Origin of the sequence: Cytobacillus spartinae, assembly GCF_042865285.1 — a bacterium.
Classification (GTDB): Bacteria; Bacillota; Bacilli; order Bacillales; family Cytobacillaceae; genus Robertmurraya_A; species Robertmurraya_A spartinae.
The window spans coordinates 1-57,671 of sequence record NZ_JBIACK010000010.1 but is presented as its reverse complement, the minus strand read 5'-3'; the positions used below and the strand labels follow the sequence as shown (position 1 = coordinate 57,671).

Here is a 57,671-nt window from a genome sequence, read left to right as displayed (position 1 = left end):
TTAGTTCACGCTAATCATTCAAACGGAAACTGCCTTAATTTAAATGTATGCCTGCTTGACCATACATTATGACTTTGATTTCAATTCCTATTGAAATAATAAATATTTATATGTTCAACAACGAAAAGGAATACTAAAAAAGTGTAGGTTTTAACATTAATTCTGGAGTGTTGATATGAAGAAGATTTTTATGATGTTACTAGTTTTTGTACTTTCACTTCCTATATGTTCCATCGGGAGTGCCTTTAGTCCTCAATCAAACACTGTTACACCACCTAAAAATGTAATATTGATGGTTGGTGATGGTATGGGAGTTGGACAACTCGAAGTAGCAAGTCTTTTTGAACATGGCAAAGAAGGTAAATTATTTCTAGAATCACTCCCCCAAGTTGCTCTAGCAAGAACCTTCTCAAATAATAATTCTGTTACGGATTCTGCAGCAGGTGGTACCGCCTTAGCAACGGGTATAAAAACAAATAATGGAATGCTAGGTGTTTCCCCAGATGGAACAGAAGTTGACAGTATTCTAGATTTATTTAAACAGCATGGGAAAAAAGTAGGTGTTATATCCACGCATATGGTAGTGGATGCCACACCAGCAGCTTTTACATCAAGTGTGAAAAACCGTTGGGATGGTCAACCCGAAATTGCCCGTCAACAATTAAAAAATGAAGTTGACGTTATTTTGGGAGGAGGGTCTCATTTTTTCCAACCAGAACAGCAAGGTGGAGTAGACTTAATCAAGAAGTATCAAGAAAAAGGGTATACATATGTTCGTAATCGAAGTGAATTAAAAAAGTATGAAGGAGACAAGCTTCTCGGATTGTTCCATCCCTCGTACATGAGCTTTAAATTGGATCGAGATGACTTGGAGAGTGAAGAACCTAATTTAATAGAGATGACGAAGAAAGCTATTGAGGTCCTTTCTAAAGAAGATAAGGGATTCTTCCTAATGGTAGAGGGCGCACGAATTGATCATGCTTCTCATGCGACAGACTTAACAAGCATTTGGAAAGAAACGATTGAATTTGATGATACTGTAAAGTATGTGGTTAACTGGGCGAACAGAGACCAAGAGACATTAGTGGTAGTCGTAGCTGATCATGAAACGATGGGGATTACTTTGACAGAAAAGTTAAATGTGGAAGCATTGAAAAAAATTGGAGTATCCACAACCTTTATCGCTTCTCAATTAAAAAAGAAAAATCACTCTGAAGAATACACCACTAAGAGTGTGCGACAGGCATTTAAGAATTTCGCTCATATTGAATTAACTGATCAACAAATCCACTCTTTTAACCAAGATATTATTCGGGCTAGGGGAAAAGTATATAGTGCATTCCAAACCGAGTGGCATATTGGCAGTACGATATCAAATTATTACCACGGAGGGGCAATAAACCTTGAAAATCGTACACTAGGTAACACAGGCGGGCATTCAGCAAATATGGTACCTGTTTTTGCTTACGGGAAAGGAGCTTCTATCTTTAACGGAGTTATTAATAATACAGATATACCGAAAAATATTGCTCATCTAATGGGGTATGAGATGTATAGGGAATAGAATATATGCTAATTCTATTCGTCACTTTAAATTTGTCCTTTTAAACAAGCTAAACACACAAGCGATGTCCTCTTTTCTTGAGTAATTATATAAAAACTAGGTAAAAGAGGAGTGAATAAAATGCCTGCCATTTCGGGAAGGGAGTATCTTGAAAGAGTTGACCGTCTAAATTCTAATATTTGGTTAGATGGAAAGAAAGTAGAAGGGAAACTATCTGAACATAATGCTTTTTCAGGTGTTTTAAAAAGTCAAAGCCGTTTATACGATTTTCAGTTAAAAGATTCTATGATTAATACGATGACGTATAAATCTCCATTAACCAATAACCTTGTTGGATTATCCTATATGGAACCAAAAACAAAAGAGGATTTAGAAAAACGCAGATTCATGATTCAGCAGTGGGCTAAATTAAGTGGAGGGACGCTTGGTCGATCCCCCGATTATATGAATACCGTATTAATGGCAATTGCCTCTTCAGCAAAGATTCTTTCAAAGCAGGATGAAACTTTCACTAAAAACCTAACTAGTTTTTATGAGGAGGCAAGAGAAAAGGATATTACTTTAACCCATACGTTTGTGAATCCCCAAGTAAACCGTTCAAGAACACATTTTGAAAATGAAGATGAAATCATTGCTGCTCAGCCGATTAAAAAGACTGAGGATGGTCTTATCATTCAGGGGGCGAGATTACTCGCTACTCAAGGCGGAATAACAGATGAAATTCTTGTATTGCCATCGCCCGCAGCCGCCTATAATAGAGATTTAGCATATGGATTTTCCATTCCTAGTAACTCAAAAGGCTTAAAATTTATTTGTAGAGAGTCCTTTGTTTATAACGATTCTACCTTTGATCATCCACTTAGTTCTAGATTTGAAGAGATGGATACGATCGTTGTCTTTGACCATGTGCTTGTTCCATGGGAAAGAGTATTTTTTTATGATCATCCCGAAATTGCCCATGAAATTTATAGTGACAGTAGCTTTTTCCCCCTTACAACGCATCAAGTATTATGTAGAAGGGTCATTAAAACGGAATTTGTTCTTGGAATCGCACAATTATTAACAGAAACGATTAACGTAAGTGAATACCATCATGTCCAAGAGAAAATAAGTGAAATCATCACCGGTGTAGAATCACTAAAAGCCTTACTCCTCACCTCTGAGCTCCATGCCAAGCTCAACAAATGGAATACAATCATTCCTGACGAAAATCAGCTTAAAGTTGCTACAAGTCTCTATCCTCAATTGTATCCAAGATTTATGGAAATCCTACAACTTATTGGGGCGAGTGGGTTAATTGCACTCCCTACGGAAAAAGATTTTTTCTCTGAAGAGTTAAATAAGGATTTGAACACATATCTACAAGCTGCAAATGCTAAAGCTTTCGACCGGGTCAAGTTATTTAGACTCGGTTGGGATCTTTGTATGAGCGCATTTGGGTCTAGGCAAACCTTATATGAACGCTTTTTCTTTGGTGACCCTGTTCGTTCAGCATGTGGTTTGTATCAGTCCTATAATAAAGAACCTTATACTGAGTACGTAAAGGATTTCCTTAATAAAAACATGTAATCTACTCGATTGGAATGGTTTTACTTGCCTAATCATGCAATTATGGTCATGTTGTCGAACTACCCTCGTTCCTTTGGCTCTTTATAACATAGTTAATAAACCCACAAAATTCTTTTCTATCAAAATTGGTCTACCAGTTTCCTCAACTTATCGAAATTTTAAAGTTTATGTATTTCTAAAGGATTTTGACCGTACATTTTAATGAAGAATAAGGAAAGTGAGGGGGAAAAGTTGTACTATACACAACCAAATTATAGATACATGTCTAACGTTCAAAATCATTATCGACACGAAGTATCAACCATAAAGGTTATCGGTGAGGGTGTTGTTTCCATACAACCAGATCAAGTGAAGGTAACTGTAGGAGTAATCACAGAAGACAAAGAGTTAAAAAAAGCTCAACAAGAAAACGCGCGAAGAACAACAAATGTAATCCAGTCGCTAACTTCACTTGGGATTCCAAGTGATCAAATCAGAACGGTCAATTTTGCAGCTTATCCTGTTTATGATTTCGTTGAAGGAGAGCAAATTTTTAAAGGTTATAAGGTAGAACATAAGCTAAGAGTCACCATTAATCAAATTAAAAATGTAGGAACTGTAGTAGATACTGCTGTGAACAATGGTGTTAATTTCGTCTCACAAATAGAATTCTCCGTTTCAAATCAAGATAAATCTTACCGTCAAGCGTTGTCCATTTCCATAATCAATGCAATTGAAAAAGCAAAAACCATTGCACAAACCTTACAAGTCCAGTTAATTAACACACCGCTAAAAATAACTGAACATACGACTCAACAAAAAGGGCCGGTTCCATTTACCGAATCCCAAGTCGTAATGGCTGCAGATACCACCCCGATTGAAGCTGGGACGCTTGAAATAAAAGCTGAGGTTACTGCATTATTTTCATTTTACACTTAATGACGATCACTCCTTCTACCGTTTTACATTCATATCTTTCAACTAGAGAGAGAATAATAATACGGAAAGGAGCTAGTGAAATGGTAAACGAAAATCATGATAAATTTTTAAAAGAACAAAGAACACTTAAAAACAAATATTTAGGTGACGAGAAGGATAATCACCCTGACCGAAATTTGGATCCTGAATATAATACTCGCGGGAACACAAACATGTCAGTTGGAGCAGCAGGAAGAGATATTGAAAAACAGGATTAAGAGAATATAAAAACCCAAATGGAATGAAATCCATTTGGGTTTTGTCTTTTACATTAAGCTCTAGAAACGTATGAGCTATCAGTTGTATTAATTATTAGCTTGTCGCCTTCGTTAACAAAGAACGGAACTTGGACACTTAGGCCAGTTTCAAGAATTGCTGGCTTCGTTCCACCTGAAGCTGTATCTCCTTTAATTCCTGGCTCAGTTTCTGTAACTACCAATTCAACTGTATTCGGAAGTTCAACTCCAAGAGTCTCCGTTTGATACATCATGATATATACTTCCATATTTTCTTTTAGGAACTTCAACTCATATTCAATTGAAGAAGCAGGAAGTTCAATTTGATCATATGACTCATTATCCATGAATACATGTTGATCTCCATTCGCATATAAATATTGCATTTTACGATTATCGATTTGTGCCTTTGCTACTTTTTCACCAGCACGGAACGTTTTCTCTTGTACTGCCCCCGTACGAAGATTACGAAGCTTTGAGCGTACAAACGCAGCTCCTTTACCTGGCTTAACGTGTTGGAAGTCCATTACACGCCAAAGACCTCCATCCACTTCAATTGTTAATCCTGTACGGAAATCATTTACAGAAATCATGTTAAAATCCTCCTAGAGTATAAAAAGTAAGACTATTTTCGCAAACGGTAGCTACCTGAGTTCATCACTTAGAGTTACTTATAATAAAACACCGGTGACCCTTGATTTAGAAAAAGCCTCTATTAAAGAATAATAAGTTCTTTTGTTGAGTGAGTTAGCGTTTCATTGTGTTCCTTCGTAATTAACGTATCATCTTCGATGCGGACTCCACCAAGACCAGGGATATAGATTCCAGGTTCAACCGTTACAACCATTCCCGGTTCTAGAACTAGATCTGATTTTACGGAAAGAGAAGGACCTTCGTGAACTTCTAAGCCAATTCCGTGTCCTGTTGAATGCCCAAAATACTCTCCATACCCTTTTTCTGTTATGTAGTCACGCGTTAATGCATCCGCTTCTTTACCCGTCATTCCAGGCTTAATGCCTTCCATTCCTCGTAATTGAGCCTCAAGAACGATGTTATAAATTTCTTTAAGCTTTGCATCTGGTTCCCCAACTGCCAATGTACGAGTAATATCTGAAACAAACCCTTTATGATAGGCACCGAAATCTAACGTCACAAAATCACCTTTTTCGATGACCTTATCGCTTGCAACACCGTGAGGTAAAGCTGAACGAACTCCCGATGCAACGATAATATCGAAGGAAGAAGACGTTGCGCCTGCTTTTCTCATAAAGAACTCTAATTCATTCGACACTTCTAATTCTGTTAAACCTGGGCGAATGAAATCTAAAATATGTTTAAATGCAGCATCAGCAATGTCCGCTGCTTCCTTTAATATCTTAATCTCTGGCTCGGTCTTTATCAAGCGTAACTTTTCAACTAAACCAGAAACAGGAACTAATTCAGCCCCAACCACTTTTTCATAGGCTTTAAAAGCTGAGAATGTAAGATGGTCTTGCTCAAATCCCAGTTTTTTAATTCCAAGCTTTTGAACCTGTACAGCCACTTCCTCAGGAATTGCTCCAGTATGTTTAACAATTTCAAACCCTTCACATTGCTTAGAAGCTTGTTCAACATATCTAAAGTCAGTGATGAATTGTGCTTGGTCTGTACTAACTAAAACAACTCCAGCAGATCCCGAAAAGTTCGAAATATAACGGCGATTATAATTGCTAGTGATGAGCATACCATCAATACCAAGCTTTTCAAAATGTTCTCTCATTTTGTTTAATTTTACCATTTACCCTCTCTCCCTTGTGCTTTCTAATAGTGCTAACAACGCTAGTTCATAGCCTTTTAATCCTAACCCTACAATTTGACCTTTTGTAACCGGGGCTGTCACTGACTCATGACGGAAAGATTCGCGGGCATGAACGTTTGATATATGTACTTCAATAACTGGGACATTTATTCCTGCTATAGCATCTCTAATCGCATAGCTGTAATGGGTATATGCCCCTGGGTTAAAAATAACCCCATCTAACCCCAATTCGTTTGCTTCATGAAGTTTATCAATTAGGGATCCTTCATGATTAGATTGATAACAACTGACTTCTACTTGATTCTCGATACCTAATTTTACAATTGTCTCTTCTAGTTCTCTTAATGTGGTAGAACCATAAACGCCTGGTTCCCTTTTCCCAAGTAGATTAAGATTAGGTCCATTTAACAGTAGGTATCTCTTCATTATTGAGTACTCCCGGTTTAAAAATCTATACTGAATTTAAATCAGTATAGTTACTTAATCAAGCCATTTCACTAATAGTGCTTTGAAGAAAGTTCTATCGTATAGAGTACAGATCCCATAGTGAAATATCCTAATTGAAAAAGAATGTTCAATAAGAACATTCTAACACAAAATTTTTAAACTCAACTACTTGAAAGTAAGAGAAAAGAGAACCGCGTTTCCAACACAACTTAAGATGGAACCTCTTTTTCATTTTCCTGTCTTTGTGTTTGTTCTTGCTCTTCGTATGATATAGAGTAACCAATAAAGGTTCCGTACAAAATAAAGAAACAAATAGACGTTATTAAAGTATTTCTTTCTAGCTTATTGATTGGATCAATACTTGGAAAAATCGGATGGAGCACTAAGAATATGAGCATAAATATTGCTAATCCATAAGCAATACCTACCCAGAGCTTATTCATTTTTCTTAGAGCAGCATAGTAAATTAATGCAACTACAATCGAAACAGCGCCTAACACAATAATAGATATGACTGTTCCTAACCAGCCATTCTTCCAATCCCCAAGTGCCCAAGGCTCGAGAACAACATTCGGACGAATTTCAGTAAAATTAAAAACGTAAGCTAAATAACCTAATCCACTCCATAGAATTCCACCTACAAAGCCAGTTAACATAACCATTGATAGAAAGGTCATTGGTTTTTCATCTTGATTTTGCTCTAATTTTGCTTTTTCGTTAGCCATTCTAACCACCTCCATTTCTATTATGTCCATCCCCTTTTATTACATTGCATATATCTCCGTATAATTTATGTTTTATTACTGCTACTTAAAAAATTCTCAAGATGTAGAGGTTTTCTTTCATTTTTAGTAGAATAAAGATAAGGACAATACAAGTAAACTTGATCGAAAATTACCCTTCTATATTTCGAACTGTCATTTCTTAATAAAACAAAAATTCGTTCGAATATTAAAATTAAGTTATTTATATGATGGAAGTATACCCCTTTTATTTGGTCTAATTTTTCATGGACGAGGACCAATGATAAGAATAAAAGAAATACCCCCGGTAGCAGGAGCTCCACTAAGTCAAGCTTTAACTCATGTCTCTTCTTAATTATGTGACTGACGAATCCAATTGTAAAAAGAGTGTTCCACTATGGTGCTGTTGAGCATAAATTAGTTAGTACCTATATATAAGAGGAGAATGAACCACAGAAAATGTTCAAGCCTAAAAAAGGTTACTAAATGATGCGATAACCTCAGAGGGTTTCTTTATATTTTTGAAGCACTTTATTAGTATCTTAATCGTTTAAGCATCATGGTTTTATTCCCTTTAAGCACTCGTGTGGTTAAAACGTAAAAATTTTCAAATGAAATAATTTATTTTAAAATTGTGTAAAAATAGGGAAAATTAGTTTAAAACAAGCAAAAAATGCTTATCATGCTCTTAGGGAGGTGGCTTTCTTGAATAATCGGACTTCATTTTATTTTGTAATCGGTTTAATATCCCTTGCAGCCATAGGGATTATTTCGAGTTTCATCTCAAATCCAACTGACTTCTTGCAAAGCATTTTTGTATTCATAGCTGTCGGTGCTATCATTTATTTTCTTGTTCGACGCTTTTATAAAGCTGGACCTCAGAAAAAAGAGCAGCAAGCATTTCGAAAAGCAGCAAAGCGCTCAAAAAAGAGATTCGTACAAAAAGATACTCAAAAGACCCCAACACGGATTGGGACTTTATCAAAATTGAAAAAACAAAACACTAAAAAAGATACATCGCACCTTACTGTAATAGAAGGAAAAAAAGGAAAAAAGAAGAACCGAGCCTCTTTTTAAAGGTTCGGTTTTTAATATGTCCACTTAGTAAGAAAATCTTCTGCACACTCCCTTCCCAGTTTTACTAAGAGTTTTTTCTTTTCATCTGTTAACTTAAATTCAGTTGTTAAAAATCCTTCAGTCGGAATAAAGATAATATTTTTTTCATGCTTCCTTGAAATATAGCGTGAATCGTGGGCATCCTTCATCGTTTCAAATAGACCCTCAAACATATCAATTGCATTATTTATTATATGCTTAGGATGTCCAATTAGATTATGACTTAGCTTAATACCTATTACAGGTCGCACTTTTTTTGTATTATCTTTATCAAATAGCCACATAGGAAAATTACTTAAAACTCCCCCATCAACAATTAGACTGCATTCTTTTCCATTGTATAATTTAACAGGTTCAAAAAAATACGGTAGACTACAACTCATTCTAACTGCTTTAGCTATAGAGAAAGTGTACGGATCAATATTGTAATGGGGTAAATCATCCGGAAGCACGATTAAGCGCCCATTTGTTAAGTCGGAAGCAATAATCCTTAATCCTTGGGCAGGAAGATCTCCAAAAGTTTTCAACCCTTTTTTTTCAAGCTTATCTTCTAACCATCCCTCGAGGGCAACCCCTTTATACAAGCCTAAACGCCAATATAAAAATAGCCACTTCCCTACTGATAGGGGAATAAATGTTTTTCTTCTGTCTAAAAACTCCTCCATATCTACTTCGTCAATAAGCTCATATATTTCTTTGCTCGTATACCCCGCTGCAATTAGTGCGGCAACAAGTGAACCTGCACTTGTACCAGCCACCCTTTTAAACTGAAGACCTCTATTTTCTATAGCTTCGAACGCCCCTATTAGCGCAAAACCCTTTATTCCTCCTCCTGAGAAAACCCCATCAATAAACATGTTAGCCACTCCCTAGATGTAGTCACTTGATACATCTTTAAGCAGCTTTGTAAAATTTTAGTACTACGGACAAATTGTATTTTGTTATTTTTGTTTCACTATTTAGGCTAATCACGTAAAATAAGCAACTTCTGCTTCTGGGAAAAAGGAGTGGACATACTCTCTTATTGTTGCTTCCATATCCTTCGCCTCTTCATCTTGATAAACGTACTTGCCAATTCCATATCGTCCCCATTTATATTTCCGTTTCTCCTCATCCATCTCAAGCTTTGTTTTAGGATATCTTTTGGCGATGACGTTTTTCGCAGGTTTTGTGAATCGGTGCTGAATAAGTTCAAATGTTAACCCTTCTAAGTTAATCCCTTTTAATGAATCACTAAGCCTTTGAAACAGTTCTAAATAACCTTCTTTCCAATCTTCATGTAAATAGATAGGTGCCACAATAAAACCTAAAGGGTACCCCGCATTCGCCACTTTACGAGCTGCTTCTAATCTCTCATCAAAAGTGGAAGTACCTGGCTCAAAGTGTTTAATCACATATCTGGAATTGACACTAAAACGAAATCTTGTTTTTCCATTATGCTTAGCATCTAATAAGTGATCAACATGGTGATACTTCGTAACAAATCGAAGACGACCATAGTCAGTTTGTCCAAAGTATTCAATTGTTTTCTTTAAGGAATGGGTAAGGTGATCTAGACCCACTATATCTGAGGTACATGCTGCTTCAAACCTTGTTATTTCGGGTTTTCTCTCATCCATATATTTCTGAGCCTGATCAAAAATATCTTCTAGGTTTACATAAGTTCTTATGTAGGGTTTACTACCTAAAGTGGTTTGCAAATAACAATAATGACAATGACCCATACAACCGGTTGCTAATGGAATGGCGTATTCAGCTGATGGTTTAGACGTATCAAATTTTAGTGTTCTTCTTATACCAACTACGAGTGTGGATTTCGCATTTCGGTACTGCTGAAGCTCATTACTCCCTGGAATTCCTCTAACTTGATTGTGTGATGTTGTTTCCCGGATTTCCAACCCCATTTTTTCAAACTTATCTTTAAGCTCCATCCCAAGAGGATAGTCCAACGCTTTAGGTTCTATATACACTAACTGCGGTACAAACGGCTCCATATTACAACCTCATTTCATTTTTTATCAATTAGTTGTAGTATGAGCAAAATCTAAGAATAAAGAAAAAAAGAGACTGGAAAAAATATTTCCAGTCTCTTTAGGGGGATTATAATCCGCACTTTAACTGTGCATTACAGTTTGTACATGTGTTACAACCGCCGATTTCTTTGACTTTTCCTTTTCTACATACAGGACAAGTATTTCCTACTTCAGAACCGATAGTAACATCAGTTGAACGTAAATCACTAATCGTATCGACAAGTACTACATGCTGTTTAGGTTTTTCTAGAGGTCTCTCTTCATCTAAACTGTTTTCCTCAGCTTTTAATGTTAGTACTTGGGAATCACGAGAACCGTCAACATACACTGTTCCACCCTTAGCACCGCCACGGTACAATCTTTCATATACTTTCTCAACTTGTTCAACACTATATCCCTTTGGTGCATTAACAGTTTTACTAATAGAACTGTCAATCCAACGTTGAATAATACATTGAACGTCAGCATGAGCTTCAGGTGCTAATTCCATTGCCGTAACAAACCAATGTGGTAAGTTATCTGCATCTGCTCCTGGATTTTGATCTAAATATTCCTGTACAATATCTGCTTTTACTTCAATAAATTTTCCTAAACGTCCACTTCTGAAATAAGAGAAAGAGAAATAAGGTTCTAATCCAGTACTAACCCCAACCATCGTACCAGTGGACCCAGTTGGAGCCACAGTTAATAAGTGTGAGTTACGGATCCCATGCTCTAAGATAGATTCTCTTATATCTTCTGGCATTTTACTCATAAAGCCTGTTTGTGTAAAGGCCTGTCTTAAACGGTTGCTCGCTTCTGGAGTTTCTCCATTTAAGAATGGGAAGCTTCCTTTTTCTTTTGCTAATTCTACCGAAGCACGATAAGCAGTGGTAGCGATTGTTTCAAATACGCGATCAACAAGTTCGTTCCCTTCTGGAGAACCATATTCCGTCTCACAGTAGATGAGAAGATCATGAAGACCCATAACCCCTAATCCAACACGTCTTTCTCCTAGGGCTTGTTTTTTATTAGCTTCTAAGAAGTATGGTGTTGCATCAATAACGTTATCTTGCATACGTACGCCAACTTCTACTGTCTTTCTAAGCTTAGCAAAGTCAACTGTTTTCGTTTCTTTATCAGCCATCTCAGCTAGGTTTACCGCTGCAAGGTTACAAACGGAATATGGTGCGAGAGGTTGTTCTCCACATGGATTTGTTGCAACAACTTGTTGACCGTAGCTCTTCGCGTTAGTCATGTCGTTGGCATTATCAATAAAGAAAATACCTGGTTCAGCTGAGTATGTTGCACAGATATTGATTAAATTCCATAATTCCTTGGCTTTAATCTTTCTGTAAACGCGAACTTTATGACCCATCTTTTCCCATTCACGTACATCTCCGACTTTGCTCCATTCTTCATTGTAGTGCTTCATCTCTTCAGCATCATAACTTTCCACATCAGGGAATCTTAACTCATATTCCTCGTCATTCTCAACAGCATCCATAAACTCTTTTGTTAAGCAAACTGAGATATTGGCCCCTGTTAAAAACTCAGAATTATGAACGGAGAAATTTCCACCAACAGTTAATTTTTCTTCGGCATCTGCAATAATCTTATCAGAGAAACCCCCATAACCAGGAATATGTTTGTAGTTAATAATTCCTTGGTACATTAATTTTTCTTGCTCTGTTAGAGGAGTAAATTTAAGCTTTTCTTTTGCGTATTTCTTAATAGTGTCATCATTTGTATTTTCAAGCAAGAATCTTAGAATTCTTGGATTTTGCATTTTTGAAATAATGAATTCAATAATATCTGGATGCCAATCTGCTAGCATGATCATTTGAGCTCCACGTCTTGATCCACCTTGCTCAACTAAATGAGTCAATTTCGCTATGTCATCCAACCATGAAACCGAACCAGAAGATTTGCCATTTACACCTTTTGCTAAAGTGTTACGTGGTCTTAATGTTGAACCATTTGTTCCAACTCCACCACCGCGGCTCATAATCTCCATAACTTGTTTACGGTGTTCAGAAATTCCTTCACGCGAATCTTGTACAAAAGGCATTACGTAGCAGTTGAAGTATGTAACGTCTGTATCTGCTCCAGCCCCATATAGTACTCGTCCAGCAGGAACGAAGTTTAAGTTAACTAATTCTTGATAGAATTTTTGGAACCATTCTTGTCTTTTTTCTTCTGTCTTCTCAACCGATGCTAAGCCTGTTGCGTTGCGTTTCGCAATTTGTTCGTAAAATAGCTCTAGCGGTTTTTCAATAACATCTAATGAACGTCGAATAACTCCCGTGCTTCCTTCTTCACCATCTAGAACCCCGCGGAATTCTTCGTCTACAAGAACCTTGGCATTCTTTTGTTCCCAGTCAATTTCTAGAATATATCCTAACCCTCTAGCCGGGAACTTTGGATCTTCCTTAATGGTTAGTACAACAAAATCTCCATTAGATAATGTAAGTTTCTCTGTATCTTTGAAAGTGTAGCGATCGAGCATTACTAATCGTGAAACACCTTTGTGGGTAATTTTCATATCAGGGGTAATCGGATGAACTTGAGGGAACAATCGGATGTCCTTATTCAATCTTTCAACATCAATATTCATTTTTTGTCCAAACGCAACAGACATAAACACAACTCCTTTAAATATCATTACATCTTTTCTAATCTATTTTTTAAAGATCAATTAGTAGAATCTAGTTGTTTTTTAAAAGTAACCTAAAGTTACCATACAAAAAAACGAAAATCAATATATAGTGTTATAAATATTTTCGACAATACTATATATTGTGTTTTATTCAGTGTAAATTAATTTTGTCAAACGTAAGAAAAACTAAAAATAAGAGAAAACTAGAGTTAAAGATAGATTATCAGCAGTTATCGATAAATTTTAACAAATTTCGAGCCTTGCACTTTTGACTAATAGGCCAAAAGTTTTATGGTAAATTTTTCTTATTAGTCAGATTAGAAACAAAAAAAAGGCGCCGCCTACGCCTCTACCTTTTGTAATTCCATTCATCATTTTCATATCTATCTTTTGCAAGATTCTCCACATAGTTCAACTCTTCTATTGAAAGCTCATACGGTTCCAATTCAATATTAAGACCCTTTTCAAAACCAATCTTGAAAGCTTCCTTCGCTTCAGCAATCCCAATTTGCCTTTGACTAACTTCATTAATGGCAACTGCTTTATTTTTGAAAGCCTTTTGCATTCTCTCCTTAACTCGTTCGTTAGGATAATTAAATAAGCTGAAAAGTTTATCCTCGTCTATATCTAGTAGAATAGAGCCATGTTGTAAGATTACGCCCTTTTGCCTTGTTTGCGCACTTCCCGCTACCTTTCTCCCCTCTACTACAAGTTCATACCAGCTTGGTGCATCAAAACAAACAGCTGAGCGAGGATTCTTTAGGGAATTCTTTTCTTCATCTGTTCGCGGTACAGCAAAATATGCCTCTAGACCTAAATGATGAAAGCCTTTTAAAATACCCTCAGAAATAACTCGGTATGCTTCCGTAACCGTTTTTGGCATTTCAGGATGATCTTCCGAAACGATAACGCTATATGTTAATTCATGCTCATGAAGGACTCCTCTTCCTCCTGTTGGTCGGCGTACAAAACCTAACCCATGCTTTCGAACAGCATCCATATTAATTTCTTTCTCTACTTTTTGAAAGTATCCAATCGATAGTGTCGCAGGATTCCAGCCATAAAAACGAATCACTGGCGGTATTTTACCCTCACTATGCCATTCTAATAATGCTTCATCTAGAGCCATATTAAAAGAAGGAGAACCCTCTCCTGAATCAATAAATCTCCATGTTTCTTTTTTCATATAAAAACCTCATTCTAATATTGTTAAATTCATGACGCTTTTTAGTCTATCAAATCTATAAAAAAAAACAAAGCAACTTATCCTTTTAAAAAATTGCTATATTTTCTTTACTACACATAGTAAAGACCGATATAATATTACTTGCTTAGCAACTGCGAAAGGAGAAATTACATTGGATACATTATATTTTCTACTAATCGTTTTAGGTGGTATCATAGCCTATTCAGTTATTACTTTCCTATATCAACGAAGAATTGTAAAAACTCTTAATGAGGAGCAATTCCGTGAAGGATATCGTAAGGCCCAACTAATTGATGTACGTGAACCAAACGAATTTGACGCTGGGCATATTTTAGGAGCAAGAAACATTCCTATGTCCCAAATGAAAATGCGTTTAAAAGAAATACGACCTGATAAGCCTGTATACTTATATTGTCAAAGTGGACTTAGAAGTGGTCGTGCAGCCCAGCTTCTAAACAGAAAAGGATATAAAGACCTTTCACACTTACAAGGTGGCTTTAAAAAATGGGGCGGAAAAATTAAAACAAAAAAATAAACTAGGTTAGCCCTTGTTCACTAGAACAGGGGCTTTCTAGTTGATTGTGTAGTCCCTTGCTTCTTTTTGCGATAGAAACGGGTAAGCACATAGAATCGTTAAACTAGTTAGGAAAATAAATAAGTGTCCATTAAAAAAGAGGCTTGTCGTATATGCGTTAATCCAAGGTAATTCGTGTATAGTTGAACCCGGTTGTTCAGGAGTTCCCCCTAGAGTGGAAAACAGTTCGGAACTCTTGTTTATCAGCTCCATGATAGAAAAGACTGAAGTAAATAACAAGACGGGGACAATGACAGGCTTATATTTTTTCACTAGTAATAGGAATTCCTTCGCAAATAAAAACAATGATGTCATATATATAGCTAAGACCATCATTAACGGACTAACTAAATAAAGGGCCGCATTTTGATTACTAGCCAGTTTTTGAATAGGTTGCAATGTTAAATCGTCTATAATTAGCATAATAAAGAGAATGAGAATGACTAGACCAATAATATGAGAGAACTTGTAGAGTAACGGCTGATCATTTCCTAAGAAAAGATTCAAGAAATACCGAAAAGGCTTAATTAACAAGAAGAAACAAGCTAACATAATCGCAATCATATACCCATCCAATTTATTCTCCTCCTTAATTCAAAAGTCCTTACCAATATTATATCCAATAATTAGCTTAAAAACATAAAAAGGCTCTACACAATTATAGTGCAGAACCTTTAAACTATTATGCTTGGTAACGTAGAATCGGCTTACGAGCGGCTGTTGTCTCGTCTAAGCGTCCAATAACCGTAGTATGTGGAGCTTCTTGGACGATTTCTGGATTCTCTTCCGCTTCTTTAGCAATTTGAATCATTGCATCAATGAATGCATCAAGAGTTTCTTTAGATTCCGTTTCAGTTGGTTCAATCATAATACATTCTTCCACATTTAGTGGGAAGTAAATTGTTGGTGGGTGGTAACCAAAGTCAAGTAATCGTTTAGCAATATCTAACGTACGAACACCTAACTTCTTCTGACGCTTACCACTTAATACAAATTCATGCTTACAATGTCTATCGAAAGGAAGATCAAAATGAGGAGCTAATCTTCTCATCATATAGTTCGCATTTAATACGGCATATTCTGTAACGGCCTTCAAACCATCTGGACCCATTGTACGAATGTACGTATACGCACGAACATTGATACCAAAGTTTCCGTAATAAGGTTTTACTCTTCCAATTGATTGTGGACGATCGTAATCTAATACATACTCATCTCCACGTTTAGCAACGATTGGTTTTGGTAGGAAAGGAATTAAATCTTCTTTAACACCTACAGGTCCAGAACCAGGTCCGCCCCCTCCGTGAGGTCCAGTAAAGGTTTTGTGTAAGTTTAAGTGAACAACATCAAATCCCATGTCTCCAGGACGAGCTTTTGATAGTACTGCATTTAGGTTCGCTCCATCATAATAAAGCTTTCCACCTGCTCCGTGAACGATTTCAGCCATCTCTAGGATGTTCTCTTCGAATAAACCTAATGTATTAGGATTCGTCAACATTAATGCAGCTGTATCTTCTCCTACTACACTACGTAAATCTTCTAAGTCTACTAGACCGTTCTCGTCTGACTTAACCGTAATCGTCTCAAATCCAGCAACTGTTGCTGATGCAGGGTTTGTTCCATGAGCAGAGTCCGGAACAATTACTTTTGTACGTTTTGTATCTCCGTTTGCCTCATGGTATGCACGGATCATCATTAATCCAGTCCATTCTCCGTGTGCACCTGCAGCAGGCTGAAGGGTTACTTCATCCATACCTGTGATTTCAATTAAGTGCTCTTGAAGATCATACATTAACTCTAAAGCACCTTGAACAGAGCTCTCATCTTGCAACGGGTGAATATGTGCAAAACCATTAAAACGAGCTACATTTTCATTAATCTTTGGATTGTATTTCATTGTACAAGAACCTAAAGGATAAAACCCTGAATCAACACCGTGATTACGCTTTGATAATGCAGTGTAATGGCGCATAATATCAAGCTCAGATACCTCTGGAAGTTTAGGCTCTTCTTCGCGTAAAAAGCCTTCAGGTAATAAATCATTAAGATCAACTTCAGGTACATCCAACTCAGGGAGGCTGTAACCAATTCGGCCAGGTTTACTAAGTTCAAAAATCAGCGCTTGATCGTCCTTATGCATGGTAATCCCCCAATTCTTTTACAAAAGTATCAATCTCTTCTTTCGTACGCAGTTCAGTAACAGCAATTAGCATATGGTTCGCTAACTCCTTATAATCACGTCCTAAATCATAACCACCGATAATCCCTTTTTGAAGTAGAGATTTATTTGCTTCTTTTACAGGCTTATTAAGCTTTACCACAAACTCATTGAATGAAGGTCCTTCAAAAGCAATCTCAAATCCATTTTCTTTAAATTGCTTTTTAGCGTAGTGAGCTTTTTGGATATTTGAAATCGCCATTTCTTTAACGCCTTTTTTACCTAATGCTGTCATAGCTACTGAAGCAGCTAACGCATTTAATGCTTGGTTTGAACAAATATTTGAAGTTGCTTTGTCACGACGGATGTGCTGTTCACGCGCTTGAAGCGTAAGAACGAATCCACGTCTTCCTTGGTCATCTGTAGTTTGACCTACTAGACGGCCTGGAACCTTTCTCATCAGCTTGTTTGTTACAGCAAAATAACCGCAGTGAGGTCCACCGAATGAAGTTGGAATACCGAATGGTTGTGCGTCTCCTGCAACGATATCAGCACCAAATTTACCTGGAGGAGTAAGAGCTCCTAGAGATAATGGATTGCTTGATACTACAAATAGTGCTTTATGGTTATGAATAATTTCTTCAAGTTCTTTCATCGGCTCAATTCTACCGAAGAAGTTAGGATATTGAACAATGACAGCTGCAATCTCATCGCTAATCATTTCATTTAATGCTTCTAGATCTGTTACTCCATCTTTATAAGGCACTTCCACAACATCGATGTACTGGCCTTTAGCATACGATTTTACAACTTCTTTAGATTCAGGATGAACCGCACTTGAAATAAGGATTTTTTTTCGCTTCGTTTGACCAGCACTTAGCATAGCTGCTTCAGCCAGTGCAGTCCCACCATCGTACATAGAAGAATTCGCTACATCCATTCCTGTTAATTCGCAAATCATCGTTTGGAATTCGAAAATGGCTTGTAATTCACCTTGAGAAATTTCAGGCTGATATGGAGTATATGCCGTATAGAACTCTGACCTTGAAAGAACATGATCAACGATTACCGGCATATAGTGATCATAAACTCCAGCACCTAAAAAAGAAGTATTAGCTCTTAAATCAGCATTCTTTTGAGCTAATTGAGTTAGTTCCTTCATTAGAGCAGTTTCTGGTTTTGCCTGTTTAATTTGGTATTCTCCCTTAAATTGAACGCGCTCTGGAATATCACTGAACAGCTCTTCAACAGAAGATACACCAATTGTGTCTAACATAGCTTGTTTATCTGCTTCTGTCATCGGTAAGTAGCGATGCTTCATTATTTTTTCCTCCCTATTTCTTTTCTCTTTTATAAAAAGGAGTAGCGACTATTTTTGCCTTTAATCGCTTTCCACGAATCTCAACTTCAATTTCTTCATTCAGGTCTGTATGCGCTTTATCTAATAGCGCTAATCCAATATTCTTCTTTAAAGTTGGAGACTGAGTACCCGTTGTCACTTCACCAATTTTCTCTTCCCCTTTATATACTGGGTAACCGTGACGTGGAATCCCTCTGTCGATCATTTCAACACCAACTAATTTTCTAGGTACTCCATTTTCTTTTTGCTGTAATAAAACTTCTTTCCCAATGAAATCAGCTTCTTTATTGAGTTTAACAGCGAAGCCAATTCCTGCTTCAAGAGGTGATATTTCAGGTGATAATTCTTGCCCATAAAGTGCAAGATTTGCTTCGAAACGTAATGTATCACGAGAACCTAGACCACATGGGATAACACCGTCTTCTTTTCCAGCCTCTAGGATATCATGCCAAATTGAAACAACATCCTTGCTATCACAATAGATTTCAAATCCGTCTTCCCCTGTGTAACCAGTTCTAGAAACTAGAGCTTTTTTACCGCTCAACGTAACTTCTTGCTGAAATTTAAAGAATCCGATTTCGGATAGGTTTGTTTCTCCAGCAAGTTTTTGAAGAACTTTTTCAGCTATAGGACCTTGCAGTGCAACTTGAGCAGTTGTTTCAGAAAGATTTTCTAACTGAACATCACCTTCTACATGATCCTGTAACCATTTGTAATCTTTATCAATGTTTGACGCATTAACAACTAACAGGTAATGATCCTCACCAAGCTTATAAACTAGAAGATCATCTACAGTTCCACCGTTTTCATAGCACATCGCTGTATATTGCGCAGCACCATCTTTTAACTTAGAAATATCATTTGTCATCATCTTTTGAAGGTATGCTAGACTATCTGTCCCTTTAACTTCAATTTCACCCATATGAGAAACATCAAATAATCCCGCTTTCGTGCGGACTGCCTCATGCTCCTCTTTAATACTTGAGAATTGAACTGGTAAGTCCCATCCACCAAAATCAATCGTTTTTGCACCATACTCTTTATAAACTTCAAATAAAGGTGTACGTTTTAAATCTGACATTCGGTGATTCCCCCTTCATCTTTTCACGCATTTTTTTATTATGGCTGTTTTCAAATAGATTGTTTCATTCTTAATACGATACTAAAGTAACAAGAATTCAAAAGTTTAGTATAGAAGTATAATCAACAAAAAAGGACAGAGACCACCCTCTTTTGTATGAGATGGTCTCTGTCCTGGCACCTGAAAGTTTACCTATATGGCTTTCCCCTTTGGTGGCTCCTTAAAAATGAAGCTCTCTCCAGAGTTGCGTCAAACAAGAGTTCTTTTGCCTGAGAGATTCACAAATCTCTTGCTTGCTCCTTCGGCGCTACAAATGTAGTCTCTCCCCTTGTTCTCATTCGCGTTTATAAAATTTTCCAAGTTGGTCATACTCTTACTATAACCTTTAGAAACAAACTTCTATTTTATTTAACAAGTGACAATTTTTTAAACTTTACAAACTACTAACATCCTACCATTTTGATTGGTATTGAGCAATATAATTTTGCTTATAGAAATGATTTTTTTTACTTCAAACACGAACATTATTTAATATTTATTTAATCATTGATAGAAATCTGAAACAGAAACAAAGATTAAGTTGTGTTTTAGAGTTTTTGTTCGTTTTTTCTTTTTACTTTCCAGCATATGAATGAATTTTTAAAAGGAGCTGTTTTTTTATGTCTGTAGAAATCGAATTTGATTCCTCCTGGCAGGATGAATTTCTACAAAGAATGAAAGACGACGGACCATGGGGGAATTGGGAATTATATAAACTTGCAGTTGAGGTAGAGCAACACACTGTTATTGAAGAATTTGAAGGGCTTCAAGCACCAAAGCATTTACCACAATTAACACCATTGCCACACCAACTTGAGGTAGCTAAACAAGTGGTGGAAAATATGAACGGAAAAGCTATCCTGGCTGACGAAGTTGGTTTAGGAAAGACCATTGAAGCTGGCTTAATATTGAAAGAGTATATGATTAGAGGGTTAGTAAAAAAAGTATTAATTTTGGTTCCAGCTTCCTTAGTTACACAATGGGCGATTGAGCTTAATAAAAAGTTTTATATACCAGCAATCACGCAAAGAAAAAGCTATGTTTGGGAGCAATGTGATGTTGTTGTTTCTTCCATCGATACAGCAAAAAGAAATCCACACAGAGATATAATTTACCAGCAGGACTACGATCTAATTATTATTGATGAAGCACATAAGTTAAAAAACAATAAAACTAAAAACTATGAATTTGTACAAAATTTGAAAAAGAAATTCTGTCTTCTTTTAACAGCAACTCCTATACAAAATCGTATTAGTGAAATTTTTAATCTTGTTTCCCTACTAAAACCTGGTCATTTAGGGAACGAGTCAGCTTTTTTTGACAGATATAAAAAAGATTCCCGCTCATTAAATGATGATGAGCATTTAAAGGAACTCGTTAATAAGGTTATGATCCGTAATAGAAGAGCAGATACCGGAATCGAGTGGACGAAGCGACATGTTGAAACCGTTCCGATTCAATTAACGAATGAAGAAAGGGACTTGTATGATTCGGTAACATCTCTACGTTCTGAAGAAGATTGGATTGCCTCTAGTCAGTTTTCCGTTATGACTTTGCAGAGAGAAGCATGTAGTAGCAGGGAAGCAGTATTCTTTACACTAAGAAATATGCTCTCAAGGCAAGAGTCACCATCTAAGGAATATCAGGAACAAATTCAGACACTTATCTCCAAAGTCGAGGCTGTGCAAACAAACTCTAAAGCGGAAAAGGCATTAGAATTGATCAAGAAAATTAACGATAAAGTAATCATCTTTACCGAATATCGAGCGACACAAATGTATTTACAGTGGTTTCTAAAACAAAATGGAATCAGTTCTGTTCCATTTCGGGGAGGCTTCAAACGCGGAAAAAAAGACTGGATGAGGGAGCTTTTTCAAAATCACGCACAAGTACTTATTGCAACTGAAGCTGGCGGTGAAGGGATTAACCTTCAGTTTTGTAACCACATTATCAACTTTGACTTACCATGGAATCCAATGAGACTAGAACAAAGAATCGGAAGAATTCATCGCCTTGGACAAGAGAAGGATGTAATGATTTATAATTTTGCTACGAAGGATACAGTCGAAGAACATGTTTTAAAACTCCTTCATGAAAAAATCAGCTTATTTGAAAAGGTAATTGGTGATTTAGATGACATCCTAACCAAGCTTGAGTTTGGTAACTTTGAAGATCACTTGGTAGATATCTTTGGGAATTCGTCTTCAGAAGGTGAAATGCGAATTAAGATGGATAATTTAACAAGCATGATCCAATTTGCTGAGGAATATAAGGAGGGTGAGGCTCGTGCAGCAACAGGAAATTCATAAGTTTCTAGAAAGATTTTTCCGTGCTAATGGGTGTGAAATCATCGAGAATGGTCCAAGCCATATGACCGTCCAATTAACGATTGAACTAGACAAAGAATTGATGAATCGCCCTTTTTATTGGCATTACTTAGAAAAAACAGGTGGGGTTCCAAATCCAATGAAATTAACTTTCATTACCGACCAACAAACGGCACCTGAGAATCTTCAAGGAGAAGTGATTCATTTCGGTTCTCCGAGACTTCACCAAATATTCCAGTCTACCAAAAGACTAGCAGGGTATATAAGGCTATATGAGAATCACAACTACCATCTGGGACAGCACGTGCCTCTAAGACCTTGGATTGGAATGAATGTAAAAATATCCTACCAATGTGACCGCAAACGAGATGTTTTTAAGTCAATCGGCCTCCAGCTGATTAATGGACAAATGGTTGAAGGTTTTCATGACCGGTTATTACAATTAAATCTGACTCCTAAAATTCCCGATTACTCTTTCACCCTGTCGCCGATTATTATGCCTCAAAGTGGGATATCGAGAATAGAGAATCAGTTAAAAAGTGAAATCACTGTTGAAGATCACTTATGGGCTGAAGAAGCCCGGGAGCGCTGGCAACAGGATTTAAATCTTTTGGAACACTTTTACGAGGATTTAGAAGACAAAGGGGAAAGTTATGAGATTGAGAAAAGAGCACTGCAGGAACAGTATGAACCAAAAGTAAAAATCTCCATTATTAACGGTGGATTATTCTACTTAACGGAAAGAGCCATATAGAAATCGAATTTCACAAATAAAATAAAAAAGAAGAAGTAAGTACATTGGAAAGCTACTTACTTCTTCTTTTTGTTCATAAACATGTAGGGAATAATTCCAAACCATCTAAACAGAAAAGACTCTTTAGAACTTTTACGTTCCTGACGAATTTTTTTCCTTTCATCTTTAGGCTGATCAATATATTTTACAACGGTTTGCGTTATATATTTTACATAATCATTAGTATTCAATGACATACTCCCCTTCCTTAGTTATGAGAATGAAAAAATGCTCATATCATTATGAAGTATGTCCAGAATGAACGTTTTAAATCATCTATTTTTCGCTGCTTAATCGCCTAATTTCTTGTCAATTTCGTTAATAATCGTTTGTATTGTCTTCCCATCAGTATTAATCACAATATGTGCAGCTTGTTCATACAAAGATAGTCTCTCTAAATATAAGTTTGAAACTTTCTCTTTTTTATCCCCCTCTAAGAGTGGTCTTGTATGGTCATTTCCAATTCTATTGAGGATTTCTTCTATAGAAGCTTTCAGAAGAACAACTTTCCCATTTGTTTTCATATAGGTCCGATTTTCTTCCTTTAGCACCATCCCTCCACCAGTGGTAATGATACATTCGTTATCGGTGATTGCTTTCAGTATTTCCGTTTCACGAGATCGAAAGTATCCTTCTCCATCAGTAGAAAAGATAGTAGAGATACTTCTTCCTTCAATTTTCTCCAGTTCTTTATCCGTATCATAAACGGGGATACTCCAAAGCTTCCCTAATGCTTCTCCCACAGTCGTCTTGCCCGTCCCCATAAATCCTATAAGATAGATCCGCTTCATCTTTTCGAGTCTCCCATTAGTTCTTTTCAATCCATTTTATCATCTTTTTAGAAACCTTGTCGTAATATCCAATGCCCATTAGATTATCATTTGATCCCACTGTTAGGTTAAAAGTAATCTTAAACCGATCTGTTTCTTCTTCTATTATATAGTGAACACCTCCGTCTCTAAACAATAAATGACCAGCATTCTCAAAGGATTCTTCTGCTAAAATGAACTCCATTTTTTTAATAGAACTCAAAAAGTAATAGCGGCTTTTCTCCATTTGCTCAATTTCATTTAATAACCGTTTTTCATCTAAATATAAATTAGATTGTACTAATAAAAATGTTGAAAAGATGAGGAGAACACATAGGGTAAACGGATATAAAAAACCTCTTTCATTCATTCTATAACCACCGAACTTATATAAGTAAAAATATTTACTTCATGGGATTGATTAAAGGTATCCATAACATTTATATGAATCGTTTGACCAGTTTGGTTGAATTGGCTTCCCTTAACATTTTGTAAAACAATTTCATGACCTCTGTAGTCCACTAGCCTTCGAATGTTTGATCCATATTTCTCATACGAAATGGTTTCTCCCCCTATTGATAACTCCAATTTATTATTTGAAATATTCGTATGTTCACTCATCTGTATTTCTTTGCTAAGTTGATAAACGAAGACTTCCCACTCCATTTTTTGAATTCTTGTATGAACAGAGTCATGATCTAATACAAGCTGAAAAGTTATAGGGATAAAGGAAGAAACTAAGCAAAATATAGAGAAAGAAAAAAGCATTTCTAACATTGTAAATCCTTTACTGTTCAACATATTCACATTTTCTAAATTCCTCTTTAAAAGGATTTTCAAAGGATATACACACCTCCAAAGAATCAGCCTCGACATGCTCATCAATAGTAAATGTAAAATTATTTCTTACAACTAGACCTTCCCCTCCACTAGTCCCACTTACTACTGAAGAACTAAGTGTCTCGTATAAAAGATGAGTAGCCTCTAATTCTTGTTTTAGACTTATAGACTGTTTGCTTAAGTGAATATAGACAGGAACGAGTCCACTTCCAATAAACAGCCAAATTGCAAGCGAAAGATATAGTTCGACGAGAAAGAAACCTTTAGAGTTTAAGGACATAAAACCTCCCCCTCCCTATTAAAAAAGTGAGCCGGTATTGCTCTTCATTAAAATAGATATAAAAGGATCCAAAGCTGTTAATGTTACCATCACTATTAAACTTAAAGTATAAGCTTATTGAGCCTTCTCGAATCTTTATTTTTTTCGAATAGGTTCTATTCACTAACAACTCGCCATTAAATCTCCGAATATAATATTGGTGTTTTTGAGGGAGGATGTTCACACTTACAGACTCTTTGGATGACATAGCATATGCTTGGGCATAAAGGAGGTCTGCTTTTAATCGGGAAAAAAATAATTGTTTTTCAACTTGATTGTTTTGAGGGGTTAAATAGACGAGGGAAACGGTAGTGATAATTAGAAATATTGACAATACAAAAAGGGACTCTATTAAGGTAAATCCATTCTCACGTTGTAGCATTAGTTCGCTGCTACTTTACCATCTGCACCAATCGAGATGACATTACCGTTTGGGCATGTAGTTTGCTCTGTAGTTAGATACTCATCTACAAGTGCGTTTATATCAGCAGGAGGAGTTCCCTTGTCAATCTCATATGCTTGAATTTGTGCTTCTACCATTTTAATTAAAGCATCACACCCCTTTTCATTAATCGTTGAGTTATGTTTGGTTACATTAGGAATGGTAATGATTAATAAGACTGAAATGACGAGTAAAACTACCATCATCTCTATCAGAGTAAAGCCGCGTTCATTCTTCATAATAACTCACCTTTCTAAAATCCATTTAATAGATGAAACATTGGTAATAATATGGCTAAGTACATGGAAACAATCAGTACACCAATGATGGCATAAACAGTTGGCTGGATGATTTTAATCAACTTTGCCGTTCTTTCCTCAAAAGTAAGCAAACAATACTTGCTAAAAAGAAATAACTCCTGATCGATTCTTCCATTTTCTTGCCCATGCTTAACGATGTGCGCAAGCTGTTTTTCAAAAAAAGAAAATTCTCTTACTATGTCTTCAAGCTTATGCCCGGTCGACAATTGATTTTTAATTTCTAAGCCAATTTCCTTATCAAAAGGCTTATGTTCATTGTATGCAAATAGTTTTAAGGCTTCTAAAATCGATATACCACCACTTAATAAATAGCTGAGTTGGATGGAAAAGTAATGAGTCGTTAATAGACGAAAGAACTCGCCGATAATGGGGATGGATGAAAGGATGGTTCTTTTCTTCATGGCAGAAAGTCTTCGAAATTTAAACACATAGAAATAGGTTAAAGCAATGATGAACATACTCCCGATACATAACAAGAGGGGTACTAGATTGCCTATAGTAAAAATAAACTTTGTGAAGAGATTTGCTGACAGGTTCATTGACTGAAAAAGATTAGAGAATTTAGGGAGTAAAATGTTCTCCATAAATATAAATAAAAAAATAGTGACTGCAATTAACATGAATGGATAGGTCAAAACTTTTTTGAGTTTTTTGAGATCCTCGTTTTTCTTGAGGAGCATTTCACTACAGTCTTGAAAGGCTTTTGCTAAGCTGCCATGTCGCTCGGCGAAATAGACAAACCCAACAAGTGTATGGTTGAACTTTAGATTAAGTAAGATACGGTTGAAGGAATTCCCCTCTTTCAATAGGCTCAGACATTCTTTTAATTCTTCCTTTCGATGCTTTTTCATCTGAAATGATAATGAATTTAATGCCTCCGCTAAAGGATACCCCCTTTCTAGTAGTTCTCCAATTCTACGCAAGAAGTATGCTTGCTCCTCAATCGTCCATTTACGTCGTCGTTTCATATTCGTACACCCACCGATTGAACTCAGATTCCTGTATATACCCTAATGCTATACCCTTTTTAATCGCCTCCTTTAAAGTGTGATAGGAGAGTTCCCCTCCCATTCCGTTTGCCTGTTGTATAGCACATGTCAATGCTCTACCGGTAAGAAGTTCAAATACACTAGCCCTTTTCAACCTACCGTAGGTAAAACAATAAGGAGAACATGTACCACCGCAAAATGGACAGGTTAATTCAACTAATCTTTGAGCTGTAACCGCCACAAGTGTCTGTTCTATTTCCATTCCATTTACACCAAACTCCTTTAACCGGTAAATGGCTCCCTTTGCATCTCTAGTATGCATCGTTGACAGTACTAAATGACCTGTTAAAGAGGCTCGTACTGCAATTTTTGCAGTTTCACTATCCCGAATTTCTCCGACCATTATAATATCTGGATCATGTCTTAGGATAGCTTTTAAACCAGAGGCATACGTTACTCCTGCTTTTTCATTTACCTGTACTTGTAAAACTAAATCATTTTCTTTTTCAATGGGATCTTCTAGTGTGATAATGTTCCGGTTGTATAGATGAGAAGTTTCGTTGAGTAGTGAGTATAAGGTTGTCGTTTTGCCACTTCCGGTTGGACCTGTAAAAATGATAAGTCCATGGGCATGTTTTAATAAAGCTAATAATTTTCGTGTCATTGCCGGGAATAAAGAAATTTGGTAGAAAGGAATTTGGTCTTTTTGAGGGAGAATACGAATCACGAGACTTTCTTTCTGATTTGCTGGGAGGGTAGATAATCTGAGGCCTACATAAAAATCGTTGACTTTTACGGTAAAAGCACCACTTTGTGGACGTCTTCTTTCACCAATATCCATGGATGCGGTAAATTTAAAGTGTGAAATGAGACGGTCGCATTCTTCTTTAGGTAAAAAAAGACGAGGAACTAATCGGTTTGCCATTCTTAGTTGGATGAGGGTATCATCCTTGCGGGGAATAATGTGAATATCAGAGGCATTATTTTTGACAGCATCTTTGATAATCCTGTCAGCTAACAGTTCAATTTTACTCAGGGTAAGACACCACCTTTAATTTTGATACTATATATTTCTCCGTATTTGACATTTTTCCTGCAAAAACTACAATTTTTTTGAATAAAAAAAGATTATTCTCATATAATATTATTACAAAGCACCAAAGCAATAAATTATTATGTCGATGGGCTATAGCCAAGCGGTAAGGCATCGCACTTTGACTGCGACATGCGTTGGTTCGAATCCAGCTAGCCCAGTTAATATTTTTAGGGAGCCCTTTATTTGGGGCTTCCTTTTTTATTTAATTCCTATTGTTTTGCTTATGTTTTTTAATTTATTCCCACACTTCTTCTGGTAACTTTTCGCTCCATTTAACTGATTTCTTAGGAGCTCCTCTCTGGGGCTTTTTCTGAAATCACTTAAATGGAGCTGCGGTGCTTTTCATGATGCTACACAAAGTAGACATTCACGATGTTTATTCAACGGACTGCGACATGCGTTGGTTCGAATCCAGCTAGCCCAGCTAATGTTATTAGGAAGCCCGTAATTTTTTGGCTTCCTTTTTTATTTAATTCCTATTGATTTGCTTAAGATTTTTAATTCATTCCCACACTTCTTCTGTAACTTTTCACTCCCTATAACTGATTTCTTAGTCACTACTCTCTGGATTATATCTATTATTTTTTCTCATATACTTCCCCTTCTAGAATATCCTTCCTTCCATTTTCATTTTTCTACACAGAAAGTTCATTTTTTAGGTATGTAAATGTGAACATTTTCTAAACTTATAGTGAATACAGTGTTAACCTATTTTGGCTGTATTATAATGGAATAAATTACGCGGTCTAGAGGTGACTATTGTGGAACAGACATTAAAAATAACAAATGTATTATCCGACCCAACACGTTATCACATATATCAATACATTACAAAAAGGCATCAAGAAGTTACTGTACAAGAGATTGCAGATAACTTTAATATCCATCCCAATGTAGCGAGACTTCATTTATCTAAGCTTGAAGATGTGAATATGCTGATTTCAGAAACAAAGAAAACTGGTAAAGGAGGCAGACCAAGCCGCCTATATCGACTATCTGATGAAGTTATCCAACTTAATTTCCCATTCAGAGATTATCAACTGCTTTCTAGAATTGCGATGGAATCCATGATTCAATTAGGTGAAGAAGGGAAAAAAGCTTTATATATTACTGGTAAGAAGTTTGGTACGGAAATGATTGAACAGGAACTTTCAAGAATTCCGAATGGTACTCAATTAACTTTTGAACAAAAATTGAACAGTTTAAAAAATGCAGCCACTATGGCAGGGTTTTATCCTGAGTTTGAGGTAAACGAAGATCAAACAAAAATCTACTTCCAAATATTTAACTGTCCTTTTAGAGAAATTGCAGCAGAACATGCTGAAACTGTATGTAACACACATTACGAATTCTTAAAGGGAATGTTCGAAACTCTGTTCAATTCAGTTGAGTTAGTAGAAAAAGACAACATGATTGAAGGCTGTAGCACGTGTTCATATCAAGCAATGGTCACAAACTAGATATATTATGTTGTTTACTTTTTAATATAGTTTAATTTATAATATTGTAGTGATGGACTTGTAGGGTAAAAGGAGGGATACATATGGAACGTATGTACAGAGTTTTAGGATTCTGGACGGGAATATTCGCCGTTATGTTTTACTTAGGCGATATGTATACTACGTCCTTAATTTTCTTCGGTCAAACAGGATTTTTCTTGTTGCTAAGCTACTTAAAGCTTTCCGAACGTATGTATATTTATATTTTTGGTGCGTATTTAACAGTTTTCTTTATAGGCTTTACCTACTGGACAACGTTTATGATGACGCCAGGTGTCGGTGGCCACTAATCTACTTCAAAAAAAGCGATGGATTTCCATCGCTTTTTTGTATCTTAAATATTTATTTTCCCTAATCCCTTTTCCTGAAGGATTGCATGAAAATAAGTACTCATTCCATTCGGCATAACTAGGCTCCTAATGGCTCGATTTCGACGACTAACCTCTGAAAATGGGTTGGGGTCATAGTTATCTTGTAACTCATCTAGCAGTCCAATTGATATGAAAAACTCATCTTGTCTAAACTTCTTTAGAAAATGTAACCCGTGATCTTCCCCCATCTGGATAAGTGAATCAAAGTGAACATGACTTGTTATATCCATATTCCCTGGGTTCTTCAATACATCTTCAATCATTTCATGTTTATAATATCCTCTTAGACTCCCTTTCCTACGAGCAGGGTCCATCCATTCTTCATTTGTATAACCATAGTCTATCGTTATGACTAACCCCTTCCTCAATACATTAGCAATCCGGGCGATCATATCTTTCATCATAATAGGCACTTCAATCCGTTGTGCATGTTTAAGTTCAAAGTTCTCTTCGATAAAATCTCTTATATCAGGGTTCTCTAATGGAATAACCGTTTCAACCAATTTATCATCCTCGACAGTGATCATGACTTCCATTAAAGTGTTATTTTGTTTTTCAACAACATGTACAGGTAAAGCATCAAATAACTCGTTTGAAAAAACTAATCCATTAAAAGGCTGTAAGTCTTCTATACTCTCTACTTGTTTAACTTGTTCATCAAAATGAATAATCTCCCTTTGCAGATTCCGGTGAAAAGGACTTTCTTCCACAATAAAATAAGACAACTGAATGTCACTTATCTTTTTCCACTCGTCTATAAAGGCTGATGCAAACCTTCCATTCCCTGCCCCGATTTCACAAACACTAGGAGATAATTCTAATTCTTTTACCTGTTTAAAATACCATTTAGCAATTGACCTTCCATATATATCAGAGATATTACTAGTGGTAATAAAGTCTCCTTTTCTACCGACCTTTTCTCCAGCTTTCATGTAATAACCGAGTTCAGGATGGTAGAGTGCCAAACCCATAAACTCAGAATATGATATCATTTTATTCTCTTTGCTTAAAATCAAATTTTTTAGATAATTTTGCATATTCGCCCCTCATTGTTCATTTTCACTATTGACATAGTGAAAACTTTATTATAATGTAAAGATAGTAGCTTAACAATATCCCCTCCCATTACAAGAATAGAACATCCCCCGAAAAAACCTTCTCAGGAGAGAAGGTTTTTTCTAGTTCTAATCAAAATCCATTTAGAAAAGGATTCGAATCCATCTCTTCAACAACCGTAGTCGTTGGTCCATGACCTGGCAGAACCAACGTTTCCTCTGGAAGCACTAATAGTTTGTTATGAATGCTAGATATTAACTGGTTGTGGTTACCACCTGGTAAATCTGTTCTACCTATGCTACCTTGAAATAGTGCATCACCTGCCACTACAACGCCTTCTTTTTCAAAGTAAAATGAAACACTTCCAGGTGAATGCCCTGGTGTTTCAAATACCTCAAATGTAAAATCCCCAATCGTCATTTTATCTTCCTTAACAAAGACATGCTCGGCTGGCTTTGCTTTAATCGAATTTCCTAACATAAAAAACTGTGAACCGTTTAACACAGGGTCCATAAGCCAATTAGCTTCTTTCTCGTGTATATACACGGGTAGTTTATAATGTTCTCGAAGATGGTCCACTGCACCAATATGATCAAAATGTGCATGAGTTAAGATGATCGCCTGAGGTTTGAGTTTACGTTGTTGAAGGTGATTAACCAGCTTTTTACCTTCTTCTCCAGGATCGACAATCAAACAAGATTTATTTTCATTAGAAAGTATGTAACAATTGGTTTGTAAGGGTCCAAGGGGAATCTGCTCCCAATTCATATTAAAAAACCTCCCATTAAAGAATACTAGTTCTATTTTACACTATATTAAAAACTATTTCATAAGACGTAATATGATTTTATTAAGGCTCTTTTCGTACACTTTGTTACTATATAAATACTTTAAACTGCTTTTGAACGGAATATGGTGCTGTTTTCTATTAATTCGGGAGAAAAGATGCCACGAAACAGCACAAATTCGTGTTGGAGCCCATATACGAATAGCAACTATCTATACGAAAACAGCCTTTATTAACATGATTTTTAAGGAGTAAATGAAATGAAACTGATATATGGCATAGAAGCTGATTATATTATTGAAGAGTTACCTGAGTTTGAGAAAATACTATGTGATGTGCCTCATTTCATTGAAAGGGCTGAGACTATTTTTATCTTTGACTCATTAGAAGGTGCTGAGCAAGCAAGAGAGCTTATGCAAGAGGTTGGAATCTACATTGAATTCCACAAACTTATACTTATCCCATCAGGTACCTTAGGCGAACTCTATTTCGATTATAGCCTTGCTTCTCAGTCAGATCACACCTACCTTTTACATGATTTAGTCCTTATTTTTTCCATTGTGAGTGGTACAGAGAAAGGGATTGAAATGTTTAAGTATCAACTAGAGGAACATCTTGTAGTAAAAACAATTAGCGACTCAAAAGAATTCTTTTTTGTTGATGAATCACTTGAACCTCTTATAAGGAAGACAGCTCAAGCATATGACATAGAAGTGTCATTTTTTGACCTCGACAAATAGAAAAAAAAACTATAAAATAGTATACGAATCTAAACTATTAGCATAAAGTTGTATGATTAAAAAAAGAGGCATTTGCCTGCTGATCTTACATAAAGGGGGCTTTCATAATGGGATTAGTCATTATTTTCGCTTTGGTTACAATCCTTGCAGGATATGGTACTTTTACTTCACTTAAAAACAAGAATCTTCTTGGTATCGTGTTTGCTGGTGGAACTTTCGCCATTTTTGGCTGGTTTACTGTGATGACCGTATTAAACCACGGTTATCCAATCGCACACTAATTGTAAGAGATATTATTTAAAAAAGGACTGGCTTTGCCAGTCCTTTTTTATTCTTCTTCTATTTGAGACAACACTCTGTTCACTTTCTCTTCCATAGCTCTAGACATATCACGACGATCGTCGATTCTAATATTTGTTGCAACACGAACGATTCCTTTTTCAAATGGAACTTCATGCATGGCTTGAATCACTTCAAATAATATTGGTAATTCCCCTTCAATAATCGTATTCATGGGAGTTAGCTGAAATCGGATGAGTCCCTTTTCCTGATAGCCCATTAGGACTTTTTGAATATCTGCTACATAAGAGCTTACACTTGGTGTTGTCGTTCCAATAGGTATAACTGTTACATCAACAATAGCCATGTTAAATCTCCTTTTTCTATTATGTATGTTATTATTTATTACTCCACTATGCTTATGATTTCCTTCGACTTTAGATCTATTAACTTCTCAAAGTAATAGCCGTACAAACATAACACTCCACTTGGTGAACAACTTATAGGTTCATTAACCAACCCACTAAAAAGAACTTCGTGTTCTTCCGAATCTAAATGATAGGAAACGAGATCGAAGCCTTCCGCATAGGTATCCACTTCACTGCTATACAAAGGTTTAAATGTCAAGAATCTTCCTAGAGACTCATTAAAATCATAAAAAGGAACTAGCCAGTCAGAAAACCTTGTTAAATGAGGAATTACAAAGGTCTTAAGCTGTTTAAAGGTATCCGAATAAATGGTGTATTGAGCTTCTTTTAGATTATTTTCATCTACCGTGATGGTAAGTAAATGCCTTCCTACAGATGCTAGCTGATAAACACTAGGGAGTATTTCTCTGCTCGTTTGATTTACAAGGTCGTGCTTCATTAAAGATGCAAAGAACGAAGGGTTACTCTCATCCCATCCAAGGTAAACCACTTCCTTATTGTTTAACCAATATGCAAACGGGTTAGGAAGCTTAATGTCATGTAACGTTTGTTCTAAAAGATTGAATTCGTAAAGACTATACTCCCACTCTTCTGTAAAGGCAGATATTAATATAAGATTTTCTTTAAAGGAATTCCACTGAAAGGCTAATTCATTTGATTGTATCTCTTTTGAAGCAACTTCCTTTCCTTCTATATTAAAAACCGTAATAAGTCCCTCATAGGTACTAGGAGAAGAGTGTACTAAAATGTATTTTTTTGAAGGGCTTATTTCTATCGAAACAATAGGGTTCGAGCTTTCGTGGAATAACTTGCTTTTACCTGTTTGTAAATCATATACGTATATATTTGCACTTCTTGAGGTTTCCGTTATGTAGATAATTTTTCGATCATTCAACCATCCACTTACTGAGTAAAAACTGCCAACCTCAGGTGAGATGGGAACCACATAATCCTTTCCTAAAAAAGAGTAAGGGATGGTTTGCTTCAAGATCTCTGTATCATGTTTAGAAAGGGGATGAAACTCTACAATCTTTTCCTTGGTACATCCACTCAGAAAAAGTACCGGCGCCACCATGACGATAAATATCCAAAAAAAAGTTCTCTTCCCCATTAGATCCCTCCTTCCCTCATATCCTAATACGTTATTCACCCTATAAATGTTTCAAAGAATTCAAACAAAATCCTAAAATAGGAAAAAAGCCGAAGAACGGCTTTTTAAGTTTCGCTGTTAATCAACTAACTTTAATTACAACCAATAACAAATTTTAATTACTTTTATCAATAAACACAAGCTGTTTTTATTTTCAAATCATTATTTCTAAGGGTCAATAGAGGCTAGATAAGCATAGATACTAAGAAAATCCCTAACACTTCCTCATAAATTTCATTGAATTGAGATAATGGTAATGGATTTATCCCTTTCCCTAGCTCTAGCGTAAATCCAGCTTTTCGGAACTCTTTAATGATCCAATCTTTATAACCTGCATAGCTATCAATATAACGAACAGATCTGTATCCACTTACCCGTTGAAATTCCTGGGCTAACCTACTTGATATGGCAGGCTCCAGACCTTCGTAACCCCAGTAAAACTCTTCTCCTTGTGTGTGGAAAGCAAGAACTCTATCGAAATTATTATTACGGGCCAGTTCCGCCATCGCAATCGCTTCTGGCTCTGTTAATGGGGCATCTCCAGGAAAATCCCTTGGTGCTGGTGCTTTTGCCGGTGTTCTTTCTTTTTCAACCTCCCATTGAGCGGGATATTGATTATTTAAATCCACACCGCGAATATTGGCTTTCCACCCTTTAAAATCGGTACTGCCGTTATTAATCTTTAATACTTGTTCCCTTACCTCGGGTGGAGGTCCATTCAATACTAAATTTACCCCATCAGGGTTAACCATAGGAACAATCGAAAGATCAACACTGTTATATAAAGGCATGGTGGTAATTCCTCTTACAGAGCTAGCATTAGTTAATGACAGTAAAAATGTATTTAAAAGCGTCATCAGTACAGGTGTCGTTATCCACTCATTTGCGTGGAAAGAAGCATTCATGTGTATTTTCTTCGTGCCTTTTCCTAGGCGAATTTCTTGTATAGGTTTACCTAAAACACTTTCTCCTATTGTATTAACCTTGATAAAAGGATATATCTCTGAAAGCTCTCTTATGTCTTCGGTAAGAGTTTCAAAGTCGTACTCCTGTCTCTCATTAACAATTCTGGTTATAACTCTTCTTGGAAGAAAAATTCTTTGTCCTACTTGTAATTTATTTGGATTAATCTCTTGGTTTAATAATAACAACGCATCAACCGAAAGATTTCTACTTGTTGCCAACCTCCATAGTGTGTCCCCTTTTTGTATCGTATATGATTGTAAGTCAAACCCCGGAATATTTACGTTCTGCCCTACTTGTAAGGCAGCTGGATTAATATTAGGATTTGAGTCAATGAGAAGGTTTAAAGGAATCATAAAAAGCTGGCTATAATACCAGAGGGAATCTCCAGATCTGACTTGCACTTTCATTTTATTCTCCTCCTTTCCATTAACTGATACATATGATGTTAATCGTAAAAAATGACATAGAAAATCTGTATAAAGTTAGGAAATTCTTACAAAAATCCCTTCCCTGTATTCATATAAAACAAACAAAAAAAGCCTGCCTTCTAAGCAGACTTTTTCTATGTTTTAATTTGGTTGGATTGCATCCGTATTGGTAGACATATTCTTATAGAATCTCAGTAAATCTCCATAAACAATCTTGTCTGAGTATTCTAATTCAGTTTTAGCTTTTTCCATATAAGGCTCGCAAGCAGCTACGTCAGTTGGCTCACCCGTTGCCTTTTCATAGCATGTTTCACGAGTGTATAGAAAATCCTTTGTTATAAAACTTCCATCACGTAAAACCGTAAAATCTGTTTTATCCTCAGCAAATAAGTCTGTACCAAACTCAATATTTCTTTTTGTATCAATCCCTAATAAATGAAGGAGCGTTGGCTTTAGATCAATTTGTCCTGAAACCTTAGAAATCGTTTTTCCTTCATGACCAGGAATATGAATGATTAAAGGTACTTTTTGAAGCTGAGTACTTACAAATGGAGTAACTTCTGTTCCTAAAAATTCACCCATCGTCTTATTATGATTTTCTGAGATTCCATAGTGGTCACCATATAGAATGATAATTGAATCGTCATATAAGCCCTCAGCTTTAAGTTGCTCGATGAACAACTTAAGTGCTTCATCCTGATAACGAACAGTCGGGAAGTAATTATTTACAGTTTTATTATCAGAGTCATATGGTTGTATATACAGATCCTCTTCATTTAATTCGAATGGGAAGTGGTTTGTTAACGTAATAAATTTTGAATAGAACGGCTTTGGCATTTCTTTTAAGTGTTGGACAGATTGTTCAAAGAATTCAATATCTTTCATACCCCAACCAACAGAGTTGTCTTCATTAACTTCATAATCAGGTAAAGAGTAAAAACGCTCATAGCCAAGCGATTGATACATAATATCACGATTCCAGAAGCTCTTGTTGTTAGCATGCAATGAAGCAGTAAAGTAGCCATTTTCCGATAGAATCTCTGGCGTTGCTTTATATTCATTACCTGAGTGTGTAAAGAATACCGCTCCACGGCTTAGACCATATAAAGAGTTGTCAACAATAAATTCCGAATCTGATGTTTTACCTTGAGCAGTTTGATGATAGAAGTTGTCAAAGTAATAACTTTCTTTAATAAAATCATTTAGAAAAGGAGTAATTTCTTGACCGTTGACGGTTTCGTTAATAACAAAATTCTGTGTAGACTCCATTGAGATTAAGATCACATTCTTACCCTTTGCAATCCCAAACATTTCATCATTTGGTTGCTTATAGTTAGCATGGATATAGTTCTCAATATCAACTAATTCACTTCCATCAGCTAAAGCTCTTTGAGCAGATGACTTTGATTGTAAAAAAGCATCGTAAATGTGGTAGTTATAGGTTCCGATGTTTTTTACTAACATCTCTCTGTCAAAAGTACGAGTTAAGAGTTGTGGACGTTCTGTCTCAGCTAAGCCTAAATTAAAGAAAGATATAGCAACAGCCACTAAAAAGAAAGCTCTACGACTAACCTTTGTGTAATCACGGTTAACAATAAACGTAGGTTTCATCAATAGTACTGCAAGTAAGATAAAGAAGTCAGCAAAGTATAGTAAGTCTGCTAGTGACAATAACTCATTTACACTGCTTCCAAGATCAGACATATTGCTTGTTTGGAACAATACCGGAATCGTAAGAAAATCGTTAAAGAAACGATAAAATACAACATTTCCAAATAGAACAGCTGATATAAGGAAGCTTGACACAACAATATAGATGTTTCGTTTCTTTTCCTTTAAAAACAAGCCAATTCCAAATATGAACATGATAAAGCTAATTGGATTGATGAAAAGGATAAACTCTTGTTTCCAGTTTTCTATTTTTATATCAAAACTAGTTTTATAGACAATATACGTTTTAAGCCAAAGCAAAATTGCTGCAAATGCAATTAAAGAGATCTTTGACCACTTTTGATTGCTCATTTTGTTACCTCCTGTTACCAAAAATAAGCATGGGATTTTTTGGATTATTTTTACATTTTAAGGTTACTTCAAATAATCAAACTTTATCTTAATACTTTTTTTACAAAAAATCAAACCCAATTTAATAGTACTGTTGTAGACTAAATTTTTGGTTAATTACTTAATTACCACACATTTATAAGACGAATTCAACTAAAAAAAGTTTCACGATTGTCCAATTTCAGAAAAATGAAACTTTAGACACAAAAAGACAAAAGAAGTGCCCCAACTAGTGGGACACTCCTACAAAATAACTATTTAAACTACTTTATTGAATTTCTCATGAGCCATGCAGCACCAATTACACCCGCATCATTACCTAATGTAGCAACCGCAATTTTTGTGGACTCTTTAACTCGTGAAAACGAAAACTTATCAAAATTCTTTTGTACGGATTGCAGTAAAATATCACCCGCTTTGGAAACTCCGCCGCCTAATACAATCTTTTCAGGGTTTAGTGTATTCCCTAGATTAGCAAGAGCTAATCCAAGATGGAAGGACACTTCTTCAATTACTTCAAGAGCTATAGGATCTTGTTCTCTCGCGCAATCAAATACATCCTTTGCTGTAACCTTCTTATCTTTTTCAAATATTTCATATAGCTTTCCAGTACTACCATTCTTAACTCTTTCTGTTGCGATTCGTACAATACCTGTTGCAGAAGCAACGGTTTCAAGACATCCTTTTTTACCGCAATTACAAGGTGCCCCACCTTCTGGAACTGAAGTTATATGCCCGATTTCACCTGCGGCGCCGCTAATACCTTGAACAATATTTCCATTAGCAATTACTCCACCACCAACCCCTGTACCGAGAGTGACACAAACAAGGTCCTTGGCACCATCGCCTGCGCCCTTCCACATTTCACCTAGAGCCGCACAATTTGCATCATTATCTATGAAAGCAGGTAAGGAAGTTTCGACTTCTAGTAGGTCCTTTAGTGGATAGTTGTCTTTCCAGCCTAAATTCACCGTATTATAAATAATCCCTGTTGAATAGTCCACTGGTCCCGGAGCTCCCATTCCAATTCCAAGAAGCTTATCCTTCGACTGACCTATCTCATTTAGTTTTTGGTCAATTGCCTTAGCAATGTTAATGGTAATATTCTTACCTTCATCGCTATTATCAGTAGGAATTTCCCATTTATGAATAATTTCACCGTAATAATTTATAAATGCCAGCTTCGTTGTGGTTCCACCTAGATCAACACCTACAAGCCACTTTTCTGTCATCTTGCTCACCTTTTCCTTTATGGATTCTTCAACATATATTTCCGTTAATAAAGTAATTAATGCCTTTTATCTTTTAACATTTGAATTTCATGTCGTATGAGTAAAAGGGCCGTCTGAAAATCCTTTGGATCCATTATTTGTGATTGATATAGATCTTTTAACTCGGACTCCATTAATTCTAGGTCAGCAACTCTGTCACCAACATAAATTATGGTTCCATACTTCTTTAAGTACTGTTGTATTTCATAAATATTTTTCATAGTAACCTCATATTGAATAAAATTAAGCTTATTACAATCAAAGTATAATCTAAAAACATTTACGCCTCAAGATTAATTCAGTACTTTCCGCATGTATGAAGGAAAAGTAACTAAGTTGTCAAAAAATAGTTCAATTATGGTAAAAGAAAACAATTAACCCTTATTCCATCAGGAACAAGGGTTAATTGTTAGCGATCTGGATCTTTTGGGTGTAGAATTTTAGGCCTTCTATCTTTCAACGGCATTGGTGAACGTAATAACACGTCCCTTAACCCTCTATAATTAAATGGGATAAAGGGCCATAAATATGGAACACCGAATGACTGCATTCTAGATAGGAGCAGAATTAACAACATCACTCCAATAACAAATCCGTATGTTTGAAATGAAGCTGTCAATATTAGTAACCCTATTCTAACTAGTCTATTCGCTAGACTAAGCTCATAACTAGGGGTTGCAAATGTTCCTAAAGCCGCAATGGCTAGATAAAGAATGACTTCATTCGTTAGTAACCCTACTTCTACTGCCACTTGCCCAATCATGAGTGCTGCCACAAGCCCTAGTGCAGTCGCTAATGCAGATGGAGTATGTATGGCCGCCATCCTTAACATATCAATACCGATTTCAATGATTAAAAATTGCAGGAATAAGGGGACAGCCCCTGATTCATTTGGCCCAATAAACTTTATGGCATCTGGAACAATTTCTGGCTCTATGGCAAAAAGGTACCACAATGGTAAAAGGAATATGGAAGCCCATACAGCTAAGAAACGAACCAGCCGTAAATATGCCCCAATAATTGGCTTATTTCGATATTCTTCTGCATGTTGTAGATGATGCCAAAAGGTGACTGGTGTAATAATTACACTTGGTGATCCATCTACAATGATACATACGTGACCTTCATACAGATGAGAAGCAACCGTGTCAGGGCGCTCTGTATACCTCACTACAGGAAAGGGATTCCAATGCCTACCAGAGATAAATTCTTCAACTGTCTTTTCTGCCATCGGTAACCCATCTGTGTCAATCTTAGCTATTGCATCTTTTACTTGTTTGACCATTTGAGGATCAGCGATATCCTCAATATAGCTGACAACGATATCTGTTTTAGACCTTCTTCCAACCTGCATATACTCCATTCTTAATGTTCGATCGCGTATTCTTCTTCTCGTTAAGGCCGTATTAAAGACAAGTGTTTCCACAAAACCATCTCTTGAGCCTCTGACAACTCGTTCTATGTCAGGCTCCTGAGGCCCCCGAACTGGATAGGTACGTGCATCTATAATGATAACCTTATCTATCCCATCAACGACTAATGCAGTTGGTCCCGCAAGAACCATGGAAACAACATTATCTAAATCATCTGTAGTTTCAACCTCAACATAGGGGATATAGGTTTTGAGTAATTTTTCCAGTGTATCGGATTCTAACTCGTCTTTATTTACTCTTGCAAGAAACTTCATTAGAAGATGGAGAATATCATCTTTAACAAATCCATCAATAAAATAAAAAGCCATTTCTTTTTCAGCGTATTCAACATCCAGCTGAATCACATCAAAGCTTTTTTCAACTCCGAGTGCTTCCTTTAAATAAGCAACATTCTCCTTTAATTCACTATGAACAAGCTTTTTTGGTGCCTCTTTCATCTTTCCACCTCAATCAATCTATACTTTTCCACGAGTTTCCATGTTTACTATCAACATCTTAGACATCCACATCTAAAAACATACTCGACATTGGCATTTCCTAAATAAAGATGTCATATAGTTTGTTAACAAGGACAACTTCTCTGTATTTCAGAAATATAAGTGAGGGAAACATATGAAAAGAGGCTTTGTTTCTACTATTATTTTTGGCTTAATGATTATCATAACGGGGTATATTCTATTGCAAAAGTATGATGCTAAAGAAAGTATCACGTTTTTCCCTATTGATCCTTCAATAAAATATAAATCTAGTTATTCGACGTTAACGTTAAACGAAAGAAAAAAACTTGGTGAATTTTCTCTTCAATGGCGGGTCGGCTCTACTTTGGACAGAGACGCTTATTTAAGGCAAGATATAAGCTTCTTATACGTAAACGGACGTTTAAAAGGGAAGATGGGGGAATGGGAAGAGAACACGGATCAATTAGTTCAGGAAAGTGAAATATCAGGGAAAGAAAGTAGTCGTTTTGAAACAATAACCTTTCATCATTCAGAAATTCACACAAATAATGAAGATGGGATCTTTAGTGCACAAAATATATCAACTGATAAGTTGTATATAATTGACTCGTCTTTTAGCCCACTCCAATCTTTTAGAATCCCTGTATCTAAGGAAGAGCAGGAGTGGAAAGAAATCTTAGACCAAATTACTAATCAACAATTAGATTATAGTTGGTCAAAATCCCTACAGGCTCTTTCACTTAATAAACAGGACTATTTTATTTTTCCCTTAACGGATATCAACCGATTCCAAGACAAATCCATTCCTGGGTTAACAGAGATTGAGACGAAAGAATTAGTTGGGAATCTATGGGAGGGTCTGTATAAAAACTATTTCCTAGGAATTAAAAAAAGAGACGGTACCGTCACGGAACCTATAGACAGTACAATCCCTTTGATTATGATTTCAAATGATCAATCACATTTGTTAGTATTAATTGAAACGAGCAGTGGAGACTCCATTCTCCTTCGGCAAAATCTTCTCTAACGATCTAACCTTTTTAATAGCTCAACATAATCAGATTGTTTAGGCTTTAATTCCACTGCCTGATTGGCATACTTTTTCGCTTCTTCAAGATCTTGTTGTTCTAAGTAAACAAGGGCCAAATTGTAGTGAGCTTCATGAAAGCTTGGTTTTATTTCAATAACCTTTAGTAAATTTTCTTTTGCATCATCTATTTTATCTTGCTTAATCTCTACATAAGAAAGGAGGAAGTAAAGCTCAGCTGATTGTTCGTTTGAGTCCATGTATTCAATTAGTAAGGAATAAGCTTTTTCATACTCTTCGGATTGAATATGCTCTTGTGCCATAACAAATATTGATTGTTCATCAACGATAGCTGACGGGTTATTATAACCAAAAACAAGGAGGCCACTTGTAATCCCAATGGTTAGGAGAAAGAATAAACTTTGAAGTAACACCTTCTTTTTCTTAGGGAAGTGTACGATACCTGTTGCTAGGAAGCCACCAATTAAACCGCCAATGTGCCCAGCGTTATCAATGCCAGGAATGGTAAAACCAAATGATAAATTAATTGCAAGCACAACTAATATGTTGGCTCCCATTGTTCTGAAAAAAAGTTTTGGATATATTAATCCAAAATACAATAGTGCTCCAAAGCAACCAAAAATAGCACCACTTGCTCCAGCTGATAAATTTGGGCTAAATATAAAGCTAGCTACAGATCCACAAAAACCGGCAATTAAGTATATAAATAAAAATCTACTGTTACCATAAATCTTTTCTACAGCTGTCCCTAAAAAATAGAGGGCTAGTGTATTCATGAGTAAATGAAAAATTCCAATATGAAGAACGATAGGTGATAGAAAGCGCCACCACTCTCCTTCAATGATAAGAGGGTTAAATTTTGCTCCAAACTGGATAAGTGTAGATGTATTCGTACTTCCCCCATTTAACTCAAGTAATAAAAAAACAATTACTTGAATGGCAATAAAGAAGTATGTAAAGAATGGCTTACCAAATTCAAATAGTGCCTTTTCCGTTTTAATTCGATTTACAGCCTTTGTTAAAGTAACTTGTTTAAGCTGTTCAATCTCTTCTTCGTGAAATTCATCTTTCTCATTTAAATTAATGGAATCATCGAATAGATTTTCAATTCTGTGTATAACGTCTCGATAAGATTGTCTGCTTACAAGTAAGGAATCCACCTTTATTTTCTTTAACCTTGGATGGTCGAAAGGTTTTTGAATGATATATTCATAATCATCTACAGGGACAAAAGCCGATACATAGACATTAAGAACATTCATTTCCCTTCTGGACACTTGTTTGCGAATATTCTCCCCATTAATGGCAGTACGTTCGATGTCTCTTTGCATCCAATTGCTCCAATCTAAATCATACCGGAGCAACCTTATAAGTGGATATTTTTTATTCTCAGTTTTCTCTAACCATAATTCATTTTGATCTTTCGATAACTGGATAATCCGATACTCTTGGTTATTGATTAAGAAGTATGCCAATCTCCAGAATATATAATCCTCTTGATACTTCAATATTCCCCCTACTTTCGTTACCTTTATATCTAAGAATCGATATTCACACGTTTGTAAAGTGGATTGGGTCTTTTTTACTCTAATTTACTTCATCTATATGCATTATAAACAATTTCTTTCTTTAATCATAAAAATAACCCTTGAAGGATGTTAAGTGACACATTGACTATTTCAATTTTCTTATGAAATCGAATGACTTACTCTCAAATAACACAGTATCTAGGATTAACATGGTTCTTTCAATCAACCCCAAAATAAAAAGACCCCGAGAGGCCTTTTCATAATAAAGTATTACCAATTATTAGGCTGGGGAAATACAGTTTTCATCATTCGATTTCGAACAGCTGGGATACTCATGATTGAAGTCACAAAAACCCTCCGTATCATGGGATTTCCAAAAACAATGTTAACTACGCGAAAACGATTTTGAAAAAGATAAAATCCACCTATTCCAATCAATATAAAGGATAGCAAACGACCCATTTTCATCCCTCCTAAAAATAGTGTGAGAAAATGAATGAATCATTATCCATCATTTTAGTAAATTTTTTTTGTAACCGTGATATATATATAATAGAAGAAATTCGTTTTTTTCAATATCTGCTTATAAGATTAGTCCTTAATCTGTTACTTTTAAAACTGGCTCCATCGTTTTCTTTAGTACACTTACCGAGTGATCAAACTTTTCTTTTTCACTATTATTTAAATCAAGCTCAATCACTTCTCTTATTCCGCTTCTATTTACAACAGCTGGTACACCGATGTAGATATCTTTATGACCATACTCTCCATCTAAATAGGCTGAAACGGTTAATACCGAATTTTCATTTTGTAAAATTGCTTTCGTTAGCCTCACTAGCCCCATTGCAATTCCATAATAAGTTGCCCCTTTACGTTGAATAATGTGATAAGCTGCATCACGAACGTTTAAGAACAATTCGTCCAAATCTTCTTGTTTATAATGCTCTTCCTTTTTAACCCAATCCGATATTGTTTTTCCGGCAATGTCTGCGTGACTCCAAACGGGTAACTCCGTGTCCCCATGTTCTCCGACAATATAAGCATGTACATTTCTGGTATCGACATTAAAGTAATCCCCTAGAAGGAATCTGAATCTTGCTGTATCTAGTATCGTACCCGAACCAATTACTCTTTCCTTTGGTAATCCTGAAAACTTCCATACAGCATAGGTTAATATATCAACAGGATTTGTCGCAACCAAGAATATGCCATCAAACCCATTAGCCATGATTTCTTCTACAATACTTTTGAAAATACGAGTGTTTTTCTCAACCAAATCAAGTCGTGTTTCTCCAGGTTTCTGATTGGCACCTGCACATAAGACGACCAAATCAGCGTCCTTACAGTCAGAATAATCACCAAACCAGATTCTAGTTGGCGAAGGAGCAAATGGTAAACCATGATTTAAATCCATAGCATCTCCTTCTGATTTTTCCCTATTCAAATCAATTAAAACAAGCTCTTCCGTAACTCCTTGATTCAATAATGCAAATGCATAGCTAGAACCCACAAAACCAGTACCCACTAGTGCAACACGGTTAATACGATCTTTCAAACGAATCACCTCTCAAAGTTTTACTACCTTATATTTTCCTAAATATGATTATTGTACTACAAGATTCTTAGGAAACGGATTCGTCCATTACGGTATTTTTAACAATATTGTTACAGTTTATATAGAATGATTCCAATGATCACAGCGATTAATCCAGAAAGGAAATTCACGACGTCATTATTAAGTAGATGGCTACCCTTAAGCAACTGAGTTTCTAATCCACAATGGGTGCGTTTTTCAGTTGTTGTATCACATTCACGACAACGATATAATGCTTGGGCATAGGCTCCAAAAATCGTATCTATTATGTTTCCTAAAAAACCGGATATAAAAATGATAAAACTACTTAGCAAACTGAGTTGAAATAAGTACATTGAGAAGGAAGCAATTACGAGAGAGCCTACTATCGCTGCATTTGTACCTAATAAACTCATGGCACCGGAAGTTCCTTTTGGGACCACTTTAAACGTATGAATAGATATGGGTGAATTTCTACTTAAGGCTCCTATTTCAGAAGCCCAAGTATCAGAATTGGAACTAGCGATTACTATACAAAAAGCGATAACCCAAAGAGAATCTGGATGAAAGGCATATGCCATGCTCATAGCTGAAGCAACTCCCCCATTTGCAACTACCTGCTCCCAGTCTCTTTGTGATCCTTTAGCATGTCGATCCTCAACCTGTTTTTTATGGATTTTCTTAAATTTTGACAACAAACTTGATGAAGCAAAAAACAACCCTAATAGGAGTAATCCTTTTAATCCTAATCCTAGGGCTGTAAAAATACCCACAACAGCCGCTGCTACGCTTCCTGAGATCGTTAGAAAGCGCAGGAAATAACCTAACAGAACTGTTACCAATATAAATAAAAGTAACACAACGATATTAAACATCAATCAAAATAGATTCCTGATCTGTAATTATTTGTGAAACGGGTAGATCATGCTCTTCAACAGGTATATGGTCTAAAATTTGTTGGTGAAATGCCAAGGACACTGTTTTCCCATTATAGGACCCTAAGTAGCGGTCATAATAACCTCCACCGAAACCTAGCCTGTAACCTTCGCGAGTAAAAGCTAATCCCGGAACAACTAATAAATCAATCTCGTTTGAATTAGTCTCTTTCGTCATTTCTTCAATCGGCTCGAGCAAACCAGAATACACCGTTTCCAACTGATTAAATGCCGTTAATGTTCTAAAATTCATTACTCTAGCCTTGGGGTCACACTTTGGTATTACTACCGTTTTATTCTCCTCCCAAGCTTTACGAATGATTTGAAACGTATCAACCTCAGGCGGGTTTGAGATGGTAATTCCAATTACTTTTGACTTTTGCCATACAGGATTCATAAAGAGGTTATTTGAAATGGTATAGGATAGATATTCATATTGTGGTTTCGTTATTGAAGATAGCTGACTTTGAAGTTTTTTACGCAGATCCTTTTTACTTAACATAGACATCCTCCTCATTTACTTCGTCATTCATTTCCATCTTACAAATTTGAGCCGATATTATGTATTTATACAATCTTTTACATTATTGGTAGTATTTTAATCTTTTTAGACAACAAAAAAAGCAACGGGAAAAATCCCCACTGCTTATTTTGTTTCGCGGTGTAATGTAACACGCTTTAATCTTGGGCTGTATTTTTTCAGCTCAATACGATCTGGGTTATTACGTTTATTTTTCGTAGTGATGTAGTTACGATCACCAGTTTCAGTGCAAGCTAGAGTAATGTTTACACGCATGTTATTTCCCTCCAAACTATGTTCATGCTAGTTCGTTCATACGACTTTTCTATAATATCACTTTTTAAAAGGAATTGCTAGTCTGTTTTTTCAAAAGTGCCTTATTTAAACGAGATAGCTCCTCTTTATTTTTCCCATAGATAATCCATGAGTGTCCTTTAGCCGTCTTTTTAGCTGGAATTTCCATATTTAAAGAGAAAATACTTGCAACGGTCCCCTTTGCCATTGGTTGATAATGTAGATTGCCAATCTTTTCATTTCTCCAAATTTGATCTGTATGAGCATTCCAGAACGGCTGGACCGTCATTTGTTCCATCTCTTTCCCCTGACAACATCCATTTACTAAAAAAACTGTTTTATTTGTTAGATGAAATAAGACATTCTCTGTAGGAGAAACAAACGTAAAATGATCTTGCACGGGATATTGATGTTGATTCATGCATAGTAGCTTTATCTTTATAGGTTGGTTGTTATGGTTCTTAACAGATAATTCGTGCAATTTTATCTTTGAGTGGACAAAATGTTCTTTCATCTGAATCGTAATGGATTCCTCGGTAACAATTTTTTCATGACCGTTGTGTACCCAATAAGTTCTACCATTTATCCAAATACCTGGCGTTGTCACTAATTGACATCTAGAAAAAGGATGTTTCACCACTTCCTCTTCCATAGACAAATATGTTTTGGCTTCCATTTTCATCTACACCTTTTGATAGTTTTTTATTTGTTGTACATAATACCTTGTAATCTCTAGTGCCATTTTCTCGTCTTTGGAGTGCGAACAAACAACTAATGCTCCGTCTTTTTCACCTGAATATATTTGAGTCCAACTAGCTTCATCATGAATAAACTTTATTCCTTCGGATAAGTCAATTTCTTCTACGCCGCCTTCTTCAATTAATTGTCTAATAATCCTCGCCTTAATTGAATTCGGACAATACACAGTTGCTACTTTAATCCCTTTTGATTTTCTATCTTTATCACCCACTACAGGTACTGGTCTCCCCTGAACTCCTGGGAGTTTTTCTACCTGCACTTTTTTAAAATAGGAGGAATCTGGTATGACTTTATCTGGTTCAACCTGCACGTTTTCACCGATGACACAATCTTTCCCTATTCTGACAAATTGGCCAGTCACACTGTTTTTTAAAAGAATGGTTCTCTCACCAATATGATTATTGCTAGCAACAACAGTCCCATTTAAACTTGCATTCGAATCAATCACAACTCTATCCCAAATGATAGAAGCAGAAATAGAAGCAAAAGGGTTTATTTTTGTTCCTTCACCAATGATCGTTCCTCCCGATACACTAACACCATTTTCAATGATACAATTGGCGCCAATTAAAAGGGGACCCTGTAAGGATGCTAACTCATGGATTGCTGTGTTTGGACCCACCCAAATTTGATGCCCAATTTCTGTATAGCCTAAAGGGACCTTTTCTTGTAGAGATAATAATTCTTTTTGTGACTGAAGATATGTGGACAAATGCCCTATATCAATCCAATAACCGCCCTTTTCATATGAATAAAAAGGAATCCCCTCTGATAAAAAAATTGGAAACAAATGATGGCTAAAATCACAAAATGTATTTGGTGAGATCCATTTGAGAATATCAGGCTCTATAAGGTAAATACCTGAATTTACTTGGTCACTACACGATAAATTCTTTGAGGGCTTTTCAATAAACTTACGAATACTACCATCTTTATACCTTAAAACCACCCCATACTGTTCAGGATAAGAAACCTTAGTTGTAAGGATGGTAAATTGACTTTTTTTCTCTTTATGAAAATGAATGGCATCCTTTATATCGAAATCTGTAAGAAGGTCCGCACTTATCGCTACAAACGTTTCATCAAGATACCCGCTTAAGGATCTGATTCCACCTGCGGAACCAAGAGGATTGTCTTCAACAAAGTAAGTAAGGTTTACACCGTAACGACTTCCGTTCCCAAGAAATTTAATGACTTTTCCACTTAAATAATGGAGCGTAATCGCAATGTCCGTAATCCCTTGTGATTTGAGCCAGTAGATACTGGACTCGATGACAGGGGTGTTCATGATTGGGACAAGAGGTTTAGGAGTCTGTAACGTTAATGGATGAAGTCTTTGACCCTTTCCCCCTGCCATAATAACCCCTTTCATAATACCCTCCTATATCTTGCAGTTTAATAAGGTCTCGTCGAATATCCTTTTCGTTTCTTCAGCTACTCTTCTCCAGCTGAAAAGACTTTCTATCACTTTCTTTGCATTTAGACCCATTTCTATTGAAACATCCTTATGATGTAAAAGAAAATCAACTTGCTCTATAAAGCTCTTAGGGCTATTAGGCGTCATGATTAATCCCGTTTTCGAATGTTGGATAATTCCTTTTAATCCTCCAACGTTGGACACAATCGTTGGTTTGGCAAACAACATTGATTCCAATGCCACAATTCCAAACGGCTCGTAGCGACTTGGAAAAACCGCCATTTCACACTGAGTTAACAATGCATTTCTCTCTTCATCACTTACAAAACCAACGAAGAATACCTTGTCTTCTAGTGCCAGCTCTTTAACTTTTTTACGATACTCTTCAAGCATAGGACCTTTTCCTGCAATGATGAAATACAAATCAGAATGAGAGTCCCTCATGATATGAGCCGCTTCTATCAATGTATCAAATCCTTTTTCCTGAACCATTCTGCCAATTGAAAAAATCATCTTTTTGGAATAATGAATGGGGAAGTTGATCAACACATCACTATCCGTTGTCACCTGATTTTGTTCGTTAATCCCATTAGGAATAATGGCTATCTTTTGGCTATCTATGTTAAAAACTTGCTCTACTTCGTTTTTCATAAAATCACTGCAAGTAATAATAAAATCCGTACCTTCTGTCAATTCTCGTTCTTTCTCGTGGATGAACTTTTGCATTTCTGTATAGATTCCTTGATTTCTTCCGTATTCTGTAGCATGTATGGTAGTGATGAGTGGAACATCCAATCTTTCTTTTAAGGAAAGAGCTGCTGCTCCTACAAGCCAATCATGAGCATGAATTAACTCGAATTGATGGATCGTCTCAAGTTCAGTCACCTTTTCAACCATAGCCGTGTTTAACCCAAACGTCCAAGCAATAAAATCATGATCATGTTCGTTTAAGGGCCTAACTCTATGAATATGTACATTACCGACCCGTTCAAACGGTGGAAGATGATCAACTAAAGTAGTGATGATGTGGACTTCATAGTCTAGTTTAGCAAGCCCTTCCGCTAAACCGTGCACATGCCTTGCAAGACCCCCAACCACATTAGGTGGGTATTCCCATGTTAAGACTAACAATTTCTGCTTTGTCCCCTCAACTACGTTTTGTCCCTTTGTTAGATTTGGAAGTTTTGTAAAAACGGATTGCCGAAGACTACTAAACTGAATCGTTTCATCTTTCGTTAGTAAGTTTCTTAAATAATAATAACGAATTACATGTTTTTTTAGTGTATCCCCATCAACATTACTTCCGTCTGACAATCCCCCTACTAAGAGAAGCCATTCCTTTTCCATTTCTGTTCGTATTTCAAGCATTTGGCCATCTGTTAGCACTTTACGTAAACGCTCAATATCTTTTTCTATAAAGTGGCATTCTGTCCAATTGGCTATTTGTTCAGGAATAAACAGCTCAGAATGTTGATATCCCTCTAGAAAGGAAGGGCATAAATGAACTGTCTCTACATCAGGTATCTCTTTGGATGTAACCATCTCTATAACACCGTTTCTCAATAGTTCATTTATTTTTTCTATATGATGATGTTCCAATGCACAGAATTCTTCAAGGGAAAGAGCAATCGTTTTTTTAGAACCATAATAGTTATCATCCATTAACTCATTACTATTAATAAGGAATTCATGAAACTTCCTTTCTAGTGGGTAAAAGATTAACCCGTGTGGCGATTTAACTGGTGATTCACTGAATCTCGGAGATGGATCTGCAAAATGAATAGTTTTCGAATCAATAAAACTATATTTTAGTCCTAGTGTAACCAAGCATAAATCTAGACCAGGACTGTATGCACCTCGGGGGAACCAAAAGCCCTCAGGATGACAAGAAAAATAATCCTCTAAGATGGAAAGCGCATTTTGAACTTGAAGCTGTAAGCCAGTTTGGGTGGATATGTACGGTAAAATAGCACCTGTTAGCGGAGTTGCTAACAAATCCAGTTTTCCCTGATTCCTTAACTCACGAATTACTTGAATTAGGTTTCCATTCCACTTTAACCATCGTTGATAAGGAATAATGTTTGCACGATCTTTTTGTAAAAAAACAGCAAACTCCTCTTTAAATTCCTGTTTGTCAATTATCTCGTAGAATATAGGTGGAATTGCTAGGGAAAGATTTATCGTTCTAGGTTGATTCTTTAATCCAGAAAGAAAGCACATGAAATTCTCTGTAAATGTAAAGAGCCGTTCTTTGTCTACACTTGTGCTATTTATATAATCAATTACTGGAACATTAGAGTGAACAATAAGTTGAATGGTAGAGACCCCCACTTACTTCCCCTCCTTTTCAATCAAGTTTTCATAATAACTGTAGGTACTAACATGTTCCACCCAGTTTGGTGGATGATTGGTACTATTTAAGAAGTTAGAGATATCCCCCGTTAATTGACCAACCTGATCCCTACTAGTCCGTGGCACATGGATGGTATTTGATCGGAGTAATGGTAGAAATTTTTGTTCTGTTAATTTAATACCCATCTCCAGACAGTAGCAACGCCCTGGTTTCAAGCCTTTAATCATCCAATAAGTTTCATCATTCATTAAAGTAATTTCTTGAGATGAGTGAGCATTCTTTCCATTAAAAATAATGCTCGATACATCATGTACTTTTAGAACTTGTATATAGCTTTCAAATGGATGGCCATAAAAGCGAGAAACCAAATCTTTCTTGTGAGGTGAAACACTCCAAAACGCCATTAATCTAGCAGAATTTAATAACCAAGCTACAAGATCATCTTTTTTGATTCCTGGAAGTTTCTGAGTCAATCTCCGACCAACTTGTTGTTTTATATCGTTCTCTCCTGAAACTTTAACTGTATTCTTTTGATTTAAGAGCTCTGTATCTATTTCGCTATACTTCTTCCATTGATATTGAACTTTACCAACAGTAGAATCTAGTTCCTTTGCAATTTTACGAAAGGATAAACCTTTCCTACGTAACTTTACGATTTCTTCAATCATATCCTCACCTCTACTCAAAAAATTTATAGTATATGCTGAAGTAACCCCGAATATTCCTATATCTTCTATATTTAATGTTAGCATCGAAAGCCAGTTGTAACAATGAACGCATTTTGTCGTATCTTGTATTTCCTAGGCAATAAGTTGATACTTAAATGTAATTTCTTTTTATACAATTAATATTTATTAGTTTCAGTATCGATTCGACATTTTTCTAGCCAGATAAACGACTTGTATCCGACAAGTTTCATTTCTTTTTAGAATTTATTAACGATACCATCGAATTTTGTCTTGTATAATGTTAAAATACTTTTGTTCATTTTTTATTTTTATACTTTACTTTGAGGAAAAATTTAAGGTATATCTAGTAGTTAAATTTAGTCCATATGAGGTGACATGATGGAATACATTATGTTCGGTTTGCTTTCATTTTCACTCTTGCTAATGATTGTTTCCCTTTTTATGAAGGACCGGTATAAAGAAATCAAATCGGAGCTCGAGCAACTCTCGATGCAACAAATTCAAGAAACTTATCAAATTAAAAGAAAGTTAAAAGTACTAGAAGAAGAGCTTCTAGTTAATGATGGAGATTTCCCACAACCGCTACCAACGTATGCATCTGGGAGCAGCAAAAAAGAAATACATGCTATTATTAAAAACCAAGTATGGTCATTGGCCCAGCAAGGCTTGTCACTTGATCAGATTGCAAAACAATCCTCTCTCTCCATTGAAGATGTACAAAGAATCATAAATGAACTTTCAGTTAGAGGAGATTAACGAATGAACAGACAAAGCTTAAGAGCATTTGCGTTTGGTATGTTATTCTCTGTAAGTGCCATAGGCAGTTACTATTTCATATTTGAAGACAAACGAGAGGTTAATTTAACAGACGAGGAAGCAAAGGAACTTTTAAAAAGTAGTGGCTTTGAAGTGTTAACTGTTAAAGAATTCGAGGAAGCAAAAAAAGCAGCTATTGAGGGATATGCTAAAGAACAAGAGCTATCTAAAGAAGTAGAAGAGAAAAAAGAAAAAGCGGATAACGAAAGAATCGAGGAAAACGAAGAACAAGAAGATTTCACTGATGAAGAAGAAGAAAAGGTCCTAACCTATGAACTTGAGATTAAGAGTGGAATGAGTACAGCTGAAATCTCATCGCTTTTAGCGAATGCGGGCATTATCGGGGATGCTGCTGAGTTTGAACAATATTTAATTAGCGAGAATTATAATACAAAAGTTCAAGTTGGTACATTTGAATTGACTAACAAAATGAGCAAAGATGAAATAGCAAGAATCATTACAAAAAGCTAAAGAGAAATTCTCTTTAGCTTTTTTGTTCTATTTATTAATCGTTTAAATCGTAGTGTCTTCCTTTTACTACATAGAAAATGCTTTCGGCAATGTTCGTTACGTGGTCTGCGGCTCTTTCTAAGTAACGACATGTAAATGATAGCTGAGTAATTTGAGGTAAGAATTCAGGCTTCTGCTGATTGATACGAAGAAGCTCTTGAATCGTCTCACCATATAAAGAATCAACCTTATCATCCATATCAGCTACCTGCTTTGCTTTAACAACGTCCTCTTCTGTAAATGCTTCTAATGACAATTTCAACATTTTAGAAGTGATTTCGTACATTTCTTTAATATGAACGATAGGTTTTACATGCTCTTCGTTTCCGATACGAATGGTAGATTTTGCAATATTAACTGCAAAGTCTGCAACACGCTCAATGTCAGTTGCAATTTTAATGGCAACAATAATTCGTCTCAAATCAATTGCTACTGGCGATTGCTTTGCAATTAACAAAATAGCAAAGTCATTAATTTCTTCATACATAATGTCTGCTTTATTGTCATCATCCATAATTTCTAACGCTAATTCAATATTTTTCGTTTCTAATGCTTCTACAGATTTCTTTAGAGCATTATCTGCAAATTCACCAAGTTCTATTAATTTCTTTTGCAATTCTTTAATATCATACTGAAACCTTTCACGAACAACCATCTAAGAAACCCCCTTCGCATTTAAAGAAAATCGTACGCTTAACCGCACGACTTTCCTCATCCAACAAAATCATCCAAAACGCCCGGTAATATAATCTTCTGTTCTCTTATCAGACGGTGTAGAGAAGATTTTATCTGTTTCATCATATTCAACCACTTCACCATTTAAGAAGAACGCAGTTTTATCTGAAATACGAGCAGCCTGTTGCATATTATGTGTAACGATAATAATACTAAAGTCCTTTTTTAATTCCTGCATTAATTCTTCTACTTTAAGGGTGGAAATTGGATCTAGAGCTGATGTTGGCTCATCCATTAAAATAACATCCGGTTCAACTGCTAGACAACGAGCAATACATAATCGTTGTTGTTGACCACCTGATAATCCATATGCATTTTCATTTAGACGGTCTTTAACTTCGTCCCAAATTGCTGCACCACGTAAACTTTTTTCAACAATCTCATCTAATATCTTTTTATTTTTAATGCCGTGGATTTTAGGACCATAAGCAATGTTCTCATAAATTGATTTCGGAAAAGGATTTGGCTTTTGGAAAACCATACCTACATGAGTTCTTAGGTCTTCTACCTTATACCCTTTATCTAAGATACTCTTTTCTCGATATAGGATATCACCTGAAATTTTCACTACCGGAATTAGTTCAACCATTCTGTTTAACGTTTTAATAAATGTTGATTTACCACAACCAGAAGGTCCGATAATTGCCGTAACCTCATTTTCATAAATCTCGAGGTTAATATTCTTTAATGCTTGATCCCCACCGTACCAAAGATTTAAATCGCGAGTATTATATACGACCTTCTTATTAGAATCAGCTGTGTTATCCTGAACACCCGATGTCTCAACTGTTCTTTTAACGCTTGCCGTCATAACTGCCATTTTGAAAACCCCTCCATCATCCATTAAAATCTTCTTTGAAACTTATTTCTAATGATTACAGCAATTGAATTCATAATAAACAATACTACGAGTAAAACTACAATTGCTCCTGCTGCTAAGTTTGCATATTCCGAAACAAGTGCAGAGTCAATCGTCCAATAATAGATTTGCATAGGTAACACTGTAAACTTATCAAAAATCCCATCTGGAAGTGGAATTAGTAAAGCTGGAATACCGAGAACAACTAGTGGAGCAGTCTCACCAATTGCACGAGAAAGGGCAAGAATAACTCCCGTTAAGATTCCCGGAATAGCTGCAGGTAGTACCACATTTTTAATGGTCTGCCATTTCGTTGCCCCCATCCCATAAGAAGCCTCTCTCAAGTATTGTGGTACCGCCCGAATCGCTTCCTGACTTGCGACAACAACAACTGGAAGTACTAAAAGTGCCATTGTAAACCCACCTGCAAGGACAACTGCCCCAAGGTCAAGGCCTCTAACGAACACTGTTAATCCTAAAAGTCCAAATACAATAGAAGGTACGCCTGCTAAATTTGAAATATTTGTTTGTATAAAAGCTTGTAAACGACCTTTTTGGGCATATTCCTCTAAATAGATAGCAGTCCCAACACCTAACAACATCGTAACTGGAGCTACTACAAGCATTAACCAGAGAGTACCCGTTATGGCTCCCATAATGCCCGCTTTGACAGGATCGTTGGAGTATTTACTTGTTATAAACTGAAGGTCAATCCAACCTAAGCTTTGTGCAAAGACACGATAGATTAATACTGCTAACACAATTAGCCCGAAAAGGGTTGCTATTAGAAAGATCCCCTTTGCTAGGTTATTGATAAACAGACGAGAACCCATTTTCTTTTGTACTAATGAAGAATCTACATATTTCATATTAATATTCCTCCCTAAATTTACGAGAGATATATTGAGCAATTAGGTTCATGATCATCGTAAATACAAACAACGTCATTGCAACAGCATAAAGGCTAAAGTATATAGTGGACCCAGCAGGTGCCTCTCCACCAGTGACTTCTACAATATATGCCGTCATCGTTTGCATGGACTGTGTGATATCAAACGTAAAATTTTTAGAGCTTCCACTTGCTATTGTAACAATCATCGTTTCTCCAATTGCGCGAGAGATTCCAAGAACGAATGAAGCAACGATTCCGGAAATAGCTGCAGGTACAACTACTCGCCATGTTACCTCTAGTCTTGTAGCCCCAAGAGCTAATGCTCCCTCTCTCATTGCATTTGGTACTGAACTCATGGCATCTTCTGATAGAGAAGCAACCATAGGTATAATCATAATTCCCATTACAATACCTGGACTTAGAATATTCGTTGGCTCTAATCCAGGAACAATTTTAGTTAATAACGGTGTAACAAATGTAAATGCAAAGAATCCATATACAATAGTAGGAATACCTGCAAGTATTTCTAGCATCGGCTTAATAGCTCTTCTTACTTTTTCTGATGCATATTCACTTAAATAAATGGCTGACATTAGTCCAATCGGAATAGCAACAAACATTGCAATTGCTGATGATATTAAAGTACCTGTAAGTAACGGCAACACCCCAAATTGCGCATTTTCACCTAAAGGCTTTAATACAGTACCTGTAAAGAACTCAAGAAATGGTACTTCTCTAAAGAATGCTATTGTTTCAGATAGTAACGTAACTAAAATACCAACAGTTGTTAAAATAGAGATAATGGCAATGGTTAAAAGGATCTTGGGCATAAACTTTTCTAGTAAATTTCCTGCTGAAACCTTATTCTTATTTTGCGCTATTAATTCTCTAATATTGACCTTATTAGCGTTTTCCAAGCTAAAAACCCCTTTCATCCTTACATCTATTATGTTTGTAAGGTGAAAATAAAATTCATCATGATAGAACAGCATAAGAAGATGAGAAGGCTCTCCTTCTCATCTTCATGTAATTGAATAACAAACTTCTCTTACAAGATTATTCTTTTAAACTGTTTAGAGTTTCAATTGTCGCTTGAACCTCTTCGTCTGTTAAAGGAGCGAATCCAGTTTCTTTAGCAACTTCTTGAGCAGTTTCCATTGTATAGATTGCAAAATCTAATACTTGTGGTTTTTCTTTAGCCATACCAGTATTTAAGTAAGTGAAAACCGGACGAGTGAACGGTGCATATGCGAAATCTTCACTTTCACCGATTGTCTCTAAGCTTGGCTCAACAGGGCCATTGCCAAAATCAACATTTACAGCAGAAATTTTATCTTTATTATTGTCGTAGTATCCAAACCCAAAGAATGCAATCGCATTTTTCTCTTTAGAAACTAAATCAACTAAAGTTGAGTATTCTTGTTGTAAATTAACACCTTCAACTAAATCTTGCTCTTCTAAAATACTTTCCCAGAAGAACTCGTAAGTTCCGTGGTTTTCATTAGGGCCCATTGTTACGATAGGCTCATTTGGGAATTCTGGGCGAACATCAGACCAATTTTTCTTGTTTCCTGAAGCTAAGAAGATTTGTTTGATTTCATCAGCAGTTAACTCAGTAGCCCAATCATTATCTTTATTAATAACGAACGTTAAACCGTCTAGAGCAACTTTCATTTCTTGAACTTCAATTCCTAATTCTTCAGCTGTTGCCTTTTCTGAATCTTTAATATGACGTGATGCGTTATTAAAATCAGTTCCATCTTCAACTAAGAACTTCTTAAAACCTGCAGAAGTTCCAGCACGTCCAACTTCAACTGATACATTTTCTTGTTCATTAACCATGTAGTTTTCAGCCATTTGAGACATGAATGGAAATACAGTACCAGAACCGTCTACTACAACGCTACCTTCTAATTCAGTTGTTTCTTCTCCGTTATCAGCTCCATCAGCATTACCTGATCCCTCTTCGGTTTGACCGCAAGCAGCGATGAACGCCATTAGAGCTCCTAGCATTAAAAGTAGGCTTAGTTTCTTAAGACTTTTCATTTTACTTAATTCCCCCTAAGGTTTTTGGTTGTTTGTTTTGTCCTACAGTTATTAGAATAAAGGTTCACTATTAATTCTGTTTTAATCAAATGTAAAGCTTTTGTAAATTCGGAAAGAAATTTGTATAACTTTGTCGGCAGTGTGTATCTGATAGTAGTTTGCCACATAACTTTTTATTTTATCGGTCACTCAAAAATAAAAACTGCCCTTTTAAGGACAGTTTCAGATTGTCGACAAAAGGCATCGAGACTTCGATGCTTTTTGTCTTTTTTATTTATTTTGGAGGGGAAATGGTTGATTTCCGCTCCAGGCGC

Annotated in this window: 60 protein-coding genes, 1 tRNA gene and 1 riboswitch; of the genes, 16 read left to right on the top strand and 45 right to left on the bottom strand. The window is 36.1% G+C overall.

What is annotated here, in order from left to right; translation table 11 throughout:
* Positions 1-175: 175 nt before the first annotated feature.
* The 4 genes from ACFYKX_RS18110 (at position 176) to ACFYKX_RS18095 (ending at position 4,308) form a co-directional block, all read left to right on the top strand.
* Positions 176-1,564, top strand: a complete 1,389-nt coding sequence (locus ACFYKX_RS18110; protein WP_389362481.1) for an alkaline phosphatase — start codon at positions 176-178, stop codon at positions 1,562-1,564.
* 120 nt (positions 1,565-1,684) lie between these two features.
* Positions 1,685-3,133: a 4-hydroxyphenylacetate 3-monooxygenase, oxygenase component gene (hpaB, locus tag ACFYKX_RS18105; protein ID WP_389362480.1), complete on the top strand. Its 1,449-nt coding sequence runs from the start codon at positions 1,685-1,687 to the stop codon at positions 3,131-3,133.
* 231 nt (positions 3,134-3,364) lie between these two features.
* A complete protein-coding gene (locus ACFYKX_RS18100) occupies positions 3,365-4,051 on the top strand; it encodes an SIMPL domain-containing protein (protein WP_389362479.1) in 687 nt (228 codons plus the stop codon).
* 80 nt (positions 4,052-4,131) lie between these two features.
* On the top strand, positions 4,132-4,308 hold the full coding sequence (locus ACFYKX_RS18095) for a hypothetical protein (protein ID WP_389362478.1): 177 nt from the start codon (positions 4,132-4,134) through the stop codon (positions 4,306-4,308).
* 53 nt (positions 4,309-4,361) lie between these two features.
* Here ACFYKX_RS18095 and efp read toward each other — a convergent pair whose 3' ends face one another.
* From efp to ACFYKX_RS18075, 4 genes are all read right to left on the bottom strand, one after another.
* Complete coding sequence (gene efp / locus ACFYKX_RS18090; protein WP_389362477.1) at positions 4,362-4,919, bottom strand: elongation factor P; 558 nt, start codon at positions 4,917-4,919, stop codon at positions 4,362-4,364.
* 122 nt (positions 4,920-5,041) lie between these two features.
* Positions 5,042-6,103: a M24 family metallopeptidase gene (locus ACFYKX_RS18085; protein WP_389362476.1), complete on the bottom strand. Its 1,062-nt coding sequence runs from the start codon at positions 6,101-6,103 to the stop codon at positions 5,042-5,044.
* Positions 6,104-6,550 (bottom strand): type II 3-dehydroquinate dehydratase, encoded by a 447-nt coding sequence (gene aroQ / locus ACFYKX_RS18080; RefSeq protein ID WP_389362475.1) that lies wholly within the window; start codon positions 6,548-6,550, stop codon positions 6,104-6,106.
* A 230-nt stretch (positions 6,551-6,780) separates the two neighbouring features.
* Complete coding sequence (locus tag ACFYKX_RS18075) at positions 6,781-7,296, bottom strand: YqhR family membrane protein (protein WP_389362474.1); 516 nt, start codon at positions 7,294-7,296, stop codon at positions 6,781-6,783.
* Positions 7,297-8,010: 714 nt separating this feature from the next.
* On the opposite strand from ACFYKX_RS18075, the gene ACFYKX_RS18070 reads away from it, so the two are divergent.
* Positions 8,011-8,391 carry an SA1362 family protein gene (locus ACFYKX_RS18070; RefSeq protein WP_389362473.1) on the top strand — a complete coding sequence of 127 codons (381 nt, stop codon included), beginning with the start codon at positions 8,011-8,013 and terminating at the stop codon, positions 8,389-8,391.
* A gap of 11 nt (positions 8,392-8,402) precedes the next feature.
* On the opposite strand, the gene ACFYKX_RS18065 is transcribed toward ACFYKX_RS18070, so the two are convergent.
* The 4 genes from ACFYKX_RS18065 to ACFYKX_RS18050 all read right to left on the bottom strand — a co-directional run bounded on the left by ACFYKX_RS18065 (position 8,403) and on the right by ACFYKX_RS18050 (position 14,287).
* Positions 8,403-9,287 carry a patatin-like phospholipase family protein gene (locus ACFYKX_RS18065; protein WP_389362472.1) on the bottom strand — a complete coding sequence of 295 codons (885 nt, stop codon included), beginning with the start codon at positions 9,285-9,287 and terminating at the stop codon, positions 8,403-8,405.
* A gap of 111 nt (positions 9,288-9,398) precedes the next feature.
* Positions 9,399-10,424, bottom strand: a complete 1,026-nt coding sequence (gene splB, locus ACFYKX_RS18060; RefSeq protein WP_389362471.1) for a spore photoproduct lyase — start codon at positions 10,422-10,424, stop codon at positions 9,399-9,401.
* Positions 10,425-10,530: 106 nt separating this feature from the next.
* Positions 10,531-13,083: a vitamin B12-dependent ribonucleotide reductase gene (locus tag ACFYKX_RS18055; protein ID WP_389362470.1), complete on the bottom strand. Its 2,553-nt coding sequence runs from the start codon at positions 13,081-13,083 to the stop codon at positions 10,531-10,533.
* Positions 13,084-13,450: 367 nt separating this feature from the next.
* Positions 13,451-14,287: a lipoate--protein ligase family protein gene (locus ACFYKX_RS18050; protein ID WP_389362469.1), complete on the bottom strand. Its 837-nt coding sequence runs from the start codon at positions 14,285-14,287 to the stop codon at positions 13,451-13,453.
* A gap of 172 nt (positions 14,288-14,459) precedes the next feature.
* On the opposite strand from ACFYKX_RS18050, the gene ACFYKX_RS18045 reads away from it, so the two are divergent.
* Complete coding sequence (locus tag ACFYKX_RS18045) at positions 14,460-14,843, top strand: rhodanese-like domain-containing protein (protein ID WP_389362468.1); 384 nt, start codon at positions 14,460-14,462, stop codon at positions 14,841-14,843.
* 36 nt (positions 14,844-14,879) lie between these two features.
* On the opposite strand, the gene ACFYKX_RS18040 is transcribed toward ACFYKX_RS18045, so the two are convergent.
* The 4 genes from ACFYKX_RS18040 to gcvT all read right to left on the bottom strand — a co-directional run bounded on the left by ACFYKX_RS18040 (position 14,880) and on the right by gcvT (position 19,481).
* A complete protein-coding gene (locus tag ACFYKX_RS18040; protein ID WP_389362467.1) occupies positions 14,880-15,458 on the bottom strand; it encodes a hypothetical protein in 579 nt (192 codons plus the stop codon).
* A 106-nt stretch (positions 15,459-15,564) separates the two neighbouring features.
* Positions 15,565-17,022, bottom strand: coding sequence for an aminomethyl-transferring glycine dehydrogenase subunit GcvPB (gene gcvPB, locus ACFYKX_RS18035; RefSeq protein WP_389362466.1), 1,458 nt, complete (start codon positions 17,020-17,022; stop codon positions 15,565-15,567).
* Positions 17,015-18,361 (bottom strand): aminomethyl-transferring glycine dehydrogenase subunit GcvPA, encoded by a 1,347-nt coding sequence (gene gcvPA, locus ACFYKX_RS18030; protein WP_389362465.1) that lies wholly within the window; start codon positions 18,359-18,361, stop codon positions 17,015-17,017. Before gcvPA ends, gcvPB begins: the two co-directional genes overlap by 8 nt.
* A gap of 13 nt (positions 18,362-18,374) precedes the next feature.
* Positions 18,375-19,481, bottom strand: a complete 1,107-nt coding sequence (gene gcvT, locus ACFYKX_RS18025) for a glycine cleavage system aminomethyltransferase GcvT (RefSeq protein ID WP_389362464.1) — start codon at positions 19,479-19,481, stop codon at positions 18,375-18,377.
* A gap of 247 nt (positions 19,482-19,728) precedes the next feature.
* Positions 19,729-19,819, bottom strand: a riboswitch (glycine riboswitch).
* Positions 19,820-20,140: 321 nt separating this feature from the next.
* Here gcvT and ACFYKX_RS18020 point away from each other — a divergent pair.
* Together ACFYKX_RS18020 and ACFYKX_RS18015 are read left to right on the top strand one after the other, a co-directional pair.
* Positions 20,141-21,829 (top strand): DEAD/DEAH box helicase, encoded by a 1,689-nt coding sequence (locus tag ACFYKX_RS18020; RefSeq protein WP_389362463.1) that lies wholly within the window; start codon positions 20,141-20,143, stop codon positions 21,827-21,829.
* Positions 21,807-22,601, top strand: a complete 795-nt coding sequence (locus ACFYKX_RS18015; protein WP_389362462.1) for a YqhG family protein — start codon at positions 21,807-21,809, stop codon at positions 22,599-22,601. The genes ACFYKX_RS18020 and ACFYKX_RS18015 overlap by 23 nt, the downstream gene beginning before the upstream one ends.
* A gap of 56 nt (positions 22,602-22,657) precedes the next feature.
* Here ACFYKX_RS18015 and ACFYKX_RS18010 read toward each other — a convergent pair whose 3' ends face one another.
* The 9 genes from ACFYKX_RS18010 to comGA all read right to left on the bottom strand — a co-directional run bounded on the left by ACFYKX_RS18010 (position 22,658) and on the right by comGA (position 27,395).
* On the bottom strand, positions 22,658-22,837 hold the full coding sequence (locus ACFYKX_RS18010) for a YqzE family protein (protein WP_389362461.1): 180 nt from the start codon (positions 22,835-22,837) through the stop codon (positions 22,658-22,660).
* A 93-nt stretch (positions 22,838-22,930) separates the two neighbouring features.
* Positions 22,931-23,431: a shikimate kinase gene (locus tag ACFYKX_RS18005; RefSeq protein WP_389362460.1), complete on the bottom strand. Its 501-nt coding sequence runs from the start codon at positions 23,429-23,431 to the stop codon at positions 22,931-22,933.
* Between the two features lie 16 nt (positions 23,432-23,447).
* On the bottom strand, positions 23,448-23,819 hold the full coding sequence (gene comGG, locus ACFYKX_RS18000; RefSeq protein ID WP_389362459.1) for a competence type IV pilus minor pilin ComGG: 372 nt from the start codon (positions 23,817-23,819) through the stop codon (positions 23,448-23,450).
* Positions 23,816-24,250 carry a competence type IV pilus minor pilin ComGF gene (comGF, locus tag ACFYKX_RS17995; protein ID WP_389362632.1) on the bottom strand — a complete coding sequence of 145 codons (435 nt, stop codon included), beginning with the start codon at positions 24,248-24,250 and terminating at the stop codon, positions 23,816-23,818. Before comGF ends, comGG begins: the two co-directional genes overlap by 4 nt.
* Positions 24,237-24,569, bottom strand: coding sequence for a hypothetical protein (locus tag ACFYKX_RS17990; RefSeq protein WP_389362458.1), 333 nt, complete (start codon positions 24,567-24,569; stop codon positions 24,237-24,239). Before ACFYKX_RS17990 ends, comGF begins: the two co-directional genes overlap by 14 nt.
* Positions 24,553-24,990 (bottom strand): competence type IV pilus minor pilin ComGD, encoded by a 438-nt coding sequence (gene comGD, locus ACFYKX_RS17985; protein ID WP_389362457.1) that lies wholly within the window; start codon positions 24,988-24,990, stop codon positions 24,553-24,555. The genes ACFYKX_RS17990 and comGD overlap by 17 nt, the downstream gene beginning before the upstream one ends.
* Positions 24,990-25,289 (bottom strand): competence type IV pilus major pilin ComGC, encoded by a 300-nt coding sequence (comGC, locus tag ACFYKX_RS17980; protein ID WP_389362456.1) that lies wholly within the window; start codon positions 25,287-25,289, stop codon positions 24,990-24,992. Before comGC ends, comGD begins: the two co-directional genes overlap by 1 nt.
* 14 nt (positions 25,290-25,303) lie before the next feature.
* Positions 25,304-26,338 (bottom strand): competence type IV pilus assembly protein ComGB, encoded by a 1,035-nt coding sequence (comGB, locus tag ACFYKX_RS17975; protein WP_389362455.1) that lies wholly within the window; start codon positions 26,336-26,338, stop codon positions 25,304-25,306.
* Entirely contained in the window at positions 26,322-27,395 is a 1,074-nt protein-coding gene (comGA, locus tag ACFYKX_RS17970) for a competence type IV pilus ATPase ComGA (protein WP_389362631.1), read from the bottom strand. Before comGA ends, comGB begins: the two co-directional genes overlap by 17 nt.
* Before the next feature lie 146 nt (positions 27,396-27,541).
* Between comGA and ACFYKX_RS17965 the strand changes: the two genes are divergently transcribed.
* The 3 genes from ACFYKX_RS17965 (at position 27,542) to ACFYKX_RS17955 (ending at position 29,244) form a co-directional block, all read left to right on the top strand.
* A tRNA-Gln gene (locus ACFYKX_RS17965) sits at positions 27,542-27,613 on the top strand.
* 603 nt (positions 27,614-28,216) lie between these two features.
* Positions 28,217-28,915, top strand: coding sequence for a helix-turn-helix transcriptional regulator (locus ACFYKX_RS17960; protein ID WP_389362454.1), 699 nt, complete (start codon positions 28,217-28,219; stop codon positions 28,913-28,915).
* A gap of 83 nt (positions 28,916-28,998) precedes the next feature.
* A complete protein-coding gene (locus ACFYKX_RS17955; RefSeq protein ID WP_389362453.1) occupies positions 28,999-29,244 on the top strand; it encodes a DUF2626 domain-containing protein in 246 nt (81 codons plus the stop codon).
* 44 nt (positions 29,245-29,288) lie between these two features.
* Here ACFYKX_RS17955 and ACFYKX_RS17950 read toward each other — a convergent pair whose 3' ends face one another.
* Together ACFYKX_RS17950 and ACFYKX_RS17945 are read right to left on the bottom strand one after the other, a co-directional pair.
* The gene (locus tag ACFYKX_RS17950) at positions 29,289-30,362 is read right to left on the bottom strand and encodes a class I SAM-dependent methyltransferase (protein ID WP_389362452.1); all 1,074 of its coding nucleotides are present in this window, start codon (positions 30,360-30,362) and stop codon (positions 29,289-29,291) included.
* A 151-nt stretch (positions 30,363-30,513) separates the two neighbouring features.
* Positions 30,514-31,149, bottom strand: coding sequence for an MBL fold metallo-hydrolase (locus ACFYKX_RS17945; RefSeq protein ID WP_389362451.1), 636 nt, complete (start codon positions 31,147-31,149; stop codon positions 30,514-30,516).
* Between the two features lie 279 nt (positions 31,150-31,428).
* On the opposite strand from ACFYKX_RS17945, the gene ACFYKX_RS17940 reads away from it, so the two are divergent.
* Positions 31,429-31,908 carry a hypothetical protein gene (locus ACFYKX_RS17940; protein WP_389362450.1) on the top strand — a complete coding sequence of 160 codons (480 nt, stop codon included), beginning with the start codon at positions 31,429-31,431 and terminating at the stop codon, positions 31,906-31,908.
* A 107-nt stretch (positions 31,909-32,015) separates the two neighbouring features.
* A complete protein-coding gene (locus ACFYKX_RS17935; protein WP_389362449.1) occupies positions 32,016-32,189 on the top strand; it encodes a DUF2759 domain-containing protein in 174 nt (57 codons plus the stop codon).
* A gap of 47 nt (positions 32,190-32,236) precedes the next feature.
* On the opposite strand, the gene ACFYKX_RS17930 is transcribed toward ACFYKX_RS17935, so the two are convergent.
* From ACFYKX_RS17930 to ACFYKX_RS17900, 7 genes are all read right to left on the bottom strand, one after another.
* Complete coding sequence (locus ACFYKX_RS17930) at positions 32,237-32,554, bottom strand: MTH1187 family thiamine-binding protein (RefSeq protein WP_389362448.1); 318 nt, start codon at positions 32,552-32,554, stop codon at positions 32,237-32,239.
* 38 nt (positions 32,555-32,592) lie between these two features.
* Complete coding sequence (locus ACFYKX_RS17925) at positions 32,593-33,726, bottom strand: YqgU-like beta propeller domain-containing protein (RefSeq protein WP_389362447.1); 1,134 nt, start codon at positions 33,724-33,726, stop codon at positions 32,593-32,595.
* A gap of 224 nt (positions 33,727-33,950) precedes the next feature.
* Positions 33,951-35,138: a M14 family metallopeptidase gene (locus ACFYKX_RS17920; RefSeq protein WP_389362446.1), complete on the bottom strand. Its 1,188-nt coding sequence runs from the start codon at positions 35,136-35,138 to the stop codon at positions 33,951-33,953.
* A gap of 162 nt (positions 35,139-35,300) precedes the next feature.
* Positions 35,301-37,181: an LTA synthase family protein gene (locus tag ACFYKX_RS17915; RefSeq protein WP_389362445.1), complete on the bottom strand. Its 1,881-nt coding sequence runs from the start codon at positions 37,179-37,181 to the stop codon at positions 35,301-35,303.
* 302 nt (positions 37,182-37,483) lie between these two features.
* Positions 37,484-38,452 (bottom strand): ROK family glucokinase, encoded by a 969-nt coding sequence (locus tag ACFYKX_RS17910; RefSeq protein WP_389362444.1) that lies wholly within the window; start codon positions 38,450-38,452, stop codon positions 37,484-37,486.
* Positions 38,453-38,508: 56 nt separating this feature from the next.
* The gene (locus ACFYKX_RS17905) at positions 38,509-38,712 is read right to left on the bottom strand and encodes a YqgQ family protein (RefSeq protein WP_389362443.1); all 204 of its coding nucleotides are present in this window, start codon (positions 38,710-38,712) and stop codon (positions 38,509-38,511) included.
* Positions 38,713-38,900: 188 nt separating this feature from the next.
* Positions 38,901-40,361: a spore germination protein gene (locus ACFYKX_RS17900; RefSeq protein ID WP_389362442.1), complete on the bottom strand. Its 1,461-nt coding sequence runs from the start codon at positions 40,359-40,361 to the stop codon at positions 38,901-38,903.
* Positions 40,362-40,536: 175 nt separating this feature from the next.
* On the opposite strand from ACFYKX_RS17900, the gene ACFYKX_RS17895 reads away from it, so the two are divergent.
* Positions 40,537-41,409, top strand: a complete 873-nt coding sequence (locus tag ACFYKX_RS17895) for a hypothetical protein (protein WP_389362441.1) — start codon at positions 40,537-40,539, stop codon at positions 41,407-41,409.
* Here ACFYKX_RS17895 and ACFYKX_RS17890 read toward each other — a convergent pair.
* The 10 genes from ACFYKX_RS17890 to ACFYKX_RS17845 form a co-directional block, all read right to left on the bottom strand.
* Positions 41,406-42,938 carry a rhomboid family intramembrane serine protease gene (locus tag ACFYKX_RS17890; protein WP_389362440.1) on the bottom strand — a complete coding sequence of 511 codons (1,533 nt, stop codon included), beginning with the start codon at positions 42,936-42,938 and terminating at the stop codon, positions 41,406-41,408. The two genes, ACFYKX_RS17895 and ACFYKX_RS17890, sit on opposite strands and share 4 nt — an antisense overlap.
* Positions 42,939-43,229: 291 nt before the next feature.
* Entirely contained in the window at positions 43,230-43,421 is a 192-nt protein-coding gene (locus ACFYKX_RS17885) for a hypothetical protein (protein ID WP_389362439.1), read from the bottom strand.
* A 136-nt stretch (positions 43,422-43,557) separates the two neighbouring features.
* Positions 43,558-44,514 carry an L-lactate dehydrogenase gene (locus ACFYKX_RS17880; RefSeq protein ID WP_389362438.1) on the bottom strand — a complete coding sequence of 319 codons (957 nt, stop codon included), beginning with the start codon at positions 44,512-44,514 and terminating at the stop codon, positions 43,558-43,560.
* 110 nt (positions 44,515-44,624) lie between these two features.
* Positions 44,625-45,407: a DUF92 domain-containing protein gene (locus ACFYKX_RS17875; RefSeq protein WP_389362630.1), complete on the bottom strand. Its 783-nt coding sequence runs from the start codon at positions 45,405-45,407 to the stop codon at positions 44,625-44,627.
* Entirely contained in the window at positions 45,400-45,969 is a 570-nt protein-coding gene (locus ACFYKX_RS17870; RefSeq protein WP_389362437.1) for a 5-formyltetrahydrofolate cyclo-ligase, read from the bottom strand. Before ACFYKX_RS17870 ends, ACFYKX_RS17875 begins: the two co-directional genes overlap by 8 nt.
* 144 nt (positions 45,970-46,113) lie before the next feature.
* Complete coding sequence (gene rpmG / locus ACFYKX_RS17865) at positions 46,114-46,263, bottom strand: 50S ribosomal protein L33 (protein WP_322445075.1); 150 nt, start codon at positions 46,261-46,263, stop codon at positions 46,114-46,116.
* Positions 46,264-46,327: 64 nt separating this feature from the next.
* Positions 46,328-46,957 (bottom strand): hypothetical protein, encoded by a 630-nt coding sequence (locus ACFYKX_RS17860; RefSeq protein ID WP_389362436.1) that lies wholly within the window; start codon positions 46,955-46,957, stop codon positions 46,328-46,330.
* A 6-nt stretch (positions 46,958-46,963) separates the two neighbouring features.
* Positions 46,964-48,412 carry a sugar phosphate nucleotidyltransferase gene (locus ACFYKX_RS17855; protein WP_389362435.1) on the bottom strand — a complete coding sequence of 483 codons (1,449 nt, stop codon included), beginning with the start codon at positions 48,410-48,412 and terminating at the stop codon, positions 46,964-46,966.
* 9 nt (positions 48,413-48,421) lie between these two features.
* The gene (locus tag ACFYKX_RS17850) at positions 48,422-50,788 is read right to left on the bottom strand and encodes a glycosyltransferase (protein WP_389362434.1); all 2,367 of its coding nucleotides are present in this window, start codon (positions 50,786-50,788) and stop codon (positions 48,422-48,424) included.
* Positions 50,789-51,478, bottom strand: coding sequence for a DUF4912 domain-containing protein (locus ACFYKX_RS17845; protein WP_389362433.1), 690 nt, complete (start codon positions 51,476-51,478; stop codon positions 50,789-50,791).
* A 396-nt stretch (positions 51,479-51,874) separates the two neighbouring features.
* Between ACFYKX_RS17845 and ACFYKX_RS17840 the strand changes: the two genes are divergently transcribed.
* Together ACFYKX_RS17840 and ACFYKX_RS17835 are read left to right on the top strand one after the other, a co-directional pair.
* Positions 51,875-52,255 (top strand): hypothetical protein, encoded by a 381-nt coding sequence (locus ACFYKX_RS17840; RefSeq protein WP_389362432.1) that lies wholly within the window; start codon positions 51,875-51,877, stop codon positions 52,253-52,255.
* A 3-nt stretch (positions 52,256-52,258) separates the two neighbouring features.
* A complete protein-coding gene (locus ACFYKX_RS17835) occupies positions 52,259-52,786 on the top strand; it encodes an aminodeoxychorismate lyase (RefSeq protein ID WP_389362431.1) in 528 nt (175 codons plus the stop codon).
* Positions 52,787-52,820: 34 nt separating this feature from the next.
* On the opposite strand, the gene phoU is transcribed toward ACFYKX_RS17835, so the two are convergent.
* The 5 genes from phoU to ACFYKX_RS17810 form a co-directional block, all read right to left on the bottom strand.
* Positions 52,821-53,480, bottom strand: a complete 660-nt coding sequence (phoU, locus tag ACFYKX_RS17830; protein WP_389362430.1) for a phosphate signaling complex protein PhoU — start codon at positions 53,478-53,480, stop codon at positions 52,821-52,823.
* A gap of 69 nt (positions 53,481-53,549) precedes the next feature.
* The gene (gene pstB, locus ACFYKX_RS17825) at positions 53,550-54,371 is read right to left on the bottom strand and encodes a phosphate ABC transporter ATP-binding protein PstB (RefSeq protein WP_389362629.1); all 822 of its coding nucleotides are present in this window, start codon (positions 54,369-54,371) and stop codon (positions 53,550-53,552) included.
* A 32-nt stretch (positions 54,372-54,403) separates the two neighbouring features.
* On the bottom strand, positions 54,404-55,288 hold the full coding sequence (gene pstA / locus ACFYKX_RS17820) for a phosphate ABC transporter permease PstA (RefSeq protein ID WP_389362429.1): 885 nt from the start codon (positions 55,286-55,288) through the stop codon (positions 54,404-54,406).
* Position 55,289: 1 nt separating this feature from the next.
* Positions 55,290-56,246, bottom strand: coding sequence for a phosphate ABC transporter permease subunit PstC (gene pstC / locus ACFYKX_RS17815; RefSeq protein WP_389362428.1), 957 nt, complete (start codon positions 56,244-56,246; stop codon positions 55,290-55,292).
* A gap of 121 nt (positions 56,247-56,367) precedes the next feature.
* Positions 56,368-57,357, bottom strand: a complete 990-nt coding sequence (locus ACFYKX_RS17810; RefSeq protein WP_389362427.1) for a PstS family phosphate ABC transporter substrate-binding protein — start codon at positions 57,355-57,357, stop codon at positions 56,368-56,370.
* Positions 57,358-57,671: the final 314 nt, after the last annotated feature.

What these genes read in the sequence shown, in the direction of transcription:
- ACFYKX_RS18110 (WP_389362481.1), top strand. Translation starts at nt 176, where the DNA reads ATGAAGAAGATTTTTATGATGTTACTAGTTTTTGTACTTTCACTTCCT.
- hpaB (WP_389362480.1), top strand. Translation starts at nt 1,685, where the DNA reads ATGCCTGCCATTTCGGGAAGGGAGTATCTTGAAAGAGTTGACCGTCTA.
- ACFYKX_RS18095 (WP_389362478.1), top strand. Translation starts at nt 4,132, where the DNA reads ATGGTAAACGAAAATCATGATAAATTTTTAAAAGAACAAAGAACACTT.
- efp (WP_389362477.1), bottom strand. Translation starts at nt 4,919, where the DNA reads ATGATTTCTGTAAATGATTTCCGTACAGGATTAACAATTGAAGTGGAT.
- ACFYKX_RS18085 (WP_389362476.1), bottom strand. Translation starts at nt 6,103, where the DNA reads ATGGTAAAATTAAACAAAATGAGAGAACATTTTGAAAAGCTTGGTATT.
- aroQ (WP_389362475.1), bottom strand. Translation starts at nt 6,550, where the DNA reads ATGAAGAGATACCTACTGTTAAATGGACCTAATCTTAATCTACTTGGG.
- ACFYKX_RS18075 (WP_389362474.1), bottom strand. Translation starts at nt 7,296, where the DNA reads ATGGCTAACGAAAAAGCAAAATTAGAGCAAAATCAAGATGAAAAACCA.
- ACFYKX_RS18065 (WP_389362472.1), bottom strand. Translation starts at nt 9,287, where the DNA reads ATGTTTATTGATGGGGTTTTCTCAGGAGGAGGAATAAAGGGTTTTGCG.
- splB (WP_389362471.1), bottom strand. Translation starts at nt 10,424, where the DNA reads ATGGAGCCGTTTGTACCGCAGTTAGTGTATATAGAACCTAAAGCGTTG.
- ACFYKX_RS18055 (WP_389362470.1), bottom strand. Translation starts at nt 13,083, where the DNA reads ATGTCTGTTGCGTTTGGACAAAAAATGAATATTGATGTTGAAAGATTG.
- ACFYKX_RS18050 (WP_389362469.1), bottom strand. Translation starts at nt 14,287, where the DNA reads ATGAAAAAAGAAACATGGAGATTTATTGATTCAGGAGAGGGTTCTCCT.
- gcvPB (WP_389362466.1), bottom strand. Translation starts at nt 17,022, where the DNA reads ATGCATAAGGACGATCAAGCGCTGATTTTTGAACTTAGTAAACCTGGC.
- gcvPA (WP_389362465.1), bottom strand. Translation starts at nt 18,361, where the DNA reads ATGAAGCATCGCTACTTACCGATGACAGAAGCAGATAAACAAGCTATG.
- gcvT (WP_389362464.1), bottom strand. Translation starts at nt 19,481, where the DNA reads ATGTCAGATTTAAAACGTACACCTTTATTTGAAGTTTATAAAGAGTAT.
- ACFYKX_RS18020 (WP_389362463.1), top strand. Translation starts at nt 20,141, where the DNA reads ATGTCTGTAGAAATCGAATTTGATTCCTCCTGGCAGGATGAATTTCTA.
- ACFYKX_RS18010 (WP_389362461.1), bottom strand. Translation starts at nt 22,837, where the DNA reads ATGTCATTGAATACTAATGATTATGTAAAATATATAACGCAAACCGTT.
- ACFYKX_RS18005 (WP_389362460.1), bottom strand. Translation starts at nt 23,431, where the DNA reads ATGAAGCGGATCTATCTTATAGGATTTATGGGGACGGGCAAGACGACT.
- comGG (WP_389362459.1), bottom strand. Translation starts at nt 23,819, where the DNA reads ATGAATGAAAGAGGTTTTTTATATCCGTTTACCCTATGTGTTCTCCTC.
- comGF (WP_389362632.1), bottom strand. Translation starts at nt 24,250, where the DNA reads ATGTTGAACAGTAAAGGATTTACAATGTTAGAAATGCTTTTTTCTTTC.
- ACFYKX_RS17990 (WP_389362458.1), bottom strand. Translation starts at nt 24,569, where the DNA reads ATGTCCTTAAACTCTAAAGGTTTCTTTCTCGTCGAACTATATCTTTCG.
- comGD (WP_389362457.1), bottom strand. Translation starts at nt 24,990, where the DNA reads ATGCTACAACGTGAGAATGGATTTACCTTAATAGAGTCCCTTTTTGTA.
- comGC (WP_389362456.1), bottom strand. Translation starts at nt 25,289, where the DNA reads ATGAAGAATGAACGCGGCTTTACTCTGATAGAGATGATGGTAGTTTTA.
- comGB (WP_389362455.1), bottom strand. Translation starts at nt 26,338, where the DNA reads ATGAAACGACGACGTAAATGGACGATTGAGGAGCAAGCATACTTCTTG.
- ACFYKX_RS17955 (WP_389362453.1), top strand. Translation starts at nt 28,999, where the DNA reads ATGGAACGTATGTACAGAGTTTTAGGATTCTGGACGGGAATATTCGCC.
- ACFYKX_RS17950 (WP_389362452.1), bottom strand. Translation starts at nt 30,362, where the DNA reads ATGCAAAATTATCTAAAAAATTTGATTTTAAGCAAAGAGAATAAAATG.
- ACFYKX_RS17945 (WP_389362451.1), bottom strand. Translation starts at nt 31,149, where the DNA reads ATGAATTGGGAGCAGATTCCCCTTGGACCCTTACAAACCAATTGTTAC.
- ACFYKX_RS17940 (WP_389362450.1), top strand. Translation starts at nt 31,429, where the DNA reads ATGAAACTGATATATGGCATAGAAGCTGATTATATTATTGAAGAGTTA.
- ACFYKX_RS17935 (WP_389362449.1), top strand. Translation starts at nt 32,016, where the DNA reads ATGGGATTAGTCATTATTTTCGCTTTGGTTACAATCCTTGCAGGATAT.
- ACFYKX_RS17930 (WP_389362448.1), bottom strand. Translation starts at nt 32,554, where the DNA reads ATGGCTATTGTTGATGTAACAGTTATACCTATTGGAACGACAACACCA.
- ACFYKX_RS17925 (WP_389362447.1), bottom strand. Translation starts at nt 33,726, where the DNA reads ATGGGGAAGAGAACTTTTTTTTGGATATTTATCGTCATGGTGGCGCCG.
- ACFYKX_RS17920 (WP_389362446.1), bottom strand. Translation starts at nt 35,138, where the DNA reads ATGAAAGTGCAAGTCAGATCTGGAGATTCCCTCTGGTATTATAGCCAG.
- ACFYKX_RS17915 (WP_389362445.1), bottom strand. Translation starts at nt 37,181, where the DNA reads ATGAGCAATCAAAAGTGGTCAAAGATCTCTTTAATTGCATTTGCAGCA.
- ACFYKX_RS17910 (WP_389362444.1), bottom strand. Translation starts at nt 38,452, where the DNA reads ATGACAGAAAAGTGGCTTGTAGGTGTTGATCTAGGTGGAACCACAACG.
- ACFYKX_RS17905 (WP_389362443.1), bottom strand. Translation starts at nt 38,712, where the DNA reads ATGAAAAATATTTATGAAATACAACAGTACTTAAAGAAGTATGGAACC.
- ACFYKX_RS17900 (WP_389362442.1), bottom strand. Translation starts at nt 40,361, where the DNA reads ATGAAAGAGGCACCAAAAAAGCTTGTTCATAGTGAATTAAAGGAGAAT.
- ACFYKX_RS17895 (WP_389362441.1), top strand. Translation starts at nt 40,537, where the DNA reads ATGAAAAGAGGCTTTGTTTCTACTATTATTTTTGGCTTAATGATTATC.
- ACFYKX_RS17885 (WP_389362439.1), bottom strand. Translation starts at nt 43,421, where the DNA reads ATGGGTCGTTTGCTATCCTTTATATTGATTGGAATAGGTGGATTTTAT.
- ACFYKX_RS17875 (WP_389362630.1), bottom strand. Translation starts at nt 45,407, where the DNA reads ATGTTTAATATCGTTGTGTTACTTTTATTTATATTGGTAACAGTTCTG.
- ACFYKX_RS17870 (WP_389362437.1), bottom strand. Translation starts at nt 45,969, where the DNA reads ATGTTAAGTAAAAAGGATCTGCGTAAAAAACTTCAAAGTCAGCTATCT.
- rpmG (WP_322445075.1), bottom strand. Translation starts at nt 46,263, where the DNA reads ATGCGTGTAAACATTACTCTAGCTTGCACTGAAACTGGTGATCGTAAC.
- ACFYKX_RS17860 (WP_389362436.1), bottom strand. Translation starts at nt 46,957, where the DNA reads ATGGAAGCCAAAACATATTTGTCTATGGAAGAGGAAGTGGTGAAACAT.
- ACFYKX_RS17855 (WP_389362435.1), bottom strand. Translation starts at nt 48,412, where the DNA reads ATGAAAGGGGTTATTATGGCAGGGGGAAAGGGTCAAAGACTTCATCCA.
- ACFYKX_RS17845 (WP_389362433.1), bottom strand. Translation starts at nt 51,478, where the DNA reads ATGATTGAAGAAATCGTAAAGTTACGTAGGAAAGGTTTATCCTTTCGT.
- ACFYKX_RS17840 (WP_389362432.1), top strand. Translation starts at nt 51,875, where the DNA reads ATGATGGAATACATTATGTTCGGTTTGCTTTCATTTTCACTCTTGCTA.
- ACFYKX_RS17835 (WP_389362431.1), top strand. Translation starts at nt 52,259, where the DNA reads ATGAACAGACAAAGCTTAAGAGCATTTGCGTTTGGTATGTTATTCTCT.
- phoU (WP_389362430.1), bottom strand. Translation starts at nt 53,480, where the DNA reads ATGGTTGTTCGTGAAAGGTTTCAGTATGATATTAAAGAATTGCAAAAG.
- pstB (WP_389362629.1), bottom strand. Translation starts at nt 54,371, where the DNA reads ATGACGGCAAGCGTTAAAAGAACAGTTGAGACATCGGGTGTTCAGGAT.
- pstA (WP_389362429.1), bottom strand. Translation starts at nt 55,288, where the DNA reads ATGAAATATGTAGATTCTTCATTAGTACAAAAGAAAATGGGTTCTCGT.
- pstC (WP_389362428.1), bottom strand. Translation starts at nt 56,246, where the DNA reads ATGAAAGGGGTTTTTAGCTTGGAAAACGCTAATAAGGTCAATATTAGA.
- ACFYKX_RS17810 (WP_389362427.1), bottom strand. Translation starts at nt 57,357, where the DNA reads ATGAAAAGTCTTAAGAAACTAAGCCTACTTTTAATGCTAGGAGCTCTA.